Here is a 57,671-nt window from a genome sequence, read left to right on the forward strand (position 1 = left end):
GAGCCATCACCCGACCACGATCGTTGAAGAAACGCTCCATTTCTGCCAGCCACGGCTCATGCAGCACCAGCCCCTCACCTTTTGCCGTCGCGGCAGCCAGTGCGCTGAGATCGTCGCTGGTCGGCCCAAGCCCACCGTTGACGATCAGCACATCCGCATGTTCGCTGCGCTCGCGCAGAACGTTAACCAGCGATTCAAGACTGTCGCCAACGGTATTGCGGCGCGTTAACGGTAATCCCTGCTCAAAGAAAAAATTGGCCAGCCAGGCCGCATTGGTATCAGTAATTTGTCCATGCAGCACTTCGTCGCCAGTGGACAACATTTCCACGCTTATCATCGTGTTCTCCCACTTATTTAGTGGAAACACTATAGCGCAAACGGATGTGGGGGGAAGAGAGAAACAGGCGCAGCAGAACGCCGCGCCCTAAAATCAGAAACCTGCGCTCACGCCAACGTACGGGCCATCGGCCAGCGCGTTGTCGCGGTTGCCGTCTTTACCGGCGAGGTTCAGGTAACGATAACCTGCTTCGATGGTGATTGGACGCATGATGGTCCAGCGCGCACCGGCGTTGGCTTCTTCGTAGCTGTCAATACCGCTGGAGAGTGAATCCGGAGAGTAGTAGTACTCACCAAACAGACCGAAGCTGTCGCCGATTTTCCACTGTAAACCGCCGCCCACTGCCGCCGCGTAGCCTTCGTCGCCATCGTTCGGATTGGTATAAATACCTTTCCCGCCAACGGTCGCCAGGAAGGGTCCCAGCGGAATATTCAGGCCCAGGCCGAGGCTTGCCGCATCGCCGTCGTCATCGTTGTGCGTCCAGCCGCCGGTCATCGCCAGGCCGGAGGTTTCCGTGCCCATGCCAAAACCGAGGTGGGTGTAATCCTGACCCGCCTGGCCGCTCACTGAAATCGCGTTTGCCGCCGCAGATACAACCATCAGGCCTAAGCCCAGTAATGCCACTTTTTTCATTGTCGTGATCCCGCACTTATTAAATATAGATGTCCCAAAACCGCGCGATTTTAACCCGAGTGTGCGTGGGATCAATGCGCTATCAGTGCGTATGACGTTTAGATTGTAACGATTTGAAACTTTCTGGCTTTTTTGCAAGCAGTGTTAAGGTCAGTTAACAGACTACCCTTTCAGAAAAGCATTAACCCACTGCTGCAACGCCCGACGGGAGATTTTGATCCCACCGCTTTTCAGCTCGGCGGGTAACACCAGCCAGTGTCGCGGCTGCTGAAATCGCGCCAGTTTGTCGCTCACCCACTCGGGGAACGTCGAGATGTCTGCATTTTCTGCACACTCGATCACCGCCACCGGGCGCTGACCGAATTCAATGTCATCCAGCGGAACAACAAACACCTGATGAATCAAAGGATGTGCGACGATTACGCGCTCCAGCTCTTCCGGTTGGATGCCCTCGCCACCGCTGAAAAACAGATTATCCATCCGTCCAACAATCGTCAGACGGCCATCGTGCAATTCCCCACGATCGCGGGTAGCGAACCAGCCCTGCTCGTTGGCAAGCGGCGCTAATCCCCCGTTGCGCCAGTAACCACTGGCCATGCTTTTCGCTTTCAGCCAGACTTCTCCATCAACAATCCTGACTTCGCGTCCTGGTAGCGCATACCCGACATCAGGTTGGCCGTCGGCTTCTTTCGCACAGACAGTCGACGCAAATTCCGTCAACCCGTATCCGCACCAGGTTTTGATGCCCTGCTCTTGCGCGTTGAGCGTTAACTCCACCGGAATGGCGGCACCGCCCAGCAGTACGGCTTTGAGGGCGACAGGCTCGTGATTATTCAGTAAGCGCCAGAGCTGCGTCGGCACCAGAGACGCATGCGTGCAGCCCTGTAGCATCTGCTCCAGCGGCTGTTTTTCACATACGGTTAAACGGGCACCGGCCCGCAGCCAGCGCCACAAAATCCCCTGACCGGAGACGTGAAATAGCGGGAGCGAGAGCAACCAGTCGTCGTCTTCGGCGTACGGCATCAGGGAAAGCACGCCCTGTGCGCTGGCAAGATGCGCCTCACAGGTGTGTACCGCCGCTTTTGGCAGGCCAGTGGAGCCAGAGGTTAACGTCATGGACGCCAGCCGCTCAGGCTGCCATTGGGCTGCGTATTGGCCTGCGGATTCTTGCATTGAGAGTGACGATAATCCGTCGAACCCGCCGTCCAGCGCCAGCGCAAAGCGCAGAGTCATCTGCGGAAGTAACACATCCAGCAGCGGACGCGGAAGCTGCGGGTTGACGGGTAAAATCCGCGCGCCGCATTGCAGCAGCGCCAGCCAGGCGAGCAGCGTGCCGGGATGGTTTTGCGCCATCAGCATCACGCCGTCACCGTCCTGCACACCCTGCTGGTGGAAGCCGCTGGCCAGCGCATCGACGCGCTGACACAGCTGATGCCAGGTCAGGACTTCACTGTTCAGGCGCAACGCCGGTTTGTCGGCGTTTTGCCCGCGCCAGTGTCGCCACGGCCAGTCGGTAAAACTCATAGCAGCGGCTCCAGCACCTCAACGTCCACCAGCGGGAGCGCATTGTCCGGCCAGCGACGCACCAGCTGAGCCTGCATCAAATTGAGCGTGTCCAGCCCCGGAATGGTGTTCGGAGTCAGCCACGCGGCAATCCGCGCCAGCTGGGTCAGGCCAAGGCTCGACTCGATGGAGGAGCTGATCACCGCGGTCAAACCCAGCGCGTGGGCCGCCGCGACCTGCTCGCGCACCTTCGCCAGACTGCCCGTGAGCGTCGGTTTGATCACCACCGCGCTAACACCCGGCTCGGCGATAAACTCGAAATCCGCCTCGCGCAGGCTTTCATCCCAGGCAATGGCAATCCCCGTCTCCTGCGCAAAGGTGCGCGAGTCGTCGCGGGTTTTGCACGGTTCTTCTATAAACGCGATGCGGTCGCGGTAAACCGGATTAACATACTTCGCGAACTGCTGCGCTTTGAGCGGCGTCCAGGCGCGGTTGGCGTCCAGTCGCAGACGCAAATCGGGAATCGCTTCGAGCAGCAGGTTGACGACCATGCCGTCGCGCACTGCTTCGTACAGGCCCACTTTGACCTTAGCGACTTTCTCGCCGGGCATGGCGGCAAGTGCGGCAAACAGCTCGTCCGGATCGCCGGAACAGAGCGGCGCGGCGCGATAATCTGCCGCCTCCGGCAACGTGCCGTTAAGCTCCGCCAGCGCACAACTGATGCCGAACGCGGCAGACGGCACATCCGGCAGCGCCGGAGAAGCGCCGTCGCGCCAGGCGTTAACCCAGGTCAGCAGCGCCGCCTCGGCATCGTCCAGCGTTTCCAGGCTAAAGCCCGGCAGCGGCGAAACTTCGCCCCAGCCCTGCTTTTCGCCCTGCTGCAAATGGACGAACAGACCGTCACGGGTTTTTAACCGCCGTTCACGCAGCACCACGCCCGCGTCCATCGGTATCTGCCAGCGGTAAACCTGCGCGCGACGCATTACGGGTTCCGTTTGTATTTGCTGAAGTCTGGCTGGCGTTTTTCGTTAAACGCGTTGCGGCCTTCCTGCCCTTCTTCGGTCATGTAGAACAGCATGGTGGCGTTACCCGCCAGCTCCTGCAGACCGGCCTGACCGTCGCAGTCGGCGTTCAGTGCGGCTTTCAGGCAGCGCAGCGCCATCGGGCTGTTTTGCAGCATTTCGCGACACCAGCGGACGGTCTCTTTTTCCAGATCGGCAATGGGCACCACGGTGTTGACGAGGCCCATATCCAGCGCCTCTTTGGCGTCGTACTGACGGCACAGGAACCAGATTTCACGCGCTTTTTTCTGGCCAACAATACGCGCCATATAGGAGGCGCCCCAGCCGCCGTCGAAGGAGCCGACTTTCGGGCCGGTCTGGCCGAAAATAGCGTTTTCAGCGGCAATCGTAAGGTCACACATCATGTGCAGCACGTGGCCGCCACCGATGGAGTAGCCCGCGACCATTGCGACAACAGGTTTTGGACAGGTGCGGATCTGGCGCTGGAAATCGAGCACGTTCAGGTGATGCACGCCGGAGTCGTCCTGGTATCCGCCGTAGTCGCCGCGCACTTTCTGATCGCCGCCCGCGCAGAAGGCTTTATCGCCTTCGCCGGTCAGAACGATCGCGCCGATGTTATCGTCGTAGCGCGCGTCGGCCATTGCCTGCATCATCTCTTTGACGGTCAGAGGACGAAACGCGTTACGCACCTGCGGACGGTTAATGGTGATTTTGGCAATGCCGTCGGCAGATTTGTGGTAACGAATATCCGTGTAGCCTTCGGAGCAGTCTTGCCATTCAACGGGTGCATACAGCATTTGTTCATCAGGGTAGATCATGGGATGTCCTTTATTCGAAGACGCAGTATCTGCGCCAGACACGCGGCGACCGCAGCGGGATTGTCCCGGTGGGCGTTGTGTCCGGCATTGGGAATCACGTGGCGTTCGGCGTGAAGTTCAGCCGCGAGGGCTGCAAACTTCTCGTCGCGCTCGCCATACACATAGTGAAAAGGAATTTTGCTGGCGCTGAGCGCCACACGTAAATCAGGCTGTACCGCCAGAGAGGTGGCTTCCAGCATGGCCGCCAGGGTCGCGCCGTTGTTTTGGCTACGCAGGGCAACCAGTTCGTCGCACTGCGCGTCGGTCAGAGAGGCAAAGACCGGCTGCTGATACCAGTCCTGGAAGACTGACGCCAGGGGTTCATCGCGAAAACGCATCGCCCAGCGGGTGTCGGAATCGGCTCGCGCCTCTCGCTCTGTGGCGTCGCGCAGGCCAGGATGTCCGCCCTCGACGATCAGCCCCGCCGATCCTTCCGGCTGCTGGCAGGCATGAAACATCGCCACGCGGCCGCCGAGGGAGTACCCCACCAGCCAGTAGTTAAGTATGTTGTAACTAATCAGAGTTTTGCTCAGCAGCTGACTTACGTTTTTGAATCCTGTCACCGCGATATCCTGTGAACCGCCGTGGCCAGGGAGATCGAGATACAGCTGCGGATAGTCCGGCAGTTTCTTGCCTATATTTTGCCATTCACGGTTATCGCCGGAAAAACCGTGCAGGAACACCAGCCAGGGGAAACCTGGCTTTCCAGCGCGTGTTTCACCGGCGAGGATCATAGGTGGCTCACCTGGGCGAGAAGATTTTGCAGCTTCTGCGCGCCGTCAGAATCGTTCACCACCAGCTCAATCAGCGTGGCACCGGGCTGTTTCCAGGCGCGGTTCATGGCTTCATCCAGATCGGCCCAACTTTCCGGGCGGCGGTATTTGAGGCTAAACATTGCGGCGGCGTGCTCAAAATTCACGTTTTGCGGCATGAGGTAGAAACGCTCGCGCTCGCTTTGCGGCGTCGGCAGCAGGGAGAAAATCTGCCCGCCGTTATTGTTGACCACAATCAGCACGAACGGCGCGGAGACCTGGCGCAGCAGCGCCAGCGCGTTAAGGTCATACAGGGCCGATAAATCTCCGACAATCGCCAGTGTCGATTTCGCGCTCGCGCGCTGTACGCCTGCCGCCGTAGAGATCAATCCGTCGATACCGCTGGCGCCCCGGTTACTGTAGACCGGATATCCGGCAGGTAACTTAGACAGGGCATCAATCAGACGCACCACCAGGCTATTACCGACAAACAGTTGGCCCTGCTCTGGCAGGTACTGGCGGATACGGTGCGCCAGTTCGGCCTCGCCAAACCCTTCGCACTGCTGAGCGGTTAGCTCCCAGGCCTGGCGCGACAGCATCGGGATATCCGTCGCCCAAGGCTGGCGTTTTTCCGCCGGATGAGCGTCCAGCCAGTCGTCGATATTGCTGACCAGACGACGCCCGCGATGGTGCGCCGGATCGAGCCGACCTTCCAGCGGATCGACCAGCCAGTATTCTTCCGGCTCGCAGGTGGTTTGCCATTGCAGCACACGCTTACCGGTGAGGCTCGATCCCAGTTGAACAACAATCTGCGCCTGCGCCAGTTCTGTCACTGCTTTGGCGTTACTCAGCCAAAGGTCGGCGCACGGCAGCGGCTGCCCGGTTTGCGAGAGCGCGTCGCCAATCAGCGGCCAGCCCAGGGTTTGCGCCCACTCCGCCACCTGTTTACCTTCAGCGGCAGTCATCCGCCCGGCGAGTACCACGCCGCGCTTTTGCCGCCAGAAGAACCAGTCACGCTGTTTTGCGCTTTCGAGATGGGTTTGTGCGCGCAGCCAGGGTTTGTCGCTGCGCCACCAGTTGCCGAGGGTTTGCTGCCACTCCACACCGGTGTTGTCCATTTCGCCATACAACGGTTCAGCGAACGGGCAGTTGATGTGCAGCGCCCCGCTGTGCAGCGATCCCAGCGCGTTATCAATCGTTGAGACCAGCCAGCTGGCGGGGATGTCCTGGGTCGGGCGCGGTAACGCGATGGACTGAGACGGATGAGAGGCAAAAATGCCCGGCTGACGAATCGCCTGGTTGGCGCCGCAGTCGATCAGCTCAGGCGGACGGTCGGCGGTAAGCAGAATAAGCTTTTCGCCCGTCAACCCGGCTTCAATCAGCGCCGGATAGAGATTCGCGACCGCCGTACCGGACGTCACAATGACTGCCACGGGCGCCTGGCTGACTTTTGCCAGCCCCAGCGCCAGATGGCCAAGACCGCGCTCATCAAAATGGGTGTGATGAATAAACGCACGGTTTTCTGCCGCTGCCAGCGTCAGCGGCGTAGAACGTGAGCCCGGCGCAATACACACATGCCTGACGCCATGGCGAGTCAGGGCTTCAAGGATCACCGTCGCCCAGCGTCGGTTAAAAGAACTTACTGACATGAAATTGTCCGGTATCAATATTGAGACACAGTATAAATAATAGAGAGTGATTGAATTTTGATATGAATCGGGAATGCGCGACTCAGTCTTAATCATTAAGGAGCAGTGTCCTCAGCCCTGCGGCTTTGTTCTCTATCTCCTGCCACTCCTCCTCGGGCACGGAACCACTGACGATCCCCGCACCGGCGTAGAGTCTCACTGCACAATCAGTGATGCGCGCGCTGCGAAGCGCAACGCAAAACTCGCTTTGTGCGGGGGAAAGATATCCGGCAGAACCGGCGTACCATTCCCGGTCGAAGGGTTCAAACGCCTGAATAAAATCGCGCGCAGGCAGACGCGGCAAACCTGCGACGGCGGCCGTCGGCTGTAACAGCTGCAAACACTGTTCGTCGTTGGCGTCGTGTAATTCAGTCCAGATACAGCGACGCAGGTGTTGTACCTTTCTCAGGCGAACAATTTGCGCCGGAAGCACTTCCAGCGCCTGTGTGTGGTGTTGTAACCGCTGGCAGATATCTTCCACCACCAGCATGTTTTCACGCTGGTTTTTGTCGTCCGCCAGCAGCCAGTCGCCAAGACGCTGAGCCTGACCGTCATCAGGATGGCTGGCCACGGTACCGGCCAGCGCTTCAGTGCGCAAATGCTTGCCACGCCTGCGCCATAAGCGCTCCGGCGATGAGCCCATAAACGCGCTGTGGGCGTCGAATACCATGCAGAAATGGTAGCAGTTGAGATTCAAACGGCGGCTGGCGGCTATCAGCGCGATGGCATTCACGCCGCGGTCGAAGTGCAGATCGGTCGCCCGCGCGAGTACTACTTTTTCAAACGCACCGCTGGCGATGGTATCGGTGGCCTGTGAAACCAGACGTAGCCATTCCGTCTTCGCTGGCTGATGGGTTTCGCGCACCTTATGCAGCGAAAGGGATGCAATAGGTTTGAGATTGCAGAGCTGCTGCACGAAATCACGGGCCTGTTGCGCATCATCCTGTAGCGAATGGTCGCTTGCCAGGTTCAGGCGCAACGTCGCCACCCCACCGAGGCGCAGCCATAGCAGGCGCGGCAGAAAAAGATGGCTTTGTTCCGAGGTAAACGCGTTCAGCCCGCAAATACGGGTATCGTCGGGAAGCGAAGGGTTCTGCAAGAACTGGCGAGCGAGAGAAAGTGAGGAGAAGTGCTGCACCGCGCCGAGGGCGGCAAGTTCTTCTTCACCGTTACGCTGCTGCCAGTAAAACTGGGGATAACACGCCTGAGCGCCCAGCCAGGCCAGCGGGTCGAAGGCATCGTTTAACGGGAAAGCAATGTCGATATGGCGTACGCCGGGGGTTGCCGGAAAGTCTTGCGCCAGAAAGCTGCAAAGACGTTCCATCGCGACTGAAATCGAATGCACGCTGACCTCTCCCTGTTAAAACCTCACATTATACGGGGTACTTAGCCTAAAAAGCAGTACCCACGTTTAGGGAGGGGTCACCGTTTGTGCGCAGAATCAGCGGCGAGCGAGCAGAAGCCCTAACACCAAGCCTGCCGCAGCCCCAACACCAATACCCTGCCACGGTTTTTCGTGTACATAATCATCGGCGCGATAGACTGCTTTTTTAGCCCGGTAATAGTAATTATCGGACGCATTGCTGACGCGGTTTTTCACCTCTTCCAGCGCCTGCTCCGCACGTGCTTTTAACTCAATGTACTTTTGGTCAGCCGGATCGCCTGAAGAACGCAGCACTTCTTCCAGCGTTTCGCTAAGCAGCGCCAGGTCGTCGTCGATACGGGAATCCCAGGATTGAAATGACATATTTTTCTCCATGTGAGTGCTTCAGTCCGCTAACTATAGACAACGACCGCGCATTACGCCTGTTTCGCTTCCCGCGCCATCCCGATGTGCGGAATGCCATCTTCGTCATACACTTCCGTGACGGGAGCGAAGCCAAAGTGAGCGTAGAACGGTTGCAGATGTGCCTGTGCGCCCAGATATAACGCCTTGTCTGGCCACTGATTTTCACAAGAAGCTAGCGTGTGCTCCATCAATGCATAGCCGAGTTTTTCGCCGCGCGCTTTGCCGCTGATAATCACCCGGCCAATGACGACAGGGTCATAATCGTCTTCGCTTTTCAGAATCCTCGCATACGCTACCAGCTCGTCATCTTTCCAGCCGAGGATATGGCGGTTCTCACCCACCAGGTCATCACCGTCGATGTCCTGATACGGGCAGGTTTGTTCCACGACGAACACTTCGCAGCGTAATTTGAGTAATGCGTACAGGGCAGAAACGGTCAGTTCACTATGATGTAAATCTTGCCACTGGATCATGTCAGTCTCCTTCTTGGGTTTCATCCCGTTATACTAAACACTTCTCGAGAGTCATAGAGTTTGATGATGTTATGGAACTGATTTTTCTCGGTACGTCCGCGGGCGTGCCAACCCGCTCACGAAATGTGACGGCGATTCTGCTCGATTTGCAGCACCCCACGCACGCCGGTTTATGGCTTTTCGACTGTGGTGAAGGGACGCAGCATCAGCTGTTACGCACCACCTATCACCCTGGCAAACTGGATAAGATTTTTATTACCCACCTGCACGGCGACCATCTGTTTGGTTTGCCGGGGCTGCTGTGCAGCCGTTCGATGGCCGGAAATGCAAATCCTTTGACGATTTACGGCCCAGCAGGAATTAAAGAGTTTGTTGAAACCACCCTGCGCCTCAGCGGGTCGTGGACCGATTATCCGCTGGAAGTCATTGAAATCACCGAAGGCGTGGTTTTTGCAGACCAGCGTTATACGGTCACTGCACAATCGCTGAATCATCCGGTGGAGTGTTACGGCTATTGCGTTGATGAGCACGATAAACCTGGCGCACTCGATGCCGCAGCGCTTATCAGGGACGGCATCAAGCCGGGTCCGCTGTTCCAGCAGTTGAAAAACGGTGAAACCGTGACGTTGGATGACGGGCGTGTCGTCAACGGACCGGACTATCTTGCGGCCCCTGTTGCTGGCAAAAAAGTGGCGATTTTTGGCGATACGGCCCCTTGTCCGCAGGCGCTAATTCTGGCTCACGGCGTCGATGTTCTGGTCCACGAGGCGACGCTTGAGGCGGCAATGGAAGAGAAAGCCAACAGCCGGGGACATAGCTCAACGCGACAGGCCGCCGCACTCGCGCAGGAAGCCGGCGTGAAGAAACTGATCGTCACCCACTTAAGCTCACGCTACGACGCGCAGGGCTGTGCCGCGCTACTGACTGAATGCCGGGATGTGTTCGCAGAGTGCGAGTTGGCCCACGATTTCTTGCAGGTTTGCGTTTAGCCCTTCACTTTTCCCTCGGCGTGCCGATAACGATTAAAAGGCAAGCATCTCACTTGAGGGTAAAATGGATAATTTCCAGAAAGATATTGATGACAGGGCGAATCTGACCCTGTCGAACCGGTTTGAGCTGTTGTTGTTCCGTCTCGGCACCTCGATGAATGAGAACAAGTCTGAGCTGTTTGGCATTAACGTCTTTAAGCTGCGCGAAATTGTTCCGATGCCGGAATTCACCAAACCCGCAGGCATGAAATCGCCACTCATGGGGATGGTGAATATCCGCGATCAGGTGATTCCGGTTATCGATCTGTCAGCAGTCGCGGGCTGTACACCCAAAACGGGTCTGAATATTTTGCTGATTACCGAATATGCCCGCAGCGTGCAGGCGTTTGCCGTGGAGTCAGTGGACAATATCATGCGACTGGACTGGAAGCAGGTGCATGCAGCCGAAACCGCCGTCAGCGGGCGGTATATCACCAGCATCGCCAGCCTGGATGAAGGCGCCGATTCTAACAATCTGGCGATGGTCCTCGACGTCGAGCAGATTTTGTATGACATCACCCCGGCCAACCACGATTTGCACGCCACCAATCTGAAAACCAACAAATTCAACATCAAGCCTGGCGCGGTGGCGATTGTGGCTGAAGATTCAAAAGTCGCCCGTTCAATGCTGGAAAAAGGGCTGGAGGCGATGAATATTCCGGCCCAGCTGCATATCACCGGCAAAGAAGCGTGGGAAAAAATCGGCGTTCTGGCTGCACAGGCACAGGCTGAAGGCGTGCCGATTACCGATAAAATCGCACTGGTATTGACCGACCTTGAAATGCCGGAGATGGACGGATTTACGCTGACGCGCAAAATCAAATCAGACGAAATCCTCAAGCACATTCCGGTTGTCATTCACTCCTCCCTTTCCGGGAACGCCAACGAAGATCATATCCGCAAGGTGAAGGCCGACGGTTATGTGGCGAAGTTTGAGCTTAACGAGCTGTCATCGGTGATTGAGGAAGTGCTGGATCGTTCGATGAAGAAGATTGATGGGCCGTTGATCAGTCGTAAACAGTTAGCGTGATTTGTGCCTGATTGCCGGGTGGCGGCTTCGCCTTACCCGGCCTACAAAAGCGATAGGAACATAGGCCGGGTAAGCGAAGCGACACCCGGCAATAACCGTGGTGTGCGGCCTGTTGCCCTCACCCTGGCCCTCTTCTACGGAAGTGGGAGAAAACAAAAAACCCGCCGAAGCGGGTTTTTTTACGTCTGTCACTCTTACATCAGCGGCATCGCGTGCTGTACCAGGGTAATCAGCGGCTGCGGATAGATACCGAAGATCAGCACCAGCAGCGCGGAGATCAGCACCACAATACCGCCAGCGCTGTACTGCCAGTTGGTTGGCGCATCGCGGTTCAACTGCTGCGGCGCGTTCAGATACAGGCTCACAGCAACACGCAGATAGTAGTACAGACCGATTGCGGAACCGATAACCACCGCAGCGGTCAGCCACCACAGACCCGCCTGCACACCGACAGCCAGCACGTAGAACTTACCGATAAAGCCAAGCGTCATCGGGATACCCGCCAGAGACAGCATCATCACGGTCATCACCGCAGACAGAATCGGACGGTGCCAGAACAGACCACGGTAAGAGTACAGTGAATCTGCATCCGGACCACGGTACGGGCTGGACATCAGACTCACCACGCCGAACGCGCCGAGACTGCTGAACAGATAACCTGCCAGGTAAACGCCGACGGCTTCCATCGACATTGAGCCACTCTGTAGCGCAATCAGTGCCACCAGCAGATAGCCCAGATGAGAGATAGACGAGTAACCCAGCAGACGCTTGATATTGGTCTGGCTCAGCGCCATCAGGTTACCGAAGATGATCGAGGCGAAGGCAATAATGCCCAGCACTACGCGTACCGCTTCGCTGTCGCCGACTGGCGCGTACAGGAACAGACGCATCACCACGCCGAAGATAGCGATTTTGCTCGCCGTCGCCAGGAAAGTGGAAACAGGAGCCGGAGCGCCCTGATACACGTCTGGCGTCCACAGGTGGAACGGAACCAGAGAAAGTTTAAAGCCGAGGCCAACAATCATCAGGCCCAGACCCGCCAGCAGCAGCGGTTCATGCAGCATGGTGTCGCCAAGGCTCTTACCGAGCGCCACGAAAGAGAGGTTACCGGACTGTGCATACAGCAGCGCCATACCAAACAGCAGGAAGGACGATGCCGCAGCAGACAGAATCATGTATTTGATAGCGGCTTCCAGAGAACGCTTCTGGCGGAATGCATAACCAATCAGGCCGAACAGCGGGAGAGAGATCAGCTCAATACCGAGGAACAGGGCCGCCAGATGGTTGGCATTCGCCAGCAGGATCCCGCCGAGAGCGGCAATCAGAACCAGCAGGTAAAACTCTTCTTTGTTGTCGTTGTAGCCTTCGAGCCACGGGTACGCAAAGGTACAAGTCGCCAGACTCGCCAGCAGAACCAGCCCGGTATAAAGCATCGCAAAGCCGTCAACGCGCATCAGCGGGGTGACATCCATTGCGCCCGCCTGGCCAACAAACCAGAGGGAAACTAACGCAGCGTTCAGTCCCAGAACCGACAGCGTCGCATTCAGGAAATGATTGCGTCGCCACGCAATGGAGAGCATCACAACCACCACCGTCAATCCGACGATCAGCAGCGGTAGCAGCGCAATCAGTTGTTGTGGAGTTATTGTCATGGCGATTTACGGCCTTGTAGTAGAAGCAGAATTAACAAACCACTGCTGGATGTTACCCATCGCGGAATGCGACGTATCCAGAATCGGCTGCGGATAGAAGCCCAGCAGCACCAGCAGTACAACAATCAGCAGAACGATGGACAGTTCGCGCGGTGACATCCCCGGCAGTTCCTGCGCCGCGATTTGGCTCTTCGCTTTACCGAAGTAAGCGCGATGCAGCATCGCCAGCGAGTAAACGGACGCGAAGACCAGGCCGAAGGTGGAGACAACCGTAATCACCGGAACCACTTTGAAGCTGCCGAACAGAATCATAAATTCGCCGACAAAGTTACCGGTGCCCGGCATCCCCAGCGTCGCCACTGCGAAGAACATCGACAGGGCTGGCAGCCACTTAATTTTGCTCCACAGACCGCCCATCATGCGCATGTCACGGGTATGCAGACGTTCGTACAACTGACCGCAGAGGATGAAGAGACCTGCCGCAGAGAGACCGTGCGCAATCATCTGAATCACCGCGCCCTGGTACGCCAGCTGGCTGCCGGTGTAGATAGCAATCAGCACGAAGCCCATGTGGGAAACGGAGGTATACGCGATCAGACGTTTGATGTCGTACTGCGTGAATGCCATCCATGCGCCGTAGAAGATGCCAATAACACCGAGCCACATCGCAATCGGCGCGAACTCAGCGGAAGCATTCGGGAACAGCGGCAGCGCAAAGCGCAGCAGACCGTAAGCCGCGGTTTTCAGCAAGATCCCCGCCAGGTCGACAGAACCCGCCGTTGGTGCCTGGGAGTGCGCGTCTGGCAGCCAGCCGTGCAGCGGAACCACCGGCATTTTCACCGCAAACGCGATGAAGAAGCCCAGCATCAACAGGTATTCCACGCCGTGAGACATTGGCGTTTTCAGCAGGTCTTCGTAGTTGAAGGTCCAGATACCGGTCGCGTTGTGGTGAACAAATACCAGCCCCAGGATCGCAATCAACATCACCAGACCACTCGCTTGGGTGTAGATGAAGAACTTGGTCGCCGCCGTGATACGCGTTTTACCGTCGGATGCCTTGTGGCCCCACAGCGCGATCAGGAAGTACATCGGCACCAGCATCATTTCCCAGAAGAAGAAGAACAGGAACATGTCGATGGCAAGGAACACGCCGATCACGCCGCCCAGGATCCACATCAGGTTCAGGTGGAAGAATCCCTGGTATTTTTGAATCTCATTCCAGGAACACAGTACCGCCAGAACGCCGAGCAGGCCGGTCAGCACCACCATCAGCAGCGACAGTCCGTCGATGGCGAGGTGGATCGTGATACCAAAGCGCGGTATCCACGGCAGGATAAATTCAGACTGCCACTGCGGAATGCCCGCAGACTGGGTCAGTGAATAGCCGCCCTGCAACCAGAGTTGCAGACCAAGTGCAAGCGTCAATCCCATGGTGATCAGCGCAATCCAGCGCGGCATCTTCACGCCAAAGCGTTCGGTCTGCCAGCACAGGAACCCACCAATGAAGGGAATTAATATTAGCCAGGGTAGTAACATGGCGATTTTTATTCCTTTTTAAGGCCTCAGCAGAGGCCGATGTTCAACGAATTCTCACGGAAAATTCAGTTCGGATGGGGTTTGTTGTGTCGGGTGGCGCTTACGCTTACCCGACCTACGGTCTTGTAGGCCCGGTAAGCGCAGTGCCACCGGGCGAAACCCCATCTCAAATCAACGCAACACCATCAGCAGCGCCAGCACGACAACCGCACCAATGCTCATCGAAGCCACATACCAGCGCAGATAACCGTTCTCGCTCAACAGCAGGCCTTTACCTGCGAAGCGGGACAGCACCGCCGGGATGTTCATCATGGAGTTCATTGGATCGCGTTTCAGCAGCCACGCAATGCCGAGGAACGGCTTAACGAAGATCATGTCGTACAGCCAGTCGAAGCCCCACGCGTTGTACCACCAGGTGCCCAGCAGACGGCCCGGCGCACTGTTAGCCACCGCAGTGACCAGAGTACGTTTGCCCAGCCACAGCCATGCAGCGATCAGGATGCCCGCGATAGCGACCACACCCGAGGTGATTTCAAGCGTCAGAACGCGACCGTGCTCAAGCTCGGTGGTGTCTGGCAGTACGCCCTGCAGCGGTGGCACAATCATCGCGCCAACGAAGGTAGACAGCACCAGTAGCACCAGCAGCGGCAGGTGGTGGGTAATCCCCTTCCCTGCGTGAGCGTGAATTTGTTCTTTACCGTGGAACACGATGAAAATCATTCGGAAGGTATACAGGGAGGTCATGAATGCACCGACCAGACCTGCCACCATCAGATTGATATGACCATTTGCCATCGCACCCGCAAGGATTTCGTCCTTACTGAAGAAGCCCGCGGTGATGATCGGCAGAGCCGACAGCGCCGCGCCACCCACCAGGAAGCAGACATAAACCAGCGGAATAGATTTGCGCAGACCGCCCATCTTGAAGATGTTCTGCTCGTGGTGGCACGCCAGAATGACGGAGCCGGACGAGAGGAACAGCAGCGCTTTGAAGAACGCGTGCGTCATCAGGTGGAAAATCGCCGCGTCCCATGCCTGTACGCCGAGCGCCAGGAACATGTAGCCAATCTGGCTCATGGTCGAGTAAGCGAGAACGCGTTTAATGTCGGTCTGAACCAGCGCGGCAAAGCCCGCCAGCACCAGCGTTACCGCACCCACGATACCGACCAGGTGCAGGATTTCCGGGGTCATCAGGAACAGGCCATGAGTACGCGCAATGAGATAAACACCAGCGGTCACCATGGTTGCCGCGTGGATCAGCGCGGAGACAGGCGTTGGGCCTGCCATCGCGTCCGCAAGCCAGGTCTGCAACGGCAGCTGCGCGGATTTACCCACAGCACCACCGAGGAGCATCAGCGTTGCCCACGTCAGCATATTGTTGCCTGCTTCGAAGTGAGCCGGTGCCAGTTCCACCATTTCGCGGAAGTTCAGCGTGCCCAGTTCGTTGTAAAGAATGAACAGCGCGAAAGCGAGGAACACGTCACCCACACGGGTCACGATGAACGCTTTCATGGCCGCTGCGCCATTCTTCGGATCGGTGTAGTAGAAACCGATCAGCAGGTAAGAACAGAGACCCACGCCTTCCCAGCCGAGATACATCAACAGCAGGTTATCACCCAGCACCAGAACCACCATGCTGGCGATAAACAGGTTGGTGTAGGCGAAGAAGCGGGAGTAACCCTCTTCACCGCGCATATACCAGGAGGCGAACATGTGGATCAGGAAGCCGACACCGGTCACCACGGAGAGCATGGTCAGAGACAGACCATCCAGCACCAGACTGAAACCGATGTTGAAATCACCGACCGACATCCAGGTCCACAGCGGCAGGGTAAATGCCTGCTTGCCGTTGTTAAAGAAGTCGATACCCGCATACGCTGTCACCAACGCAGCCAGGCCGATTGAGCCAATCCCCACGGTGGCGGACAGATTTTCTGACCAGCGACCGCGAGAAAACGCCAGCAGCATAAAGCCGATCAGCGGGAAAATAATGGTAAAGGCGAGCATGTTCATCCACGCAACTCACTTACTGAATCGATGTTCAGGTTCTGGCGGCGACGATGGAGCTGCAGCAACAGCGCCAGGCCAATACTCGCTTCGGCAGCCGCAAGGCTGATGGCGAGAATGTACATTACCTGACCATCGGTCTGGCCCCAGTAGCTACCGGCGACCACAAAGGCCAGCGCGGAAGCGTTGATCATGATTTCCAGACCGATCAGCATAAACAGCAGATTGCGGCGGATAACCAGACCGGTTAAGCCCAGAACGAACAAAATCGCGGCGAGGATCAGTCCATGTGTTAAGGGGATCATGCGCGCTCCTCCGTTTTTCTTTTCGCGCTGTCATTCGCACGGTTGCTCAGCACTTCGCCAGCACGCTCTTCGCGACCGACGTGGAAGGCCACAACCAGACCCGCCAGCAGCAGCATCGACGCCAGTTCAACGGCCAGTACGTACGGGCCAAACAGCGTGATACCGACCGCTTTCGCGCTAATCGGCGTACCGTCGATGCCCTGATCGTTAACGCCGAGAATCGCGTAAACGATCACCGCTAACATGATGGCCGACAGAATCGCCGGGCCAATCCACACCTGCGGTTTTAACCACTGACGTTCTTGTTCAATTTCAGAGCCACCCAGGTTCAGCATCATCACCACGAAGACGAACAGAACCATAATGGCACCGGCGTAGACGATGATTTCCAGTGCGCCCGCAAAGTGGGCTCCCAGCGAGAAGAACACGCCGGAAATGGCCAGCAGCGAAATGATTAAATACAGCAGCGCATGCACCGGATTGGTGTGCGTAATCACTCGCAGCGTGGCCAGGATGGCGATAAGGCCACAGATATAAAAAGCGAATTCCATTGCCCCTCTCCTTACGGTAACAGGCTCTTGACGTCGATAGGCTTGGCTTCGTTCTCTGCTTCGCCCTTATCTTTGCCGTCGATTGCCATACCCGCCATCCGGTAGAAGTTATATTCCGGGTATTTGCCCGGACCGGAAATCAGCAGATCCTCTTTCTCGTACACCAGGTCCTGACGCTTGTACTCACCCAGTTCGAAATCTGGAGTCAGCTGAATCGCCGTGGTTGGGCACGCTTCTTCACACAGACCGCAGAAAATGCAGCGTGAGAAGTTAATGCGGAAGAACTCAGGGTACCAGCGGCCATCTTTGGTCTCTGCTTTCTGCAAAGAGATACAGCCGACCGGACACGCTACCGCACACAGGTTACAGGCCACGCAGCGCTCTTCGCCGTCCGGATCGCGGGTCAGCACGATACGGCCACGGTAGCGCGGCGGCAGATATACCGGCTCTTCCGGATACATCTGGGTTTCGCGTTTTGCAAACGCGTGCAGGCCGATCATCCAGATACTGCGAAGCTGGGTGCCAGTGCCTACCAATAATTCTTTTAAGGTCATGTTCTATAGCCCCTTATGGCTGCTGCCAGAGAATGACAGCCGCCGTTACCAACAAGTTGACGAGCGTCAGCGGCAGGCACACTTTCCAGCCGAAGGACATTACCTGGTCATAACGCGGACGCGGTAAGGACGCACGAATCAAAATGAACATCATCATGAAGAACGCGGTTTTCAGCGCGAACCAGATGAACGGCGGTAAGAACGGGCCATGCCAGCCACCAAAGAACAGCGTTACCATCAACGCGGAAATGGTGACGATACCGATGTACTCGCCCACGAAGAACAGACCGAATTTCATGCCGGAATATTCAATGTGGTAACCGTCGGCCAGTTCCTGTTCGGCTTCTGGCTGGTCAAACGGGTGACGGTGACACACCGCCACGCCCGCGATGGCAAAGGTGACAAAACCAAAGAACTGCGGAATGACGTTCCAGATATCAGCCTGGTTATTGACGATGTCGGTCATGTTGAATGAACCGGCCTGCGCCACCACGCCCATCAGGGAAAGACCGAGGAACACTTCGTAGCTCAGGGTCTGCGCAGACGCACGCATCGCACCCAGCAGGGAGTATTTGTTGTTACTCGACCAGCCCGCGAACAGGACCGCGTAAACCGCCAAGCCTGCCATCATCAGGAAGAACAGGATCCCGATGTTCAGGTCCGCTACCACCCAGGTCGGACTGACCGGGACGATAGCAAAAGCCAGCAGCAGCGAGGTAAAGGCGATCATCGGCGCCAGGGTAAAGATGACGCGATCCGAGAATTTCGGGATCCAGTCTTCTTTAAAGAACATCTTGATCATGTCCGCGACCAGCTGGAGTGAACCACCCCAGCCCACGCGGTTCGGTCCGTAACGGTTCTGGAACAGACCGAGCAGACGACGTTCACCAAAGCTCATGAACGCACCGCAGGTGACAACCACCAGCAGAATGACCACCGCCTTGAGAATGCTTAACAGAATTTCGATGAGATCCGGCGTTAACCAACTCATGCTTGTGCCTCCTGCAGATTATCAAGACGCGCGCCCGCCAGTACCGGAGCGATGCCCGGCAGACCCATCGGCAGACCGACCTGCCCTGCTGTCAGACCGTCCGCAATAATCAGCGGCAGGCTGATGGTCTGGCCTTCATAGCTAAAGGAGACCTGGCTGCCCGCATTGACGCCAAGCTTCGCGGCATCCGCCGGATTGAGCTTGATGTACGGCTGCGGCATACGCGTCTGGAACACCGGAGAACGCTGGGACATCTCATCACTACCAAACAGATGGTAGTAAGGCGCGATACGCCAGTTGCCTTCCTGCGCTTCGAAGCTTGTCGGAACGGTCGTGAAGTACTCCAGACCCGTTTCGCTCGCTTCAATCAAACGCACACCTGGATCGCCGTGGCGCAGAGAACCACCCACTTCGGCCTGGAATTTGTTCCATGCCTGCGGGGAGTTCCAGCCCGGTGCCCATGCGAACGGAATCTGAGAACGCGGTGCAGATGGCTGGTTGTTCCCTTCCATCGAGAAGGCGAACATGGTGTCTTTATCCTGCGGCTGACGCGGTTCGTGCACGCTGATATTTGCACGCATCGCCGTACGGCCACTGTAACGGTGCGGTTCACGCGCCAGTTTCTGGCCGCGAATGCGGAAGTTCGCATCCGGCGCAGCATCTTTAATGCCTGCCAGTTGTGGCAGTTTGGCCACCACTGCGTCGATAACATCATCGAGCTGCGTCCAGTCCACCTGACGGTTTTCCACGGTGCTGTGCAGAGAGTGCAGCCAGCGCCAGCTTTCCAGCATCACGTTGTTGCTGTCGTAGTAAGACGGGTCATAAACCTGGAAGAAACGCTGTGCGCGGCCTTCGTTGTTGATAACCGTACCGTCGCTTTCAGCAAAACTTGCTGCCGACAGCACCAGATGCGCTTTGTCCATGATCGCCGTACGCTGATGGTCGATAACCATTACCAGCGGTGCTTTAGACAGGGCCGCATCTACGCGGGCCGCAGACGCATGACGATGCAGGTCGTTCTCAAGGACGATAACGCCGTCAGCCGCACCCGATTCGAGTTCGCTTAATGCTTCTTCCAGAGAACCGCCGCCAATCATACCCAGACCGACGCTGTTCACGGCGCGTGCAATCATGGTCACGCCCACGTCCGCTCCGCGCCCTTTCAGCGCTTTCGCGACGTTTGCCGCAGCCTGAATCACGTCCGGGCTACCGGCGTTGGTGCCGGAAATAATCAGCGGTTTTTTCGCTCCGGCCAAAGCCTGAACGATCACGTCAATCTTGTTTTGCAGGTCACGATCCAGGCCTTCAACGGCCGGAGCACTGTTATCCAGCGCGTGAGCAATGGCAAAACCGAGACGCGCCTGATCTTCTACCGGTGCGCGATAGGTCCACGCCGCGATGTCGTCCAGACGGGTGTTGTCGACATTAGTGACAAACAGCGGATGCTTGGCGCGCTGGCCGATATTCAGGATCGCCGCAATCTGCCAGTCAGCCACTTTCTGGGCCGCTGCCATTTCACGTGCTTTACCTTTCACCGCCTGACGAACCGCCAGCGCAACGCGTGCCCCGGTCTGCGTCAGATCTTCGCCCAGCACCAGCACGGCGTCATAGGATTCGATTTCGCGCAGCGCAGGAGTACGAATACCGCCTTCGCGCAGCACTTTCAGCACCAGTTGCAGACGTTCCTGCTCGCCGTTGGCGATCCCGGTGTAGAAGTTATCCGCACCCACCAGCTCCCGCAGCGCAAAGTTGCTTTCGACGCTGGCACGCGGGGAGCCGATACCGATCACTTTCTTCGACTGGCGCAGAATATCTGCTGCGCCCTGCATCGCTTGCTCAGCGTTGAGGGTGATCAGGTCATCGCCACGGCGCTGAACCGGCTGACGCGGACGGTCTTTCAGGTTCACATAGCCATAGCCAAAACGACCACGGTCGCAGAGGAAGTAGTGGTTAACGGTACCGTTGTAGCGGTTTTCGATACGACGCAGTTCGCCGTAGCGCTCACCCGGGCTGGTGTTACAGCCGAGGGAACATTGCTGGCAGATGCTTGGCGCAAACTGCATGTCCCACTTACGGTTATAACGCTCGGAGTGCGTTTTGTCGGTGAATACGCCGGTCGGGCAGATTTCTACCAGGTTGCCGGAGAATTCGCTTTCCAGCGTACCGTCTTCCGGACGACCAAAGTAGACGTTGTCATGTGCGCCATACACGCCCAGATCCTGACCGTCTGCATAATCTTTGTAGTAACGCACACAGCGGTAGCAGGCGATGCAGCGGTTCATTTCATGAGAGATGAACGGCCCCAGATCCTGATTGCGGTGGGTACGTTTGGTAAAGCGATAGCGACGGAAGCTGTGACCGGTCATGACGGTCATATCCTGAAGGTGGCAGTTACCGCCCTCTTCGCAGACCGGACAGTCGTGCGGGTGGTTGGTCATCAACCATTCCACAACGCTCTCGCGGAACTGTTTCGCTTCTTCGTCTTCAATCGAAATAAAGGTGCCTTCGGTCGCTGGTGTCATACAGGACATGACCAGGCGTCCACGCGTGTCTTCCGCGTTTTGATATTGCTTCACCGCACACTGGCGGCAAGCACCGACGCTGCCCAGCGCCGGATGCCAGCAAAAATACGGAATATCAAGGCCGAGAGACAGACAAGCTTCTAGCAGGTTGTCGGCCCCGTTGACCTCGTATTCTTTGCCGTCTACATGAATCGTAGCCATTAGCATGCTTCCAGTTGGCTCAGAATAAATCTGAGCGTTAATCAAAATTCAGTATCGCTACCAGCGCGCTTTCAGCAGGTTCGGCTGAATACCGTTAATCAAGTGGGTATTGCTGAACTGCTGCTTGATGCCCGCTTCGAATTCGTCGCGGAAATATTTAATCGCGCTTTGCAATGGCTCAACGGCACCTGGTGCGTGGGCACAGAAGGTTTTACCCGGACCGAGGAATCGACACAGTTGCTCAAGTGTTTCGATGTCCCCAGGCTGGCCTTCGCCGCGCTCGATGGCGCGCAGGATCTTCACGCTCCACGGTAAACCATCACGGCATGGCGTACACCAGCCGCAGGATTCGCGGGCGAAGAACTCTTCCAGGTTACGCACCAGCGACACCATGCCAATTTCATGGTCAACGGCCATCGCCAGCGCCGTACCCAGACGGCTGCCTGCTTTACCAATGCTTTCGAATTCCATTGGCAGGTCGAGGTGCGCTTCGGTCAGGAAGTCAGTCCCCGCGCCGCCTGGCTGCCAGGCTTTGAATTTCAGGCCATCGCGCATGCCGCCCGCGTAGTCTTCGAGGATTTCACGTGCGGTAGTCCCGAACGGCAGTTCCCACAGACCCGGATTTTTAACGCGACCGGAGAAGCCCATCAGCTTGGTGCCAGCATCTTTACTGGTCGAGATGTTCTGATACCACTCCACGCCGTTGGCGAGGATAGCCGGCACGTTACACAGGGTTTCGACGTTGTTGACACAGGTCGGTTTACCCCACACGCCAGAGCTTGCCGGGAACGGAGGCTTGGAGCGCGGGTTCGCGCGGCGGCCTTCGAGGGAGTTGATCAGTGCGGTCTCTTCACCACAGATATAACGCCCTGCCCCGGTGTGCACGAACAGCTCAAAATCAAAACCGGTACCGAGAATATTTTTGCCCAGCAGGCCCGCTTCGGTCGCTTCCGCGATAGCACGACGCAGGTTTTCCGCTGCTTCAATGTATTCGCCGCGCAGGAAGATGTAGCCACGGTAGGCTTTCAGCGCGAACGCCGAGATCAGCATGCCTTCCACCAGCAGGTGCGGCAGCTGTTCCATCAGCAGACGGTCTTTATAGGTGCCGGGCTCCATTTCATCGGCGTTACACAGCAGGTAACGGATGTTCATGGATTCGTCTTTCGGCATCAGGCTCCACTTAAGACCGGTGGAAAAGCCTGCACCGCCGCGCCCTTTCAGGCCGGAATCTTTAACGGCATTAACGATTTCGTCCGGCGCCATGCCAGACAGCGCTTTACGCGCACCTTCGTAACCGTTTTTGCTCTGGTATTCGTCGAGCCATACTGGCTGTTTGTCATCGCGCAGACGCCAGGTCAGCGGATGAGTCTCAGCAGTGCGAATGACAGTTTTCATTTGTACCGCTCCAGCAGGTCAGGAATTGCTTCCGGCGTCAGATGGCTGTGAGTGTCCTCATCAATCATCATGCTCGGCCCCTTGTCGCAGTTACCCAGGCAGCAGGTTGGCAGCAGCGTGAAACGACCGTCAAAAGTCGTCTGTCCTGGCTTGATGTCGAGTTTTTTCTCGAGCGCGGCCTGGATGCCCTGATAACCGGTGATATGACACACCACGCTGTCGCAATAGCGGATCACATGACGGCCCACCGGCTGGCGGAAGATTTGGCTATAGAATGTTGCCACCCCTTCCACGTCGCTTGCCGGGATACCCAGCACGTCGGCGATCGCGTAGATAGCGCCATCTGGAACCCAACCGCGCTGCTTCTGAACGATTTTCAGCGCTTCAATGGATGCCGCACGCGGGTCTTCGTAGTGATGCATTTCATGCTCAATTGCCGCACGTTCTGCCGCACTCAGCTCAAAAGCCTCGGTTTGTGGTTGTTGATTCTCGTGCATAATTAGCGGTCCACATCTGACATAACAAAATCGATACTACCCAGATACACAATCAGGTCGGAGACCAGACTGCCGCGAATGGCGGACGGGATCTGCTGCAGGTGCGCAAAGCTCGGCGTACGGATACGCGTACGGTAGCTCATGGTGCTGCCGTCACTGGTCAGGTAGTAACTGTTAATACCCTTGGTCGCTTCAATCATCTGGAAGGATTCCTGGGCTGGCATGACCGGGCCCCATGAAACTTGCAGGAAGTGAGTGATCAGGGTTTCGATATGTTGCAGCGTGCGCTCTTTCGGTGGCGGCGTCGTCAGCGGGTGATCCGCTTTGAACGGGCCTTCCGGCATGTTTTTGAGGCACTGCTCAAGGATGCGCAGACTCTGGCGCAGCTCTTCCACTTTCAGCATCACGCGGGTGTAGCAGTCGGATACACCGCCGCCAACCGGGATTTCAAAGTCGAAGTTTTCGTAGCCAGAATATGGACGGGCTTTACGCACGTCGAAATCAATACCGGTCGCACGCAGGCCAGCACCGGTGGTGCCCCACTCCAGCGCTTCTTTCGCGCCGTAAGCGGCAACGCCTTTGGAACGGCCAATCAGAATGGTGTTGCGCAGCGCGGCTTTCTCGTAAGAAGCCAGACGCTTCGGCATCCAGTCGAGGAATTCACGCAGCAAGCGATCCCATCCGCGCGGCAGATCGTGTGCCACACCGCCGATACGGAACCAGGCCGGGTGCATACGGAAACCGGTAATCGCTTCAACCAGATCGTAGATTTTCTGACGGTCGGTAAATGCGAAGAACACCGGCGTCATCGCCCCGACGTCCTGAATGAACGTGGAGATGTAGAGCAGATGGCTGTTGATACGGAACAGTTCAGAGAGCATGACGCGGATAACATCAACGCGTTCAGGCACTTTGATACCGGCCAGTTTCTCTACGGCCAGCACGTAAGGCATTTCGTTCACGCAGCCGCCGAGGTACTCGATACGGTCGGTGTACGGAATGTAGCTGTGCCAGGACTGGCGCTCGCCCATCTTCTCAGCACCACGGTGGTGGTAACCGACGTCAGGAACGCAGTCGACAATCTCTTCGCCATCGAGCTGAAGAATAATACGGAATGCACCGTGCGCAGACGGGTGGTTTGGACCGAGGTTGAGGAACATGAAGTCCTCGTTTTCAGTGCCACGCTTCATGCCCCAATCTTCCGGCTTGAAGGTCAGCGCTTCCATCTCCAGATCCTGTTTGGCTTTGGTCAGCTCAAACGGGTCGAATTCGGTGGCGCGTGCCGGGTAGTCTTTACGCAGCGGGTGGCCGGTCCAGGTCTGCGGCATCATGATGCGCGTCAGGTGCGGGTGACCATCGAAGGTCATACCGAACATTTCCCAGGTTTCACGCTCATACCAGTTCGCGTTCGGGAAAAGTTTGGTGATCGTCGGCAGATGCATGTCGTTTTCAGACAATGCCACCTTGAGCATGATATCCCGATTGCGGTCTATTGAGATCAGGTGGTAGAAAACGGAAAAATCCGCCGCGGGTAAACCGTGACGGTGGGTGCGTAGACGCTCATCCATGCCGTGTAAGTCAAACAGCATGACGTAAGGTTTAGGCAGTTTCTTTAAGAACTCTACTGCTTCCAGCAATTGTTCACGCTTGACCCAAACAACGGGTACCCCGGTGCGGGTGGCCTGAACAGTAAAGGCATCCGGCCCAAAACGGTTGCGCAGCTCGCCGATGACCGGGTCATCGAGATGATCCCTGGTCTGCCATGCGGCTTCTTGCGCGGTTAAGTCGGTCATATTGTTCACCATTGCAAATGGTCCGTGGTGACTGTTAAGCCTGGCTTCGCGCTATTTGTATAGTGATATGCGAAGGTTTTGCTCCAGGCCCACAGGCGCAAATTAAATTTCGTCAGGCGTACGCAGATTGGTTACTGCAATACGTTCTCCGCGTTTACGCTCGCGCTCAGACTGCATATTGGCGCGATACACGCCCTGGTCGCCAACCACCCAGGAAAGTGGACGGCGCTCTTTACCGATCGACTCCTGCAGCAGCATCAGCGCCTGCATGTAAGCTTCCGGACGCGGCGGGCAGCCAGGGATGTAAACATCCACCGGGATGAACTTATCAACGCCCTGTACGACGGAATAAATGTCGTACATACCGCCTGAGTTTGCACAAGCCCCCATGGAGATTACCCATTTCGGCTCGAGCATCTGGTCGTAAAGACGCTGAATAACGGGCGCCATTTTGGTGAAGCAGGTTCCCGCAACCACCATCAGGTCAGCCTGACGAGGTGATGCACGCAGTACCTCGGCACCAAAACGCGCAACGTCATGCACCGCAGTGAATGACGTCACCATTTCAACGTAGCAGCAAGAAAGACCAAAGTTGTATGGCCAGATGGAGTTCTTACGACCCCAGTTGACCATATCGTGCATGGCATGTTCGAGCTTGCCCATGTACACGCTTTTGTTGACTTCTTGCTCCAGGGGATCGGTTACGATCTCCTGTTTTTGCAGGGGGTAACGGTCATTCTCACCGTTAGGATCTATGCGGGTGAGCGTATAATCCATCTTATTGCCTCGCTGTTACTGCTGACGATTAGAGTTACTGTTTTCCGGATTAACCAGTTCACGGCGTGAACGCACAGGTGTCCAGTCCAGCGCGCCGATGCGCACCAGATACACCAGGCCGGCCAGTAGCACTAAAATGAAAATTGCGGCTTCGACAAAGCCAATCCATCCACTTTCGCGGATTGAAGTTGACCATGCGAACAGGTAGAGCGCTTCAACGTCGAAGATGACGAAGAACATGGCCACCAGATAGAACTTGGCGGACAGGCGTAAGCGAGCGGTACCTACCGAATCGATACCCGATTCAAATGGGGTGTTTTTGTGCCTTGCGCGGGCGCGACCGCCCAGGAACCAGCCACCGATTAACATCAGGCAGCACAGACCAATGGCAACGATTAGAAAGATTGCGAATGCCCAATGATGAGCGACGACTTCTGTGGATGTTGACATACTCATTGCTTACTCATCAAAAGTGATATCTACAGCTCTGCTCTTGCTGGCAGATGGACATCACATCGATTCATGGGGAGGAACAAATAACCTTACACCGACTGTCAGAAATGAGACATAGACAGCAAAATGATGTGGTTTTTTACTCCTTTCTATAACCTTTTGTCAACTTTAACAAAGGTTTCTTCACATTAAATCACATAGATCGATTCTCATTAACATTTCATGCCCTTTAACCCTGGTGGGTTGATGACTTTACGTCAACTGCATGCTGTTGAATCGTGTCCGTTTTGAAGTAAAAGAAATATTACCCCCCTATTTTGACAGGATTTGCTGCTGATTCCTCCCCCTAAATGGGAGTATTTTCTTGATCTGAGACACGCTTTTGTTAATCCAATCAAAAAAACGGCAACATTTTTGCTGGTTTTTTAACATGAGCGCCTCCTGCAGGGTGTTCAAACGCACAATGGCTAAAATTCAAACAAACACACGTAACCACATGAAAATAAAAATCTATTTATAATAACCTTATATTTTATGTCGCTATTTTTGCTAAAAAAAAACCACTCCGCGAAAAATTCGCTCGAGTGGTTCTTTTTTACACTTACAAATTGTTACGAGAATTTTAGGCGCTGGATCACTCAAAATCCCCTTCAACCACCAGGGAATCGCCCCCCCCTTCGGGAGTAACATTCTCGAATTGCCACGGATTGTGGTAGTTCACCATCGCTTCAAAGACGATTTTTGCCAGCTCGTTATTGCTGGACGGATTGTGACACAGCAGGTATTCCGTATCAGGCAAAACGGGCAATCCTTCAGATTTACCTAATACACGTAAATCTGGGCTCATCATCTCAACAGGACGAGCGGTGACACCAAGGCCCGCTTTAACCGCCGCACGTACCGCAGGCAACGTGGAAGCAACATAAGCCAGTCGCCACGGAATATTCGCTTCATTCAGCGCTGATAACACCATATCGCGGAACGGGCTGGGATCATCCAGCAGTACCAGCGGAATAGGTTCACCTTTTTGCAGAACATATTCAGCTGCGCAATACCAGTGCGTCGGCGACGTTCGCAACGTCAGACAATCAAATTGCCCAGGACGGTGTGCCGTGACAACGAGGTCAACTTCATGGTCTTTTAGCATATCAACCATGAACGCATTTCGTTTGACACTGATGTCCAGCGCAAGCTTCGGATAAACCGAACTGATCCGGTTTAGTAAAAACGGCAATATCGTATCAGCGGATTCATCAGATGCGCCTAACGTTAAAACGCCCTGAAGATTGCTAAACATTAATGACATACATGCTTCATCATTGAAGCGTAAAATCTTCCGTGCGTAACCCAGTAGCTGGATCCCGTGCTCAGTTAAGAGCTTATTACGACCGTGGCGCGCAAAGAGTTCTTTGCCCACCAGTTGTTCCAGTCGCTGCATTTGTTGACTGACTGCCGATTGGGTACGGCAGACAGCGGCTGCAGCGGCAGCAAAGGTATTGAGATCAGCGACCGCAACAAACGTTCTCAGCAGATCGAGGTCGAGATTCATTATCGGACGATTTGCATTTATCATATCTATTCACTTACAAGTTGCTCGTGCGGAGCTGCCCGACCGGCAGACTACATGACAGATAGTTATTGGCTGGTGTATAGCAGAAGTCAGAAACAACGTTCCATGACGATAATTTTATTCTCTTAAATGTTCAGGATATTTTGAGGTTTTACTGATTTAGGTAAATTCCATTAAAGAACTTACAAATCACTACCCTCTTTTCCCGCAACATGGGCACAGCAGTAAAGGCTTGCCTATCCAGTATAGTAGAGATAATTCTAACAATAACAATCAACTAATTCAGAAAAAGCAGCGTGAATTACACAGCAATGTAAACATTTCACTCTTTTCCTGAGACAACATCTTAACCCAAATCCACTTTATTTATAAGTATTATTACACCATTCCTGATTAATCGATGTTGATTAATGGCTAAACTAATTTTATTAAAATTAACGAAAGTTAAGATTTACGCACCATTAATAAATAAAAATTAATTTAGAATAGGTTTATCCATTAATAATGCTTAACATTATTTTCACACGCGTAACCTTAAGCAAAATCGGGCATTCACCAAAGATATTAAGAAGCATTCCGGTTTTACGAAAGATACCAGATGAAATCATTGCAATATCATCGTTTCTCGCGCGCAGCCTCTGATTTTATCAGGGTAAAATACAACAAATCCATCAACAAACAAAATAATAAACTACCAAAGATGACTATCACGGCGCTATTGACGACAAAATAAGCTCATCTCCAGACAAATAGATTACCTCTCGTTTTCGCATTCCGGCAAAATCTTCTTCTGTACACCCTTCAAAACACCGCGCGGTGGGAGTACATTGTTCCGTGCTGACTTCCACGGCAGGGAGTGGCAATAACAGCTAAAAGGTCAACGATTCATGTCCCCAATCGAAAAATCCAGCAAATTAGATAACGTCTGTTACGACATCCGCGGTCCGGTTCTCAAAGAGGCAAAACGCCTGGAAGAGGAAGGCAATAAGGTCCTGAAACTCAACATTGGTAACCCTGCGCCATTTGGCTTTGACGCGCCGGATGAGATCCTGGTTGATGTGATCCGTAACTTGCCCACTGCGCAAGGCTACTGTGATTCAAAAGGTCTTTATTCCGCCCGTAAAGCCATCATGCAGCATTACCAGGCCCGTGGGATGCGCGATGTCACCGTTGAAGATATCTATATCGGCAACGGTGTTTCCGAACTGATCGTGCAGGCCATGCAGGCTTTGCTGAACAGCGGTGACGAGATGCTGGTACCTGCGCCGGACTATCCGCTGTGGACTGCCGCCGTATCCCTTTCCAGCGGCAAAGCGGTGCACTACCTGTGCGACGAATCGGCTGACTGGTTCCCTGATCTTGACGATATCCGTGCGAAAATTACCCCACGTACGCGCGGCATCGTCATTATCAACCCGAATAACCCAACGGGTGCGGTGTATTCCAAAGAGCTGTTAATGGAGATCGTCGAGATCGCCCGTCAGCACAACCTGATCATCTTTGCCGATGAGATTTACGACAAGATCCTCTACGACGCCGCACAGCATCACTCTATCGCCACGTTGGCCCCGGATCTGCTGACCGTGACCTTTAACGGCTTGTCGAAAACCTACCGTGTGGCCGGGTTCCGTCAGGGCTGGATGGTGCTGAATGGCCCGAAAAAACACGCCAAAGGCTACATCGAAGGGCTGGAAATGCTCGCGTCAATGCGCCTGTGCGCCAACGTTCCGGCACAGCATGCCATTCAGACTGCGCTCGGCGGCTACCAGAGCATCAGCGAATTTATCGTGCCGGGCGGTCGCCTGTACGAGCAGCGTAACCGCGCGTGGGAACTGATTAACGATATTCCTGGCGTCTCCTGCGTGAAACCTAACGGCGCGCTCTATATGTTCCCGAAAATTGACGCTAAACGTTTCAATATTCACGATGATCAGAAAATGGTGCTGGATTTCCTGTTGCAGGAAAAAGTGCTACTGGTTCAGGGAACCGCGTTTAACTGGCCGTGGCCAGACCACGTGCGTATCGTCACTCTGCCGCGCGAGGATGATCTGGAAATGGCGATTAGCCGGTTCGGACGATTCCTCTCCGGCTATCATCAGTAATCCTCCATCAGGCTGCCATCGGCAGCCTGATTTGCATCTTGCCTCCCCTCGCCGCACAATGAACGCTGTCGCAGTGCAAGACAAAAGGTATTCTATGAGTCAAAGTCATTTCTTCGCCCACCTCTCCCGCCTGAAACTCATTAACCGCTGGCCGCTGATGCGCAACGTGCGCACCGAAAACGTGTCGGAACACAGTTTGCAGGTGGCGATGGTTGCTCACGCCCTGGCCGCGATCAAAAACCGTAAATTCAATGGGCAGGTTAATCCTGAACGTATCGCCCTGCTGGCGATGTACCACGACGCTTCTGAAGTCCTGACCGGGGATTTACCGACACCGGTGAAATATTTCAACTCGCAGATTGCGCAGGAATATAAGGCTATTGAGAAGATAGCCCAACAGAAGCTGGTCGATATGGTGCCGGAAGAGCTGCGGGATATTTTTGCCCCACTGATTGATGAACATCAGTGCAGTGAAGAGGAAAGATTGCTGGTGAAACAGGCGGATGCCCTGTGCGCTTATCTTAAATGTCTGGAAGAGCTGTCTGCCGGAAATAACGAGTTTCTGCTGGCGAAAACGCGGCTGGAAAAAACCCTGGAGCAGCGCCGTAGCGCAGAGATGGATTACTTCATGGAGGTGTTTGTCCCAAGCTTCCATCTGTCGCTGGACGAGATTAGCCAGGATTCACCGCTTTAATCATCTGTTGTGCCCGGCGGCGCTACGCTTGCACGGGCCTACAAAACACCCAAATGTAGGCCGGGTAAGGCGCAGCCGCCACCCGGCACACCGATGTCAAAACGGGAACAGCACCGGAATTAACACTACGCATACCAGCATCACCAGAATCGTGAACGGCACGCCAAGCTTCACGAAATCGCTGAATTTATAGTTCCCCGGCCCCAGCACCAGCGTATTTACCGGTGAAGATACTGGCGTCATAAACGCCGCCGATGCAGCCATCGCCACCATCATGGCAAACGGATACGGTGAGACGCCCATCGATTTTGCCATCGCCAGTGCTATCGGCGCCATTAGCACCGCCGTCGCGGTATTGGAAATAAACAGTCCGATACTCGCGCACATCACAAACAGGCAAATCAACATCATGTACGGGCCGTAACCCCCGCCGACGTCCATCAGCCCTTTCACGACCAAATCCACGCCGCCAGTTTTTTGCAGTGCCAGCGCGAAAGGCATCATCCCGACGATCAGAATAATGCTTGGCCAGTGAATGGCTTTATAAGCACTTTCCGCGTCGATACAGCGGAATTTACCCATTAGCAAGCAGGCAATAATGGCCGCTATCGGGTTGGGAATTTCATCGGTGAGCATCAGCGCGACCATCAGCACCAGACAGAAAATAGCGTGTGGAGCCTGGCTGTGAGCGGGTGATGCGTCACTCTCTTCAATGGGCATATTTAGCACCACAAAATCGCGCCCTTTTTGCCCGAGCTGGCTGATAAGCTTCCAGTTGCCGACCACCAGGAAGATATCACCCAATTGCAGCGGCTCATCCACCACCGCCCCTTCCATCGCAACACCGTCGCGCTTCAGCCCGACGACATTCAGGCCGTAGCGGGTACGAAAGCCGATTTCGCGCACGGTTTTACCCAACAATTCGGATTCAGGAATCAAGGAGACTTCCGCCATCCCCACGTCCAATGCCTGGTCAGAGAAATATTCACCGCGGAGCACCATCGGCTCAAGCAGCTGTTCCGTGCAAAACTCGCGCAAATCGACCTCCGCCGTCGACATGTCGATCAGCAAGACGTCGCGGGCACGGAATTCTGATACGCCGTTCACGTTGACAATGACCCGACGGAACCGCCGCCAGCGCTCAACCCCAATGATATTCGCGCCGTAGCGCTCACGCAGTTTGAGATCGTCAAGACGCTGACCAATCAGCGGTGAACCGGGGCGGATTGCCAGACGACGCGCGCGTCCGGTGAGGCGATACTCTTTGATCAAATCGCGGAAAGTGCGACGACGCCAGCCATCGCCTTTTTTGTGTTGTGTATCGCCCTTCAGCGCAAAGCGGGTCAGCAGCATGTAAACCACGCCAAGCACCAGCACCACCAGTCCAATTGGCGTTACGCTGAAAAAGCTAAATCCGGCATAGCCTTCACGCAGCAGTTCACTGTTGACCACCAGGTTTGGCGGCGTGGCGACGAGAGTCATCATGCCACTGATTAACCCGGCAAAACTGAGTGGCATCATCAGGCGCGAAGGCGATATTTCCATACGCATCGAGACGCTTAATACCACCGGAATAAAGATCGCGACCACGCCGGTCGAGCTCATGAATGCACCAAGTCCGGCGACCGTCACCATGAGATAAACAAGCATTTTGGTTTCGCTGCTGCCCGCCACTTTTACCAGCCATGCCCCCATCACCGTGGCAACGCCGGTACGCACCAGCCCATCACCGATGATAAACAGCGCGGCAATCAAAATAACGTTGGGATCGCTAAAACCAGAAAAAGCTTCGGGAAGGGTCAAGGTACCGCTGAGGACAAATGCGACGATCACCAGCAAAGCAACGGCGTCCATGCGCACTTTGCCAGTTGCAAAGAGAATGATGGCGATAGCAAGCAGGCTGAGCACCCAAATCAGTTCACCGTTCACAACATATCCTTGTCAGGGAAAGGGAAGGAAATTTTGCCATAAAAAAGCCCCAACAATGTGGGGCTAAATCATGGGATTACATTTTCAGGGAGACAGTTACATTTCCGTCTGACGCTTTATGAACCGCAAGCGAAGCAAGCGACGTGAGCACTAAGTCCACCTCATCAAGCCGGGGCGAACCGGCCGGAACATTCACGGCAATCACATGACTTCCGGCGTTAAGTCCTGCAAGAACGCCTGCAGCGGCGTCTTCCACCACCACGCAATCGGCCGGATGAATACCCAGCAGTTCTGCGCCCAATAAGAAGGCATCCGGTTCCGGTTTGCCACGCTTCACACGCTCTGCGGTGACAAACACTTCAGGCGTCGGCAGGCCTGCCGCCTTGTGGCGTGCGTGGGCAACAGGAATCGAACCCGAGGTCACGATAGCCCAGGGGATCTGCATTTCATCAAGATGCTGGAGCAGCTCAAGCGCGCCCGGGAGCGCCGCAATACCTTCAACATCTGTCGCTTCGATCTGCTCCAGATACTTGAACTCCGTCTGAACCTCTTCTTCGCTTCTGCCCGGTAAGAAGTGTCGTAACGACGTAATGGCCTGTTTGCCGTGGATGAAATTCAATACTTCCTGATGGTCAATGCCATGCCTGTCGGCCCAATGGCACCACGAGCGCTCGACGACCGGCAGCGAATCCACCAGCGTACCGTCCAGATCAAACAGAAAACCTTTACACTGCACATTCACCCCCTCAGGCATTAATAATTTGCTGAATCTCATTGCTGCTTAAATGGTACTGACGCGGGCAAGCATGCCACGCGCTTAACATACGCTGATATTTTTCCCACATCGGCGTCTGAGAATTGAAGCCATGCGTACCGGCGTCGAAATGGGTATAACGCCCTTCGGTGTTGACCATGAAGCGCACGTAGCTCAGGTAACGCGATTCGGTCGCCACATCAAAGCCCAGGAACGTCACGCGGCGTTCATCAATTGTTTGAGCATCTTTGAGATTGGTCCAGGAAACATGCAGCGCGTGGTACATCTCCATGATGTCGATGACGGTGCGGCACGTCTCTTCTTTCAGCTCACCAAATTCGCGGTCCAGTTCGCGCATCTGCAAGCCAAAACCACGTTCAACGATAGTCTGTAAGCGGCGATAGCGCTCAGCGTTGTCGGGATCAAGCATAGTCATCATCTTGTACTGATTGGACAAAATCAGACGTTGAGCGTTGGTCATTTCCATCTTTCGACTCCTGTTGCGCGTTGCACTAAAAAAAAGACACGGTAACTGATTGTTACTGTGCCTTCTTTTCGTGACCGTTTCGATGATCAATCACAAGTCATCGAGGAATGTTTTATCAAGTTGCTTGAAAGCGCGCTTGAGCGTATCCGCTAACGCCTGGTAATCCGGTTTGCCTTCCACCGGGGCCAGCGCCTGCCCTGCTTCCTGAAGTTTCCCGCGCACTTCATAAAACCAGTGTAAAATAGTAGGTGGCAGCGGCGTGACTGAACGTTTGCCCAGCCACCACAGCCCTTGCATCGGCAACGTAAGCGCAAACAGCGCCGTCGCCACGGCCGGGCCGAGTTGACCGCCCAGCGCAATCTGCCAGCAAAGCGTAAACACAGCGATCGGCGGCATAAAGCGAATCGCATAACGGGTAATGCGAATCACGCGATTATCGATAAACACTGGCGCAAGGCGCTTTTCCAGAGGCCACGTCTTTGCGTAGAGCTGGCCCCGACGAAACAGACTAAAGAAGCTCACGGAGGGGTTTTCTGGTGTCGACATGGCTGTACCTCAACTTCACATATAAAAATTAAAATTTTCGTGCAAATCCACAACAAGCCATGACAACGTTCAAAATATTTTGTCATCGCTACCCAGTATCGGGTATTCTGTGCCAGCCTGATTGGGCCTTAGACGAGAATCGTTAACTCGTCAAATTATCGCATATTATGCCATTGTCTGAAAATCGTTCAAAATGGCATAGCATCATATGGATTTCTTTCATCATGCCAGAAAGTTGGTTTGGCATGATGTTAATCATAAATGTCTGGGTCATCTTGCGCTACGCTACGAGACTCACTGACGTTTTTTTAGCCACGTATCAATTATAGGTACTTCCATGTCGAGTAAGTTAGTACTGGTTCTGAACTGCGGTAGCTCCTCACTGAAATTCGCCATCATCGATGCGCTCAACGGTGAAGAATACCTCTCTGGTTTGGCCGAATGTTTCCATCTTCCTGAAGCACGCCTTAAGTGGAAAATGGACGGCAGCAAACAAGAAGCGGCTTTAGGTGCAGGCGCCGCTCACAGTGAAGCGCTGAACTTTATCGTTAACACTATTCTGGCACAAAAACCAGAACTGTCTGCTCAGCTGACGGCAATCGGTCACCGTGTTGTTCACGGCGGCGAGAAGTACACCGGTTCTGTCGTTATCGACGAATCTGTGATTCAGGGTATCAAAGACGCAGCCTCTTTTGCACCGCTGCACAACCCTGCACACCTGATCGGTATCGCAGAAGCCCTGAAATCCTTCCCGAATCTGAAAGACAAAAACGTGGCTGTGTTCGACACTGCGTTCCATCAGACCATGCCGGAAGAATCTTACCTCTACGCCCTGCCGTACAGCCTGTACAAAGAACACGGTGTACGTCGCTACGGCGCACACGGCACCAGCCACTTCTATGTGACTCAGGAAGCGGCCAAGGTTCTGAACAAACCGGTTGAAGAGCTGAACATCATCACTTGCCACCTGGGCAACGGTGGTTCTGTTTCTGCTATCCGCAACGGCGAATGTGTTGATACTTCTATGGGTCTGACCCCGCTGGAAGGCCTGGTGATGGGTACTCGTTCCGGTGACATCGACCCGGCGATCATCTTCCACCTGCACGACACCCTGGGCATGAGCGTTGATGCTATCAACAAAATGCTGACCAAAGAGTCTGGCCTGCTGGGTCTGACCGAAGTCACCAGCGACTGCCGTTATGTTGAAGACAACTACACCACCAAAGCTGACGCTAAACGTGCAATGGACGTTTATTGCCACCGTCTGGCGAAATACATCGGTTCTTACACTGCACTGATGGATGGTCGTCTGGACGCGGTTATCTTCACCGGTGGTATCGGTGAGAACGCGGCAATGGTTCGTGAACTGTCCCTGGGCAAACTGGGCGTTCTGGGCTTCGACGTTGATCACGAGCGTAACCTGGCTGCCCGTTTCGGCAAGTCTGGCTTCATCAACAAAGAAGGCACCCGCCCGGCTCTGGTTATCCCAACCAACGAAGAGCTGGTCATCGCGCAAGACGCGAACCGTCTGACTGCCTGATACCACACCGCCAGCCTAGCTGGCGGTGCTGTTTTGTACCCCGCCCGATGCGGCGGTAACCAAAAGAGGATAAACCGTGTCCCGTACTATTATGCTGATCCCTACCGGAACCAGCGTCGGCCTGACCAGCGTCAGCCTTGGCGTTATCCGTGCTATGGAACGCAAAGGCGTTCGCCTGAGCGTCTTTAAGCCTATCGCCCAGCCTCGTGCCGGTGGCGATGCGCCAGACCAGACCACTGCCATCGTGCGTGCTAATTCCGGTCTGCCAGCGGCTGAACCGCTGAAAATGAGCCACGTTGAATCTCTGCTCTCCAGCAATCAGTCCGATGTGCTGATGGAAGAGATCATCGCCAATTTCCACGCGAATGCGCAAGACGCAGAAGTGGTGCTGGTTGAAGGCCTGGTTCCGACGCGCAAACATCAGTTTGCTCAGTCCCTGAACTTCGAAATCGCCAAAACCCTGAACGCAGAAATCGTGTTCGTGATGTCCCAGGGTACCGATACCCCGGAACAGCTGAACGAGCGTATTGAGCTGACCCGCAGCAGCTTCGGCGGCACGAAAAACACCAACATCACCGGCGTTATCGTTAACAAACTGAACGCACCGGTAGATGAGCAAGGCCGTACTCGCCCTGACCTGTCCGAAATTTTCGACGATTCTTCCAAAGCGAAAATCGTGAAAGTGGACCCAGCTCAGCTGAGCGCAAGCAGCCCGCTGCCCGTTCTGGGCGCAGTGCCGTGGAGCTTTGACCTGATCGCCACCCGTGCGATCGACATGGCGCGTCACCTGAATGCGACCGTGGTTAACGAAGGCGACATCAATACCCGCCGCGTGAAATCAGTGACCTTCTGTGCACGCAGCATTCCGCACATGCTGGAACATTTCCGCGCAGGCTCTCTGCTGGTGACTTCTGCTGACCGTCCTGACGTGCTGGTTGCAGCGTGTCTGGCCGCGATGAACGGCGTTGAAATCGGTGCGATCCTGCTGACTGGCGCATATGAAATGGACGCTCGCGTCAGCAAGCTGTGCGAACGTGCTTTCGCGACTGGCCTGCCGGTCTTCATGGTGAACACCAACACCTGGCAGACTTCTCTGAGCCTGCAAAGCTTCAACCTGGAAGTGCCGGTTGATGACCATGAACGTATCGAGAAAGTTCAGGAATACGTTGCAAGCTACATTAACGCTGACTGGGTTGAGTCTCTGACCGCAACCTCCGAGCGCAGCCGTCGTCTGTCTCCGCCAGCCTTCCGCTACCAGCTGACTGAGCTGGCGCGTAAAGCCGGTAAACGCGTGGTTCTGCCAGAAGGCGACGAACCGCGTACCGTTAAAGCAGCCGCAATTTGTGCAGAGCGCGGAATCGCGACCTGTGTGCTGCTCGGTAATCCAGATGAAATCACCCGCGTTGCGGCGTCTCAGGGCGTTGAACTGGGTTCAGGTATCGAAATCGTGGATCCAGAAGTGGTTCGCGAGAGCTATGTTGCGCGTCTGGTTGAGCTGCGTAAGAGCAAAGGCATGACCGAAGCCGTTGCCCGCGAACAGCTGGAAGACAACGTGGTTCTGGGTACCCTGATGCTGGAGCAGGACGAAGTTGACGGTCTGGTTTCTGGTGCTGTTCACACCACCGCGAACACCATCCGTCCACCGCTGCAGCTGATCAAAACCGCACCGGGCAGTTCTCTGGTGTCTTCCGTGTTCTTCATGCTGCTGCCAGAACAGGTTTACGTTTACGGCGACTGTGCGATTAACCCAGATCCAACCGCTGAACAGCTGGCTGAGATTGCTATCCAGTCTGCGGATTCCGCGATTGCCTTTGGTATCGAACCGCGCGTGGCGATGCTTTCTTACTCCACCGGCAACTCTGGTGCAGGTAGCGACGTAGAGAAAGTACGTGAAGCAACTCGTCTGGCTCAGGAAAAACGTCCTGACCTGATGATCGACGGTCCACTGCAGTACGATGCTGCTGTTATGGCTGATGTTGCGAAATCTAAAGCACCGAACTCTCCGGTTGCAGGTCGCGCGACCGTGTTCATCTTCCCAGATCTGAACACCGGTAACACCACCTACAAAGCGGTACAACGTTCTGCTGACCTGATCTCCATCGGGCCAATGCTGCAAGGTATGCGCAAGCCGGTGAACGACCTGTCCCGTGGCGCGCTGGTTGACGATATCGTCTACACCATCGCTCTGACCGCGATCCAGTCTTCACAGCAACAAGCGTAAGGCTAAAAAGCCCGGTGGCGCTTACGCTTACCGGGCCTACGGTATTGTAGGCCGGATAAGCGCAGCGCCATCCGGCAAAAAAAGGCGACCAATAAATGGTCGCCTTTTTTATTTACAGTAGCTCTCGCGCCGCCGAGACAATATCGTGTGCCGTCAGGCCGTACTCTTTTTGCAGGAAATCCTGCGTTCCCACCTGGCCATAACGTTCCTTGACCCCCACTCGACGCATTGGTACCGGACAGGTTTCGACCAGCACCTCGGCAACAGCAGATCCTAATCCGTTGTGAATACTGTGGTTTTCACAGGTCACGATCCGCCCGGTTTTCTCAGCATAGTTTTTCACCAGCATTCGGTCGATAGGTTTGAGAGTAAACATATCGATAACCGCGGCACTTACGCCCTCCTGCTCCAGCTGACGTGCTGCTTCCAGCGCCTCAGCCACCATAATGCCGTTCGCAATCAGGGTGATATCGCTGCCTTCGCGCAGTACGTTACCCTTACCAATAGTAAACGTCGACCCCGGCGCGTACACGCTCGGTGCCTGCTTACGAATGGTGCGCACCCAATAGAACCCATCGAGATCGATAAGCTGGCGCAGCACGTCTTCGAACATCACGGCATCGGTGACTTCCAGTACTACCGAATGCGCCAGACCACGCACAATCCCCATGTCCTCAAATGACATATGAGTGCCACCGTTGTGACAAGCCGTGACGCCCGCATCCGAGGCGATCACTTTGACGTTATTACGCTGATAATCGAGCGACATAAACAGCTGATCAAAGCAGCGACGGCTGGCGAATGCCGTAAAGGTATGCACAAAAGGTTTGCGCCCGGTCAGCGATAAACCCGCCGCCGTGCCAATAACGTTGGCCTCCATAATGCCGCAGTTGATCACATGCTGCGGATAATCACGCGCCACGCCGTCCATCGCCATCGAACTCATCAGATCCGCTTCGAGGGCGATAATCTCGCTTCCAGCTTCAATCTGGCTGGCCACGAAACCGGCATACACTTTGCGCATCTCGATGGCGTCTTTTTGTCCTGCGGGTGCAACCTTAATCATGTGCGGCCTCCAGTTGGCGAATCGTCTCGTTAAGCGCGGCTTTGACATCGTCCGTCAGTCGCAGGTGGTGGGAGTTGCTCAACTGCTCCAGATACGGCACGCCCTGGCCTTTGATACTGTCGAGGATCACCACCCTAGGGCGTGCATCAGCGGCTGGCGGCTGCGAAACCGCGTCCAGCAGCCCTGGCACGTCATCTCCTTTGACCGTCACCACGTCAAAACCAAACGCGCGGAATTTCCCTTCCAGGTCAAACGCACAGATGATCTCATCCAGCTCACCATCGAGCTGCTGTTTGTTCCAGTCGACAAAAATAGTCAGATTGTTCAGTCGATGATGGGCGATAAACTGGAAAGCCTCCCAACACTGCCCTTCGTTCAGCTCGCCGTCGCCGACGATGCTAAACACCCGGTTTGGGCGCCCCGCCAGTTTGTGCGAGAGCGCCATGCCGCCCGCAATAGAAATCCCCTGCCCCAGCGAGCCAGTGGTAGCATCTACGCCGCGCGTTTTCAGGCGATCGGGATGGCTCGGCAGACGCGTACCGTTCTGATTCAGCGTGCTCAGCTCTTCCACCGGGAAATAGCCCTTAATCGCCAGCGTACTGTAGAGTGCCGGGCCAGCGTGGCCTTTGGACAATACAAAGTAGTCACGCTCAGGCCAGTCGGGATCGGCCGGATCGATTTTCATCACCGCGCCGTACAATACCGCCAGTGTTTCCACCACCGACATACTGCCGCCATAATGTCCGAACCCCAGCTGCGTCAGCGATTTGAGAGTTTCCACGCGGATCTCGCGCGCCAGTCGGGTCACTTCTTTTACATTCATGATTTGGCTCCGGTATTTTCCTGCGCGTTACCGCCCGCAGATTTGGTTTTAGCAAACACGTTGTACGCCACCAGAAGTGCGAACACCGCGACGACAAGGCCTGTGATAGCGAATGGCGACAGATAGCGCGCCAGGTTGCCCAGCACGATGCCCACGGCACCGAAATCGGCATCCGAGAACGTGGTGTTTGCAAAACCAATGGCGCCGAGAACAGGCAACAGCATCACCGGCAGGAAGGTAATCAGCAGGCCGTTGGCAAAAGCACCGATCATCGCCCCGCGACGCCCGCCGGTGGCATTACCAAATACCCCGGCGGTTGCGCCAGTGAAGAAGTGAGGAACGACGCCCGGCAGGATCAGCACCCAGCTAAACTGTCCGCACAGGAATAGCCCGACGATCCCGCCGAGGAAGCTGAACAAGAAGCCAATCAGCACCGCATTGGGCGCGTAAGGATAAACCACCGGGCAGTCCAAAGCCGGACGCGCATTGGGAACCAGTTTCTCAGAGAAGCCGGTAAAGGCCGGAACGATCTCCGCCAGAATCAGACGCACACCCTGCAAGATAATGAACACGCCCGCCGCGAAAGTGATCGCCATGATGATGGCGTAAACCAGATAGTTTTGACCGCCGCTGAACGTCGCTTCAACGTATTCACGACCGGCGCTCACCGCCATGATCAGGTAAATGATCATCATGGTCAGAGAGATAGAAATTGAACTGTCACGCAGGAAGCTCAAGTTCTTCGGCAGGTTCATCTCTTCAGTAGAACGAGAACCTTTCCCACATTTACTGCCGATCCAGCCGGAAAGCACGTAGCCCAGCGTACCAAAGTGACCAAAGGCGATATCGTCATTACCGGTGATACGCTTCATATAGCGCTGCGCCAGTGCCGGGAAAAACGCCATGATCAGACCCAAAATTAACGAGCCGGTAAAGACCAGACCGACGCCTTCAAAACCGGCAACCGTCAAGATTACACCGATCATACAGGCCATATAGAACGTGTGATGCCCGGTAAGGAAGATGTATTTCAGGCGCGTAAATCGAGCGACGATAATATTGGCTACCATCCCGAATGCCATAATCAGCGCCGTCGATGCACCATATTTCTCCAGCGCAATCGAAACAATCGCTTCGTTATTCGGAATAATTCCCTGAATACTAAAGGCGTGTTCAAACATCCCGCCCAATGGATTTAACGAGCCCACCAGCACCGTGGCACCGCCGCCCAGCACAATAAAACCGAGGATCGTTTTAATGGTTCCTTTTACGACATCGGAGAACGGTTTTTTCTGCGCCACCAGGCCAATTAAGGCAATTAAGCCCACCAGCACTGAGGGGACTTTTAAAATATCAACAACGAAATTCAGCGTTTCAAGGATAAACATATCCACCTCGCCTAAACAGGGTTATTGTTTCGCGAACCAGGCGCTGAGCTGCGCTTCGAGTTCATTGATGTCGATAATATTGGTGATCACCACCAGCTGGCTTTCCGGTACGCTCGCACTGGCGGCAATATCTTTCGCCATCACGAAGAGATCGGCGGCCCCCGGCGTTGCTGATGACAAATCTGAGTGTTCTACTTCGGCTTCAATATTTAACTTCTTAAGGACTTTTTTGATGTTCATTTCGACCATAAAACTGCTGCCGAGGCCAGAGCCGCAAATCGCCATTATTTTCATTGTTATACCTTTTTTTGAGTAGAGTACGCCCGCATCACGAATACACGTAATGAGTTAATTTACGGGGATAGATAATTAATTCAGAAGCGTTCGATAATAGTTTTAATCTCCTCCCGCGTAGTGGCGTTGTGAAGCTCGATTAAATCCTCATCACTGGAAAATAATTCAGCCAGCGCGGAAATCATTTCTATATGGCTGTGTTTGTCAGGCGCAGCCAGCATGATGATAATATCCACCGGATCGAACTCTCCGGCACCAAATGCGACTCCCTGTTTCAGTTTTAATAATGAGAGGCCAAGCCCTTTCGCCCCTTCTTCTGGCCGCGCATGCGGCATCGCCAGCCCTGGTGCCAGCACGTAGTAAGGTCCTAACTTATGATGCTGTTCGACAATAGCCGTCACGTACTCCGGCGAGATGACGTTCATTTCCAGCAGCGGTCTGGCGCAAAGCTCCAGCGCCTGCGGCCAGTTTTCAACGCTCTCTTCCAACGTGATGGTGGCATCATATATCCAGCTTTTGAGCACTTTTTTCTCCCACCCTGATGTCAACAATGAACAAACTTTATGCAAGCCCATCGCGGATAGCTGCGATCAAGATCACAAAGATAGCGCTACCAATTTCTAACATTCAAAATTGTGATAGCGCTATCAAATCGTAATCCGCACGGGAAATCACAGTAAACAAAGGGATTTAAGGCGTATACTCAAATTCATGTGAAGCGAAGGATGATAAGAAAAACGCGTCTGGTCACCAGGAATTTGTATGTCTCTAACCCGAAAACGACGTAGTACCGGCAAAGTGACGATCTCTGACGTCGCACAGCTTGCCGGAGTGGGTACTATGACGGTGTCCCGCGCATTGCGCACGCCTGAGCAGGTTTCCGATAAGCTGCGAGAAAAAATTGAAGCTGCGGTGCAAGAATTAGGGTACATGCCCAATCTTGCGGCGAGCGCATTGGCGTCGGCCTCGTCATGGACCATCGCGATGGTGGTTCCGAATCTTGCCGAAGACGGTTGTTCCGAGATGTTTGCCGGATTACAGCAAATCCTGCAACCTGCCGGATACCAGATTATGCTGGCAGAATCGCAACACCGGCCTGAACAGGAAGAAAAACTGCTCGAAACGCTGCTCGCCTCTAACATTGCAGCCGCGATTTTACTCAGCGCTGAACACACCGATACGGTTCGCCACTGGCTGAAAAACGCCTCCATTCCGGTGATGGAAATGGGTGCTATGCGCGCCGAGCCGCTGGATATGAATATCGGTATCGATAATGTTGCCGCGATGTATGAACTTACCGAACTGGTGATTCAGCGAGGTTATCAGAACATTGGGCTGCTATGTGCAAATCAGGAACAGTGGATTTTCAAGCAGCATTTGCAGGGCTGGTATAAAGCCATGTTGCGCCACCATATGTCGCCCAATCGAGTAATTAACGCCGCGCTGCCGCCGAATTTCTCAACGGGTGCATCGCAGTTGCCGGAGTTTTTACTCGCCTGGCCTGAACTGGATGCGCTGGTCTGCGTTTCTGATGAGCTGGCGTGCGGTGTGTTGTATGAATGCCAGCGCAGACGCATCAAAGTGCCGGACGATCTGGCGGTAGTGGGATTTGGTGATAGCGACGTCAGCCGGGTCTGTCAGCCCCCCCTGACGACGATGGCAGTGCCACATCGGAAGATTGGTATTGAGGCCGGACGTGCGCTGCTGGAGCGGTTGAATGGCGGCGACTGGCGCGATCAGAAACCGATCGCTTCCAGTCTGTGCTTGCGGGAAAGCTGCTGAGTGTTACTCGGCTTGTTCCTGCTTTTCTGGTTTTGCAGATTCATTTTTGGCGTTGCGGCTCATCCACAGCGCCAGCGCTTTCAGTGAATCCGGCGTAAATTCGTCGCAACGCGCGGTGATCTCTTCCGGCGTCATCCAACTCACTTCACTTACTTCTTCTTCCTGAAGCGCAAATGGGCCGTGGGAAACACAGCTAAACAGCCCGCCCCAGACGCGACAGTGCTTGTCTTCGAAGTAGAACAGACCGTGCTCGGCAAACGGCACACCGGCGATGCCTAACTCTTCTTCGGCCTCACGACGAGCGGAATCGAGTAGAACTTCATCAGCCTGAACAACTCCACCGGCAGTCGCATCGAGCATACCTGGGAGAAAATCTTTCGTGTCAGTACGTCGCTGTACCAGAATCTTGCCCATTCCATCGTGAACAACGATGTAAGTTGCGCGATGACGCAGGCGTTCTGCCCGCATTTGCTCGCGGCTCGCCTGTGCAATCACTTCATTGTCTTCGCTGACAATGTCAACCCACTCTGTACTTGCCAAATGACGCTGCTCCACCATCGGGAACCCTTCTCGTTAAGCGCTCTTGTGGCGCGTTTGACTTTGAGGTGTAACTTACGGATTAATGCTGACCTGCGCAATAACTTGCTGATCATTAAGTGCGATAACGCTCAATAGATTGTCCTCCAGCATACCGTAGCTGGGTACATTCCCGCCTTTAGGGATGCTGACGGAGCCTGGGTTGAAATGCACGACACCCTCGCGCTGTTCCGCCACCGGAATATGAGTATGACCGTAAACCAGCACATCGCCAGTCGAAAGCGGCGGCAGATTGTCCGGGCCAAAAAGATGCCCGTGGGTCAAAAACAGACGACGCTTTTCCAGCAGGATTTGCTGCCAGGGTGCGGTTATCGGGAAATGCAGTAACATCTGATCGACTTCGCTGTCGCAATTGCCGCGAACGGCGATGATTTTGTCAGCGTACTGATTCAGTTTTTCGGCCACCTGCGCAGGCGCATAGCCTTCCGGAAGCGCATTGCGCGGGCCGTGGTTGAGCACATCGCCCAGAACAATGAGCCACTGCGCACCACTCTGAACAAAGCGTGAAAGCACGCGTTCCGTAGCGGGCAGCGAGCCGTGAATATCCGATGCAAACATCAGTTTCATCTGTGACTCCTTTCAAATGATCGCTGCCCTATTATACCTGAACACACAGGGGTTATCAGCCTGCGCGCTTTGCCGAAAGCGCCACAAAACGCTGCACTGAAGCGCGCTGCCACTGGAACGAGGCATAATCCACCAACGTCTGCGGAACGGCATCGCCATTCAATACCAGACGGTTTAGCATGAGCGCCAAATCGGCATCGGCAATGCACCACTCACCAAATAAATTCGGATTACCGTGTTCCAGCAATCTCCCCGCCGTCTCAAACAACTTGCTGGCACTCGCGACGCCCGCTTCGTCTAAAGCGGGCTTTGTCGCCCCGCCAAAGATAACGTCCGTCGAGCGCTGTTCACGAATCGGTACCAGATCGCTTCTGATCCACGCCTGAATCTGACGCGCACGCGCACGTTTTTGCAGATCATGAGGATAAATTCGCTCCCACTCTGGAGGTGCAAAACGGTCTTCCAGATATTCAGCAATGGCAGAGGATTCACTGAGCTCAAACCCGTCAATTTCCAGCACCGGTACGCGACGCGTCAAAGCATAGCCCTGCCACTGTGGTTTGAGGTGCTCACCGCGATCCAGATCAACGGTTTTGAGATTAAATGTCAGCCCCTTTTCCGCCAGCGCAACATATACACTCATCACATAGGGTGAGAAAAAGTTGGCATCGGACCACAGGGTAATCGCAGGTTGGCTCATAATATCCTCATCGGCTGATCGGTTTTCATCCAACATATAATCTCTTTAGGTCCCTGTCACTTGATGAAAACTCACGATTTATCATCAGCACCTATACTCGTTTTTATGGCATGAAATAATGTAACGACAGGAGTTGAGATGATAGACCTCTATTTTGCCCCGACCCCCAACGGACACAAGATCACGCTATTTCTGGAAGAGACGCAGCTGGATTATCGCATTATCAAAGTGGATATCAGCAAGGGCGATCAGTTCCGGCCTGATTTTCTCGCCATCTCACCGAACAATAAAATCCCCGCCATTGTCGATGCCGCCCCGACGGACGGTGGTCGCCCCTTAAGCCTGTTTGAATCCGGTGAGATCCTGCTGTATCTGGCGGAGAAAACGGGAAAACTGCTGAGCGGCGAATTGCGTGAACGACATCACACATTGCAATGGTTATTCTGGCAATCAAGTGGTCTGGGTCCAATGCTCGGGCAAAATCACCACTTTAATCACTTTGCGCCGCAGACCATTCCTTATGCGATAGAACGTTATCAGGTTGAAACGCAACGACTGTATGGCGTGATGAACAAACGGCTGGAAAAATCCCCCTGGCTGGGTGGTGACCATTACAGCATCGCGGATATCGCCTGCTGGCCGTGGATAAACGCGCATGTGCGCCAGCGCATCGATCTCGCAAACTATCCAGCCGTAAACAACTGGTTCGAACGAATTCGCAACCGTCCGGCGACGGAACGCGCGATGCAGAAGGCTCAGCAAATTTAAGTATCCGCCAGATTGGGCGCGCCGAATATCCTCATGTATTATGGTGCGAATAATAAACAGAGGAAGCCTGCAATGTCACAGCAAGACGCTATTATTCGTATAAAAAACTTACGCTTACGTACCTTTATCGGCATCAAAGACGAAGAGATCGAAAATCGTCAGGACATCGTGATTAATGTCGTTATTCATTACCCGGCAGAGAAAGCGCGCGCCAGCGAAGATATTAACGATGCGCTGAACTATCGCACTATCACTAAGAACATCATTAAATATGTGGAGAATAACCGCTTCTCTTTGCTGGAGAAATTAACTCAGGATGTGCTCGATATCGCACGCGAACATCACTGGGTCACTTATGCTGAAGTGGAAATCGATAAACTTCACGCGCTGCGTTACGCCGACTCGGTGTCGATGACCCTAGGCTGGCAACGCTAAGCGCAACCCCGGAGGTTGTATGAAGATTCTGGTGACTGGCGGTACGGGCCTGATTGGTCGTCATCTCATTTCGCGTTTGCAGGTGCTGAAACACGATGTCACCGTGGTGACACGTAATGCCGAAAAAGCCCGTCAGCTGCTAGGCACTAGTGTGGGCATCTGGAAAGGGCTTGCAGAACACCAGAATCTGGACGGTTTCGACGCCGTCATCAACCTCGCCGGGGAGCCTATCGCCGACAAGCGCTGGACCGAAGAACAAAAACAGCGCTTGTGCGACAGCCGCTGGAATATTACGCAAAAGCTGGTCGACTTGTTCCACGCCAGCGACACCCCGCCGTCGGTGCTGATTTCCGGCTCGGCGGCCGGGTATTACGGCGACCTCGGTGAAGTGGTCGTCACCGAAGAAGAGCCGCCGCACAACGAATTCACCCACAAACTCTGCGCTCGCTGGGAGCAAATCGCCTGCGGTGCGCAAAGCGACACCACCCGCGTCTGCCTGCTTAGAACCGGCGTGGTGCTGGCCCCGAAAGGCGGAATTCTGGCGAAGATGTTACCCGTTTTTAAACTCGGACTGGGCGGCCCGATGGGCAGTGGCCGTCAGTATCTGGCGTGGATACATATCGACGATATGGTCAACGGTATTCTCTGGCTGCTGGATAACGATCTGCGCGGCCCGTTCAATATGGTTTCGCCCTATCCGGTGCGTAACGAGCAATTCGCCCATGCCCTGGGCCACGCTCTAAAACGCCCTGCGGTTTTGCGCGCGCCAGCTACGGCGATTCGCCTGATGATGGGGGAATCCTCGGTGCTCGTTTTAGGCGGACAACGCGCCCTGCCAAAACGGCTGGAGGCGTCGGGATTTGCCTTCCGCTGGTATGACTTAGAAGAAGCCCTGGGAGATGTAGTGGCTTAAATCTGCCGTGTCGCTTATGGTAGAGTTGTACGTCAGGCTCCCCAGAATGGCGACACTATGGCGACAATCACCACTCCCCGACTTCAGCTTTCCCCGTTTAAACCCTCCGACTGGGCGTTCTTTCGCTCGCTGCGCGAAGACCGCGCCATCATGCGCTATATGGCGGCCATCGCCCCTGAGAAAGAGACGCGACGGTTGTTTGCCATCCGCCTCACGGCGCCGCATACCTTTGTGATCCGTGCTCACGACGATGACACGCCGCTGGGCGACATTGGCCTGCAAATCAGCGCAAAATACCGTGAAGAGGCAGATATCGGTTATACGGTAATTCCGCAGGCGCAGGGCAAAGGCTATGCCAGCGAAGCACTTCGCGCCGTGTGTGACTATGCGTTCAATCAGACGGGCGTCAAAGCGATTAATGCTTACGTGTTGGCGGATAACGTCGGTTCGGTGCGGGTGCTGGAGAAGATGGGTTTTGTGCGCACTCAGGTGCTGAAACAAGCCTATGAAATTGACGGTGTACGGTATGACGACTGGGTTTATCGGCTGGAGGTTAATGCGGTCTGACTTGCCGGGCGGCACTACGTTTGCCCGGCCGACGGGTTATGTAGGCCCGGTAAGCGCAGCGCCACCGGGCAACAAAACTACTTGAGCGAACCTTTCAGGAACTGCTGCAGACGCGGACTCTTCGGGTTCGCCAGCACTTCGTCCGGATGCCCCTGCTCTTCAATCACGCCCTGATGCAGGAAAATCACATGGTTCGAGACGTTACGGGCAAAGCCCATCTCGTGCGTCACCACCACCATCGTTTTCCCCTCTTCGGCGAGCTTTTGCATAATGCGCAGCACTTCGCCCACCAGCTCTGGATCGAGCGCCGAGGTCGGTTCATCAAACAGCAGCACTTCCGGCTCCATCGCCAGCGCGCGGGCGATAGAGACGCGCTGCTGCTGACCGCCGGACAGATGCACCGGGTATTTAATCTGCTGGCGCTCGTCGATCCCCACTTTCGCCAGGTATTTCACCGCACGCTCGCGCGCTTCCTGTTTGCTTAAGCCGAGCACCTGAATCGGCGCTTCCATCACATTCTCCAGCACCGTCATATGGCTCCAGAGGTTGAAGTGCTGGAAGACCATCGTCAGACGCGTGCGCAGCAGACGCAGCTGATTTTTATCCGCCACTTTCAACTGCCCGTCTTTGTCGCGCACCAGGTTGATGTTCTGCCCGCTGACAATAATCGAGCCTTCGCTCGGTTTTTCGAGGAAGTTAATGCAGCGCAGGAAGGTACTTTTTCCCGAACCGGATGAGCCGATAATACTGATCACATCGCCCGCATTCGCCGTGAGCGATACCCCTTTCAGCACTTCATGTTCGCCGTAGCGTTTGTGCAGATCGATAACGTTTAATTTATTTTCAGACATCGTTTTCTCAGTGCGTCGAAGTAGGTTTCATGTGCTGCAACCAGCGTTTTTCTGCCTTACGGAACAGGCTAATCAGGACGTACGAAATCATCAAATACAGCACCGCGGCAATGCCGAAGGCGGTAAAGGGCTGGTAAGTCGCCGAATTAATATCACGCGCGATTTTCAGCAGATCCGGCACGGTGGCGGTAAACGCCAGCGCGGTGGAGTGCAGCATCAAAATCACTTCGTTGCTGTACGCCGGGAGCGCGATACGCAGCGCCGAAGGCATAATAATGCAGCGATACAGTTTCACCGACGAGAAACCGTAAGCGCGCGCTGCTTCAATCTCACCGTACGGCACAGAGCGGATGGCCCCGGCGAAGATTTCGGTGGTATAGGCGCAGGTGTTGAGCGTCAGCGCCAGCACAGTACAGTTCAGCCCGCTGCGAAAGAAGGCGTTCAGCATTTCGGTGCCTTTTACGATCTCCAGCGTATACATCCCGGAGTAAAAGACCAGCAGCTGAACGTACAACGGCGTACCGCGAAACACATAGGTGAACAGCCAGATCGGGAAGCGAATGTATTTGTTTTCTGACACGCGGCCAATGGACAAAAACACCGCCAGAATCCCGCCCATCACCACAGACGAAATCAGCAGCCACAGGGTGATCGCCACGCCGGTAAAGCGATAGCCATCGGTCCACAGCAGCGATTTCCAGTATTCCTGAAGAATCTCAATCACAGGTCAGCCCTCTTCACACCCACGGAGTAGCGACGTTCGAGAAGAAGCAGCACACCATTGGAGACAGTGGTAAACACCAGATAAATCACGCCGCATACTACGGCAAAATAGAACGGTTCCCAGGTGCTCTTGCCCGCCAGCTGCGTGGCTTTCACCACATCTTCCAGCCCGAGAAGAGAAACCAGCGCCGTTGCTTTGAGGATAACCTGCCAGTTATTGCCGATGCCCGGTAAGGCAAAGCGCATCATGGCTGGGAACATAATCCGACGGAAGATTTGCGAGGAGGTGAAACCAAAGGCGGTCGCCGCCTCAATATGGCCCTTCGGTACGGCCATGTACGCGCCACGGAAGGTTTCGGTGAAATAGGCACCGTAGATAAAGCCGAGAGTGATAATACCGGCCACCATCGGGTCGATATCAATTTGCGACATGCCTACGGCATCCGTCACGCCGTTGAGCGCGATTTGCAGACCGTAGAAAATGAGCAGCATCAGTACCAGATCGGGCACACCGCGAATCAGCGTGGTGTAGCCTTCAAAAATCAGCGCCAGTACCCGATTACTTGAGAGTTTCGCTCCCGCACCCGCCAGGCCTATCAGCACCGCTAACACCACCGAACTGAGGGCCAGTTCAAGCGTGACAAGCGCGCCTTGTAAAATAACGCCAGAAAATCCGTACAGCATAAGGCCTGCCCTGTCGTGAGTGGTCACACCGTGTCTTTTCCCCTCCCGAAACGCGGGAGGGGCCGCACGTTATATAACGGGGCGATTAGCCGCCGTAGACATCAAAGTCGAAGTATTTCTTCGCCAGTTTTTCGTAAGTGCCGTCTGCACGCATTTCGGCAAACGCTTTATTCAGTGCTTCTCGCAGTTCGTTGTCTTCTTTACGCAGGCCCATGCCGGTGCCGACGCCAAAGAGTTTCTCGTCCTTAATGGACGGACCGCCGAACTTATAATCTTTTCCGACTGGCTGTTTCAGGAAACCTTCGCTGGCAGCCACTTCATCCTGGAACGCAGCGTCAATACGGCCTGCCGTCAGGTCAGCGTAGATGTTTTCCTGGCCCTGATAAGAGACGATTTCGATCCCTTTCGGTGCCCAGTGTTCATTGCCGTAGGTTTCCTGGGTCGTGCCCTGCAATACGCCGACGCGCTTACCTTTAAGGGACTCTAGGGTTGGCTGAATGTCAGAAGACTTTGCGACCACCAGACGAGAATCCGCTGCATAGAGTTTGTCGGTGAAGGCAATCTCCTGCTGGCGTTTTTCGGTGATCGAGAGGGAGGACATAATCACGTCGATTTTCTTCGCTTTCAGCGAGGGGATCAGCGCGTCCAGCGGGTTCTCAACGTAGGTACATTGCGTTTTGATGCGCTTGCACAGTTCATTGGCGATATCGATGTCAAAACCAACCAGTTCACCTTTCGAATTCTTTGATTCAAACGGGGCATAAGTCGGATCGGTACCGATACGCACTTTTTGCGGAATGGCGGCAAAAGCAGCGGTAGCGCTGGAAAAGGCCAGCACCAGAGAAAGCGACAACACCAGTTTTTTCATGTTTATCCTCAACAGATTGTCTTCTTACGGGATTTTACGACGGGGGAGTGTCGTTAATGTGCCATTAATTCCCCTGGCAAGGCAAAGCATAAAGCCCGTCAGATGGAAATTTTTGCATCATAAGTGCTTAACTATGCACTTGACGACCCAAAACGGTGCGTATTTTGCACCATTTTGGGGAGCGCTACCCGTCAGTGATGGTTAATCACCGTAAACGTTGAAGTCGAAATATTTCTTCGCCAGTTTGTCGTAGGTTCCGTCTTTGCGCAGTTCAGCAAAGGCTTTATCGAACGCCGCTTTCAGCTCTTTATCGTCTTTACGCAGGCCAATCCCAGTGCCGTCACCGAAGTATTTTTTGTCTTTCACTGATGGACCGGCAAAGGCAAACTCTTTACCCGCAGGCTGTTTCAGGAAGCCTTCGCTCGCCGCGACTTCGTCCTGGAATGCCGCATCCAGACGCCCTGCTGCGAGGTCAGAATAGATCAGGTCCTGGTTTTGGTAAGCGACGACATCGACGCCTTTTTCACGCCAGTCGGCGTTAGCAAAGCCTTCCTGCGTGGAGCCCTGCAACACGCCAACGTGTTTGCCTTTCAGCGACTCAATGGTCGGCTGAATCGGGGAGCCTTTCGCTGCGATCAGACGGGAATCCGCTGCATAGAGCTTGTCAGAGAAGGCAATTTCCTGCTGACGTTTTTCAGTAATGGAGAGTGAAGAGATGATGGCATCGATTTTCTTGGCTTTCAGCGATGGAATTAACGCATCAAAATCGCTGCCCACCCATGTGCATTTCACCTGCATGCGCTTGCACATTTCATTGCCCAGATCGATATCAAAGCCAACGAAATCACCTTTCGCATCCTTGGACGAGAATGGCGCGTAAGTGGCGTCAGTACCGATACGCACAGTCTGAGGAAGTGCCGCATAGCTGCTCGCTGCCGCACTTAATCCCACCAGCAGAGACAGAGCCAGAACCGTCTTCTTCATACATTTACCCTCAAGTGTCGTGATTTTCTTATGGTTTATGTTGTGTGTTGTGTAACAGGCGTTCTCTTGCAGGTCTTATGCCATATTGCCGACTGGTCAAAAATTCGACGTTAAATATGTTAATAAAACGTTGCGATATTGCCTTAATAAGGAAAGATAGCAGGTCTGCCAAACGAACCGGAGAGGGATAAAGGGAAAAAACGAATTAAATGTCGAGGATATGATCGCGGTTGCATAATTGCCCCGCAACGGGGCAACCAGGCTTATCATGCACCCAAAACGGGCAACGGCCTATGCGCCCTGCCAGCGCGCGAACAGATCTTCCGGCAGGTCGATATCAAACTGATCCAGGACGCGATTGACGGTCTGGTTTATCACATCATCCAGCGTTTGCGGGCGATGATAGAACGCCGGGACCGGCGGCATAATCACCGCACCCAGCTCCGCCGCCTGAGTCATCAGACGCAAATGCCCCAGATGCAGTGGCGTTTCACGCACGCAAAGCACCAGCGTGCGGCGCTCTTTCAGCACCACATCGGCGGCACGCGTCACCAGGGTGTCGGTATAGCTGTTGACGATGCCAGAGAGCGTTTTAATCGAGCACGGCAGAATCACCATGCCGGCAGTTTTAAACGAACCGGAGGAGATGCTGGCAGCGATGTCGCGGGCGTCATGCACCACGTCGGCCAGCGCCTGTACGTCGCGCAGGGAGAGATCGGTTTCGAGAGCAAGGGTTTGACGCGCAGCCTGGCTCATCACCAGATGGGTCTGGACATCCGCCACGTCGCGCAGCACTTCCAGCAGACGTACGCCGTAAATGGCACCGCTGGCACCGGAGATCCCTACAATGAGTTGTTTCATGATTTCGCCCTTTCTCGATTCAGGGCAGACTGTGCAGGATTTTGCGAGGAGTTGCAAGTGAGGGCACCCGCCCTCACTTGCCGAAGACTTAGCCTTCGTTATGCATCTCTAAACTTTCGAGATCGTTTTGCATCTGCACGGCTTTCGCATCGTCGTTGCGCAGCGAGTCGAGATAGTCGAGATACTGCTGATCGACGTCTTTAGTCACGTAAATGCCGTTGAAGACCGAGCACTCAAACTGCTGAATATCCGGGTTCTCGGCGCGCACCGCGTCAATCAGATCGCTGAGATCCTGGAAAATCAGGCCGTCTGCACCGATTATCTGGCGAATCTCATCCACTTCACGACCGTGAGCTATCAGCTCGTTAGCAGTTGGCATGTCGATACCGTAGACGTTAGGGAAACGAATTTCCGGTGCGGCGGAGGCCAGATAGACTTTTTTCGCCCCGGCTTCACGCGCCATCTCGATAATCTGCTCAGACGTGGTACCCCGCACGATGGAGTCATCCACCAGCAGCACGTTCTTATCGCGGAACTCAGCGCGGTTAGCGTTGAGCTTGCGGCGAACGGACTTACGACGCAGATGCTGGCCCGGCATGATAAAGGTGCGGCCCACGTAGCGGTTCTTCACGAAGCCCTGACGGTACGGTTTACCCAGGATTCGCGCCATTTCCAGGGCGATATCGCAGGAGGTTTCTGGAATCGGGATCACGACGTCGATATCCAGATCGTCCCACTCGCGGGCAATCTTTTCACCGAGCTTGGTACCCATGTTCACGCGCGCGCTGTATACGGAAATTTTGTCGATGAAAGAGTCCGGGCGTGCGAAGTAAACATATTCGAACAGGCACGGATTGCTGACCGGGTTTTCCGCGCACTGGCGGGTAAACAGCTGGCCTTTTTCGGTAATATAGACGGCTTCGCCCGGCGCGACATCGCGCAGGAACTCAAAGCCCAGGGTATCCAGCGCCACGCTTTCGGAGGCGACCATGTACTCGGTACGGCCATCGCCCAGATCGCGTTTACCCAGCACCAGCGGACGGATGCCGTTAGGGTCGCGGAACGCCACCATACCGTGGCCGATAATCATCGCCACGCAGGCATACGCGCCACGGATCAGGCGGTTAGTCGCGGCAATGGCGGCAAAAATGTTGTCTGCTTCCAGCGGATAATGGCGGAAGTTATCCAGCTCGCTGGCAAAGATATTGAGCAGAATTTCAGAATCAGAGGTGGTGTTAATGTGGCGACGTTTCTCTTCAAACAGCTTTTGACGCAGCTCATGCGCGTTGGTCAGGTTGCCATTGTGGGCAAGCGTGATGCCATATGGAGAGTTGACGTAGAAAGGCTGTGCTTCAGAGGCGCTGGAACTGCCAGCGGTAGGATAACGAACGTGGCCAATACCCATATTGCCTTGCAGGCGCTGCATATGGCGGGCTTCAAATACATCGTTGACCAGGCCATTCGCTTTGCGTAAACGGAAACAGTTATTGGCATCAATTGTGATGATGCCTGCTGCATCCTGCCCACGGTGCTGAAGCACCGACAACGCGTCATAAATAGACTGGTTTACCGGCATGAAACCGGCGATACCGACAATACCGCACATTCGTCTTTTCCTCGTTAAGCCACATCTCAAAGCGATTTACACTTTGGGCAAGAAACTCGACGAGCTTTGCAGATAGTCAAAGAACCATCTGATGATGAAGCTGAACTGTGGAATCAGCTGTGACTTGCTCCAGTCTTCGCTTTTTGAAAACCCGGTAAAGGTATCAAGGAAGAACAATATCGCTGCCACGATCAGCACGCCTCGCAGCGCACCAAAACAGATCCCTAACACTCTGTCCGTTCCTGACAGACCGGTTTTCTCGACCAGCTGGCCTATCACATAGTTAACGATAGCGCCGACGAGAAGTGTCGCGATAAACAGCACCGCGATGGCGATTCCATTCCGGACCAGTTCATCTTCAAAGCCCGTGAACCAGACAGACAGGTAAGTGTAGTAATGACTGGCGACAAAGAAAGCACAACCCCATGTCACCAGCGATAACGCTTCACGAACAAAGCCACGGATCAGGCTAACCAGACAGGAAAAACCTATCACCGCAATGATGGCGTAATCAATCCAGACCATATGTGTCCCACGATTAAACGCCCTGTCATCCAGTTCGGGGCGAATTCTAACAGAAAAAGAAAACGTTTGCGTAGGGATTTCCTTCCCGCGCGTAAATAAAAAAGGCGCTGAAAAAATGCTCAACGCCGTCAGCCTTGTTGCCTTATCTGGCAATCTGGCGCACGCGAATTCCCCTCCCCCTAACCCTCTCCCCAAAGGGGCGAGAGGATGGTTTTCTCCCTCTCCCTGAGGGAGAGGGCCGGGGTGAGGGACTCATTAGTTCGCGCTATAATTCATCACCACGCCGCTCAGGCCAGAGATTTGCTTCATGTCGCCAAGCGAACTTTTCAGCTTATCTTTTGAGGCATCTGGGCCGACCAGAATACGGGTAATTTTACCCTGCACCGGGGTCGAAGGTGAAGTGTAAGCGCGATATCCCGCGGCGCGTAACTTACCGACCACTTCATTGACTTTATCGGCATTTTTGAGCGCACCGAGCTGGACGACATAAGCTTTGCCGGTTGGCGCTGCTTTGTCTTCCTGGACCGGTTTTTCCGGCGGTGCCTCTGTCGCGGCGGCAATTTGCTCGCTGGCTTTATCACGCTGCGGCTTCGGCTGCGGCTGAGGTTTTTCGGCCGGTTTTGTAACAGGCTTTGGCTGCACCACAGGTTCCGGGACAGGATCCAGTTCGCTATTGTTGTTCGCCGTTAAGCGCGAAGGATCGAGCGACGGGGCAGCTGCATCACCCGCACGTACCTCTTCCGCTGCGCCTTCCGGAGGCTGAGCGGGCAACGCCTGCGTGGCCGCAGGCAGCATGTCGGGCTCATCGCGATCGCCAGGTTTTGGCACCAGCGGGATCGCCGCAAACTCATCCTGATAATGTTTTTTCTGCCCATCGAGCAGTCCTGGAAGGATAATCACTCCCAGCGCAACCAGTACAATGGTTCCTGTTAAACGGTTCTGAAACTTACTTGCCACCGGTTCTCCCCGCCTCCATCACTTCCATGACATGCGCCACGGTGTGAAATGATCCACACACCAGCACGGTATCTTCAGGTTTAGCATCCGCCATCGCGGCGTGCCATGCCAGCGCCACGTTTTCATAAGCGTCGCCCTGCGCGAGATGTTCCATCAACTGTTCGGCAGATGCGCCCCGTGGGCCTTCCAGTGGAGCACAATACCAGCAATCGACGACACTCTCCATGCAGGCCAGCGTGCCCGCAATATCTTTATCATGAAGCATACCGATAACCGCCAGCACTCGCCCGGTTTTTGGCAGGGATTTGAGTCGTTCTGCGAGGTAGGCCGCGGCATGGGGATTGTGCGCTACGTCCAGGATCAGACGAGGCGACTCGCTGATAATCTGAAAACGGCCCGGCAAAAGTGCATTCTGGATACCGTCACGTATCGCCTGCTCGCTCACCGCCAGCCCACTGGCGCGAATGGCCGCCAGTGCGGTTGCGGCGTTAGGCTGCGGAACCTGCGGCAGAGGCAGATTGTCCAGCACGCCCTGCGCGTCACTAAAGCGCCAGCCGTCAGCCGTCATCTCATACTGCCAGTCAACGCCGCGACGCATCAGATGCGCGCCCTTCTCCTGCGCTACATCGGCGATGGTGTGCGGCATATCCGGCTCACCCACCACGGCAGGCTTGTTCGCGCGGAACACGCCTGCTTTTTCACGGCCAATGCTTTCGCGATCCGGCCCCAGCCAGTCCGTATGATCGAGTGCAATACTGGTCACCACAGCGACGTCGGCATCGACCATGTTAGTGGCGTCCAGGCGTCCGCCCAGACCCACTTCGAGGATCACCACGTCCAGTTGCGCCTGCTTAAACAACCACAGAGCGGAAAGCGTCCCGTACTCAAAATAGGAAAGAGAAATCTCACCGCGCGCCGCTTCAATTTCGGCAAAAGAGGCCGTATGCGCCGATTCTGGCAGCTCGGTATTCTGCACGCGTACACGCTCGGTGTAGCGCACCAGATGCGGAGAGCTGTAAACGCCCACCTTGTAACCGCCGGCCATCAGCATCGATTCCAGCGTGCGGCAGGTGGTGCCTTTCCCGTTGGTTCCCGCCACCGTAAAGACGAACGGTGCAGGTTTGAGCACATCCAGACGCGCACCAACCTGGCTGACGCGTTCCAGTCCCATATCGATGGTTTTACTGTGCAGATTTTCCAGATAAGAAAGCCACGTGACCAGAGGTGACGTGGCTTGGGGGGCAATGTTTTTTTCCATGATACGCACTTTCATCTGAATCGAATAAGTGAAAAGGGCAGCGCCGTCTGGCCCTGCCCTTTTTGAGTTATCAGGCTTCGGGTTCCTGATCCGGCACAACCACGCCTTCACGCGGCTCGTCCGGGTTCGGCGACGGCAGATTCATCAGCTTCGCCAGGACGCTTGCCAGTTTCAGGCGCATTTCCGGGCGGCGAACGATCATATCGATAGCGCCTTTTTCAATAAGGAATTCACTGCGCTGGAAGCCCGGCGGCAGTTTCTCACG

General features: G+C 54.8%; 58 protein-coding genes (2 of these 58 cut by a window edge). 11 read left to right on the top strand and 47 right to left on the bottom strand.

The annotated features are described in order from the left end of the window. From JBO43_RS05130 to JBO43_RS05175, 10 genes are all read right to left on the bottom strand, one after another. Positions 1-337 carry the 5' portion of a nicotinamide mononucleotide deamidase-related protein YfaY gene (locus JBO43_RS05130; RefSeq protein ID WP_202673838.1) on the bottom strand. The gene continues 863 nt to the left of window position 1, outside the view, so the window shows 337 of its 1,200 coding nt (coding positions 1-337); its start codon is at positions 335-337; the stop codon falls past the left edge of the window. A gap of 93 nt (positions 338-430) precedes the next feature. Beyond that, positions 431-970: a YfaZ family outer membrane protein gene (locus JBO43_RS05135; protein ID WP_202673839.1), complete on the bottom strand. Its 540-nt coding sequence runs from the start codon at positions 968-970 to the stop codon at positions 431-433. 162 nt (positions 971-1,132) lie between these two features. After that, positions 1,133-2,494: an o-succinylbenzoate--CoA ligase gene (menE, locus tag JBO43_RS05140; RefSeq protein ID WP_202673840.1), complete on the bottom strand. Its 1,362-nt coding sequence runs from the start codon at positions 2,492-2,494 to the stop codon at positions 1,133-1,135. Further along, a complete protein-coding gene (gene menC, locus JBO43_RS05145; RefSeq protein ID WP_202673841.1) occupies positions 2,491-3,456 on the bottom strand; it encodes an o-succinylbenzoate synthase in 966 nt (321 codons plus the stop codon). Before menC ends, menE begins: the two co-directional genes overlap by 4 nt. Next, entirely contained in the window at positions 3,456-4,313 is an 858-nt protein-coding gene (gene menB / locus JBO43_RS05150) for a 1,4-dihydroxy-2-naphthoyl-CoA synthase (RefSeq protein WP_095282734.1), read from the bottom strand. Before menB ends, menC begins: the two co-directional genes overlap by 1 nt. Then, positions 4,310-5,086, bottom strand: coding sequence for a 2-succinyl-6-hydroxy-2,4-cyclohexadiene-1-carboxylate synthase (gene menH / locus JBO43_RS05155; RefSeq protein WP_202673842.1), 777 nt, complete (start codon positions 5,084-5,086; stop codon positions 4,310-4,312). The genes menB and menH overlap by 4 nt, the downstream gene beginning before the upstream one ends. Then, a complete protein-coding gene (gene menD / locus JBO43_RS05160) occupies positions 5,083-6,753 on the bottom strand; it encodes a 2-succinyl-5-enolpyruvyl-6-hydroxy-3-cyclohexene-1-carboxylic-acid synthase (protein WP_103947219.1) in 1,671 nt (556 codons plus the stop codon). The genes menH and menD overlap by 4 nt, the downstream gene beginning before the upstream one ends. Positions 6,754-6,841: 88 nt before the next feature. Beyond that, positions 6,842-8,137, bottom strand: a complete 1,296-nt coding sequence (menF, locus tag JBO43_RS05165) for an isochorismate synthase MenF (protein ID WP_202673843.1) — start codon at positions 8,135-8,137, stop codon at positions 6,842-6,844. Between the two features lie 96 nt (positions 8,138-8,233). Continuing rightward, entirely contained in the window at positions 8,234-8,539 is a 306-nt protein-coding gene (gene elaB, locus JBO43_RS05170; RefSeq protein WP_095284335.1) for a stress response protein ElaB, read from the bottom strand. 53 nt (positions 8,540-8,592) lie between these two features. Next, positions 8,593-9,054 (bottom strand): GNAT family N-acetyltransferase, encoded by a 462-nt coding sequence (locus JBO43_RS05175; RefSeq protein WP_103950089.1) that lies wholly within the window; start codon positions 9,052-9,054, stop codon positions 8,593-8,595. Between the two features lie 71 nt (positions 9,055-9,125). On the opposite strand from JBO43_RS05175, the gene rnz reads away from it, so the two are divergent. Together rnz and JBO43_RS05185 are read left to right on the top strand one after the other, a co-directional pair. Further along, a complete protein-coding gene (gene rnz / locus JBO43_RS05180; protein ID WP_202673844.1) occupies positions 9,126-10,043 on the top strand; it encodes a ribonuclease Z in 918 nt (305 codons plus the stop codon). Positions 10,044-10,107: 64 nt separating this feature from the next. Then, a complete protein-coding gene (locus tag JBO43_RS05185; RefSeq protein WP_095282740.1) occupies positions 10,108-11,112 on the top strand; it encodes a chemotaxis protein in 1,005 nt (334 codons plus the stop codon). A 194-nt stretch (positions 11,113-11,306) separates the two neighbouring features. Here JBO43_RS05185 and nuoN read toward each other — a convergent pair whose 3' ends face one another. The 14 genes from nuoN to lrhA all read right to left on the bottom strand — a co-directional run bounded on the left by nuoN (position 11,307) and on the right by lrhA (position 27,919). Next, positions 11,307-12,764 (bottom strand): NADH-quinone oxidoreductase subunit NuoN, encoded by a 1,458-nt coding sequence (nuoN, locus tag JBO43_RS05190; RefSeq protein WP_095282741.1) that lies wholly within the window; start codon positions 12,762-12,764, stop codon positions 11,307-11,309. A gap of 6 nt (positions 12,765-12,770) precedes the next feature. Beyond that, positions 12,771-14,300, bottom strand: a complete 1,530-nt coding sequence (nuoM, locus tag JBO43_RS05195; protein ID WP_095282742.1) for an NADH-quinone oxidoreductase subunit M — start codon at positions 14,298-14,300, stop codon at positions 12,771-12,773. 171 nt (positions 14,301-14,471) lie between these two features. Further along, positions 14,472-16,313, bottom strand: coding sequence for an NADH-quinone oxidoreductase subunit L (gene nuoL / locus JBO43_RS05200; protein WP_095282743.1), 1,842 nt, complete (start codon positions 16,311-16,313; stop codon positions 14,472-14,474). After that, positions 16,310-16,612 carry an NADH-quinone oxidoreductase subunit NuoK gene (nuoK, locus tag JBO43_RS05205; RefSeq protein ID WP_003861496.1) on the bottom strand — a complete coding sequence of 101 codons (303 nt, stop codon included), beginning with the start codon at positions 16,610-16,612 and terminating at the stop codon, positions 16,310-16,312. The genes nuoL and nuoK overlap by 4 nt, the downstream gene beginning before the upstream one ends. Further along, positions 16,609-17,163 carry an NADH-quinone oxidoreductase subunit J gene (gene nuoJ / locus JBO43_RS05210; protein ID WP_095282744.1) on the bottom strand — a complete coding sequence of 185 codons (555 nt, stop codon included), beginning with the start codon at positions 17,161-17,163 and terminating at the stop codon, positions 16,609-16,611. Before nuoJ ends, nuoK begins: the two co-directional genes overlap by 4 nt. Positions 17,164-17,174: 11 nt before the next feature. Then, entirely contained in the window at positions 17,175-17,717 is a 543-nt protein-coding gene (gene nuoI, locus JBO43_RS05215) for an NADH-quinone oxidoreductase subunit NuoI (protein ID WP_095282745.1), read from the bottom strand. Positions 17,718-17,730: 13 nt separating this feature from the next. Then, positions 17,731-18,708, bottom strand: coding sequence for an NADH-quinone oxidoreductase subunit NuoH (gene nuoH, locus JBO43_RS05220; protein WP_095282746.1), 978 nt, complete (start codon positions 18,706-18,708; stop codon positions 17,731-17,733). After that, positions 18,705-21,431 carry an NADH-quinone oxidoreductase subunit NuoG gene (gene nuoG, locus JBO43_RS05225; RefSeq protein ID WP_202673845.1) on the bottom strand — a complete coding sequence of 909 codons (2,727 nt, stop codon included), beginning with the start codon at positions 21,429-21,431 and terminating at the stop codon, positions 18,705-18,707. The genes nuoH and nuoG overlap by 4 nt, the downstream gene beginning before the upstream one ends. Positions 21,432-21,488: 57 nt before the next feature. Then, positions 21,489-22,826: an NADH-quinone oxidoreductase subunit NuoF gene (gene nuoF, locus JBO43_RS05230; protein ID WP_095282748.1), complete on the bottom strand. Its 1,338-nt coding sequence runs from the start codon at positions 22,824-22,826 to the stop codon at positions 21,489-21,491. After that, entirely contained in the window at positions 22,823-23,323 is a 501-nt protein-coding gene (nuoE, locus tag JBO43_RS05235; RefSeq protein ID WP_095282749.1) for an NADH-quinone oxidoreductase subunit NuoE, read from the bottom strand. Before nuoE ends, nuoF begins: the two co-directional genes overlap by 4 nt. A gap of 2 nt (positions 23,324-23,325) precedes the next feature. Beyond that, positions 23,326-25,128 carry an NADH-quinone oxidoreductase subunit C/D gene (gene nuoC / locus JBO43_RS05240; RefSeq protein ID WP_202673846.1) on the bottom strand — a complete coding sequence of 601 codons (1,803 nt, stop codon included), beginning with the start codon at positions 25,126-25,128 and terminating at the stop codon, positions 23,326-23,328. Positions 25,129-25,218: 90 nt separating this feature from the next. Beyond that, positions 25,219-25,893 (bottom strand): NADH-quinone oxidoreductase subunit NuoB, encoded by a 675-nt coding sequence (gene nuoB / locus JBO43_RS05245; RefSeq protein ID WP_003861482.1) that lies wholly within the window; start codon positions 25,891-25,893, stop codon positions 25,219-25,221. A gap of 15 nt (positions 25,894-25,908) precedes the next feature. Then, a complete protein-coding gene (gene nuoA, locus JBO43_RS05250) occupies positions 25,909-26,349 on the bottom strand; it encodes an NADH-quinone oxidoreductase subunit NuoA (RefSeq protein ID WP_095282751.1) in 441 nt (146 codons plus the stop codon). Between the two features lie 631 nt (positions 26,350-26,980). Further along, positions 26,981-27,919 (bottom strand): transcriptional regulator LrhA, encoded by a 939-nt coding sequence (gene lrhA / locus JBO43_RS05255; protein WP_103947223.1) that lies wholly within the window; start codon positions 27,917-27,919, stop codon positions 26,981-26,983. 884 nt (positions 27,920-28,803) lie between these two features. Between lrhA and alaA the strand changes: the two genes are divergently transcribed. Together alaA and yfbR are read left to right on the top strand one after the other, a co-directional pair. Then, positions 28,804-30,018 (top strand): alanine transaminase AlaA, encoded by a 1,215-nt coding sequence (gene alaA / locus JBO43_RS05260; protein ID WP_095282753.1) that lies wholly within the window; start codon positions 28,804-28,806, stop codon positions 30,016-30,018. Positions 30,019-30,112: 94 nt separating this feature from the next. Continuing rightward, a complete protein-coding gene (gene yfbR / locus JBO43_RS05265) occupies positions 30,113-30,712 on the top strand; it encodes a 5'-deoxynucleotidase (protein WP_095282754.1) in 600 nt (199 codons plus the stop codon). 96 nt (positions 30,713-30,808) lie between these two features. On the opposite strand, the gene JBO43_RS05270 is transcribed toward yfbR, so the two are convergent. The 4 genes from JBO43_RS05270 to yfbV all read right to left on the bottom strand — a co-directional run bounded on the left by JBO43_RS05270 (position 30,809) and on the right by yfbV (position 34,428). Then, the gene (locus JBO43_RS05270; protein WP_103950086.1) at positions 30,809-32,641 is read right to left on the bottom strand and encodes an SLC13 family permease; all 1,833 of its coding nucleotides are present in this window, start codon (positions 32,639-32,641) and stop codon (positions 30,809-30,811) included. A 76-nt stretch (positions 32,642-32,717) separates the two neighbouring features. After that, complete coding sequence (locus JBO43_RS05275; protein WP_202673847.1) at positions 32,718-33,377, bottom strand: sugar phosphatase; 660 nt, start codon at positions 33,375-33,377, stop codon at positions 32,718-32,720. A 10-nt stretch (positions 33,378-33,387) separates the two neighbouring features. Continuing rightward, the gene (locus JBO43_RS05280) at positions 33,388-33,882 is read right to left on the bottom strand and encodes a YfbU family protein (RefSeq protein ID WP_095282756.1); all 495 of its coding nucleotides are present in this window, start codon (positions 33,880-33,882) and stop codon (positions 33,388-33,390) included. 90 nt (positions 33,883-33,972) lie between these two features. After that, entirely contained in the window at positions 33,973-34,428 is a 456-nt protein-coding gene (yfbV, locus tag JBO43_RS05285) for a terminus macrodomain insulation protein YfbV (protein ID WP_095282757.1), read from the bottom strand. 337 nt (positions 34,429-34,765) lie between these two features. On the opposite strand from yfbV, the gene ackA reads away from it, so the two are divergent. After that, entirely contained in the window at positions 34,766-35,968 is a 1,203-nt protein-coding gene (gene ackA / locus JBO43_RS05290) for an acetate kinase (RefSeq protein ID WP_095282758.1), read from the top strand. Between the two features lie 76 nt (positions 35,969-36,044). Beyond that, positions 36,045-38,189 carry a phosphate acetyltransferase gene (gene pta, locus JBO43_RS05295; RefSeq protein ID WP_095282759.1) on the top strand — a complete coding sequence of 715 codons (2,145 nt, stop codon included), beginning with the start codon at positions 36,045-36,047 and terminating at the stop codon, positions 38,187-38,189. Positions 38,190-38,301: 112 nt separating this feature from the next. Here pta and JBO43_RS05300 read toward each other — a convergent pair whose 3' ends face one another. The 5 genes from JBO43_RS05300 to JBO43_RS05320 form a co-directional block, all read right to left on the bottom strand. Continuing rightward, positions 38,302-39,255 (bottom strand): transketolase family protein, encoded by a 954-nt coding sequence (locus JBO43_RS05300; RefSeq protein WP_103950085.1) that lies wholly within the window; start codon positions 39,253-39,255, stop codon positions 38,302-38,304. Next, the gene (locus JBO43_RS05305; RefSeq protein ID WP_103947226.1) at positions 39,248-40,078 is read right to left on the bottom strand and encodes a transketolase; all 831 of its coding nucleotides are present in this window, start codon (positions 40,076-40,078) and stop codon (positions 39,248-39,250) included. The genes JBO43_RS05300 and JBO43_RS05305 overlap by 8 nt, the downstream gene beginning before the upstream one ends. Beyond that, complete coding sequence (locus JBO43_RS05310) at positions 40,075-41,466, bottom strand: PTS ascorbate transporter subunit IIC (protein ID WP_095282762.1); 1,392 nt, start codon at positions 41,464-41,466, stop codon at positions 40,075-40,077. The genes JBO43_RS05305 and JBO43_RS05310 overlap by 4 nt, the downstream gene beginning before the upstream one ends. Positions 41,467-41,487: 21 nt before the next feature. Continuing rightward, a complete protein-coding gene (locus JBO43_RS05315) occupies positions 41,488-41,760 on the bottom strand; it encodes a PTS sugar transporter subunit IIB (protein ID WP_095282763.1) in 273 nt (90 codons plus the stop codon). Positions 41,761-41,840: 80 nt separating this feature from the next. Next, complete coding sequence (locus JBO43_RS05320) at positions 41,841-42,284, bottom strand: PTS sugar transporter subunit IIA (RefSeq protein ID WP_095282764.1); 444 nt, start codon at positions 42,282-42,284, stop codon at positions 41,841-41,843. Positions 42,285-42,522: 238 nt separating this feature from the next. On the opposite strand from JBO43_RS05320, the gene JBO43_RS05325 reads away from it, so the two are divergent. Next, positions 42,523-43,542: a LacI family DNA-binding transcriptional regulator gene (locus JBO43_RS05325; RefSeq protein ID WP_103947227.1), complete on the top strand. Its 1,020-nt coding sequence runs from the start codon at positions 42,523-42,525 to the stop codon at positions 43,540-43,542. 3 nt (positions 43,543-43,545) lie between these two features. On the opposite strand, the gene yfcD is transcribed toward JBO43_RS05325, so the two are convergent. Genes yfcD through yfcF form a run of 3 tightly spaced genes read right to left on the bottom strand, consistent with a single transcriptional unit; the run spans position 43,546 to position 45,406 of the window. Continuing rightward, positions 43,546-44,100, bottom strand: a complete 555-nt coding sequence (yfcD, locus tag JBO43_RS05330) for an NUDIX hydrolase YfcD (protein WP_095282766.1) — start codon at positions 44,098-44,100, stop codon at positions 43,546-43,548. Between the two features lie 54 nt (positions 44,101-44,154). Next, complete coding sequence (gene yfcE, locus JBO43_RS05335) at positions 44,155-44,706, bottom strand: phosphodiesterase (RefSeq protein WP_095282767.1); 552 nt, start codon at positions 44,704-44,706, stop codon at positions 44,155-44,157. A gap of 55 nt (positions 44,707-44,761) precedes the next feature. Then, positions 44,762-45,406, bottom strand: coding sequence for a glutathione transferase (gene yfcF, locus JBO43_RS05340; RefSeq protein WP_202673848.1), 645 nt, complete (start codon positions 45,404-45,406; stop codon positions 44,762-44,764). A 138-nt stretch (positions 45,407-45,544) separates the two neighbouring features. Between yfcF and yfcG the strand changes: the two genes are divergently transcribed. From yfcG to JBO43_RS05360, 4 genes are all read left to right on the top strand, one after another. Beyond that, positions 45,545-46,174 carry a GSH-dependent disulfide bond oxidoreductase gene (gene yfcG / locus JBO43_RS05345; protein WP_095282768.1) on the top strand — a complete coding sequence of 210 codons (630 nt, stop codon included), beginning with the start codon at positions 45,545-45,547 and terminating at the stop codon, positions 46,172-46,174. A 72-nt stretch (positions 46,175-46,246) separates the two neighbouring features. Further along, positions 46,247-46,609, top strand: coding sequence for a dihydroneopterin triphosphate 2'-epimerase (gene folX, locus JBO43_RS05350; protein WP_095282769.1), 363 nt, complete (start codon positions 46,247-46,249; stop codon positions 46,607-46,609). Positions 46,610-46,628: 19 nt separating this feature from the next. Further along, positions 46,629-47,522, top strand: a complete 894-nt coding sequence (locus tag JBO43_RS05355; protein WP_202673849.1) for a TIGR01777 family oxidoreductase — start codon at positions 46,629-46,631, stop codon at positions 47,520-47,522. A 57-nt stretch (positions 47,523-47,579) separates the two neighbouring features. After that, positions 47,580-48,089 (top strand): GNAT family N-acetyltransferase, encoded by a 510-nt coding sequence (locus JBO43_RS05360; protein ID WP_103947229.1) that lies wholly within the window; start codon positions 47,580-47,582, stop codon positions 48,087-48,089. 77 nt (positions 48,090-48,166) lie between these two features. Here the strand turns inward: JBO43_RS05360 and hisP are convergent, their stop codons facing one another. The 11 genes from hisP to accD form a co-directional block, all read right to left on the bottom strand. After that, positions 48,167-48,940 carry a histidine ABC transporter ATP-binding protein HisP gene (hisP, locus tag JBO43_RS05365; RefSeq protein ID WP_095282772.1) on the bottom strand — a complete coding sequence of 258 codons (774 nt, stop codon included), beginning with the start codon at positions 48,938-48,940 and terminating at the stop codon, positions 48,167-48,169. A gap of 7 nt (positions 48,941-48,947) precedes the next feature. Beyond that, positions 48,948-49,664, bottom strand: a complete 717-nt coding sequence (locus JBO43_RS05370; RefSeq protein ID WP_095282773.1) for an ABC transporter permease — start codon at positions 49,662-49,664, stop codon at positions 48,948-48,950. Next, complete coding sequence (locus JBO43_RS05375; protein WP_095282774.1) at positions 49,661-50,347, bottom strand: histidine ABC transporter permease HisQ; 687 nt, start codon at positions 50,345-50,347, stop codon at positions 49,661-49,663. Before JBO43_RS05375 ends, JBO43_RS05370 begins: the two co-directional genes overlap by 4 nt. 85 nt (positions 50,348-50,432) lie before the next feature. Further along, entirely contained in the window at positions 50,433-51,215 is a 783-nt protein-coding gene (gene hisJ / locus JBO43_RS05380; protein WP_095282775.1) for a histidine ABC transporter substrate-binding protein HisJ, read from the bottom strand. Between the two features lie 201 nt (positions 51,216-51,416). Beyond that, complete coding sequence (argT, locus tag JBO43_RS05385) at positions 51,417-52,199, bottom strand: lysine/arginine/ornithine ABC transporter substrate-binding protein ArgT (RefSeq protein WP_095282776.1); 783 nt, start codon at positions 52,197-52,199, stop codon at positions 51,417-51,419. A 291-nt stretch (positions 52,200-52,490) separates the two neighbouring features. After that, positions 52,491-53,060 (bottom strand): UbiX family flavin prenyltransferase, encoded by a 570-nt coding sequence (locus JBO43_RS05390; RefSeq protein WP_095282777.1) that lies wholly within the window; start codon positions 53,058-53,060, stop codon positions 52,491-52,493. A gap of 88 nt (positions 53,061-53,148) precedes the next feature. Further along, a complete protein-coding gene (purF, locus tag JBO43_RS05395; protein WP_095282778.1) occupies positions 53,149-54,666 on the bottom strand; it encodes an amidophosphoribosyltransferase in 1,518 nt (505 codons plus the stop codon). Positions 54,667-54,702: 36 nt separating this feature from the next. Next, on the bottom strand, positions 54,703-55,191 hold the full coding sequence (gene cvpA / locus JBO43_RS05400; RefSeq protein ID WP_095282779.1) for a colicin V production protein: 489 nt from the start codon (positions 55,189-55,191) through the stop codon (positions 54,703-54,705). A gap of 255 nt (positions 55,192-55,446) precedes the next feature. Beyond that, complete coding sequence (dedD, locus tag JBO43_RS05405; RefSeq protein ID WP_103947232.1) at positions 55,447-56,148, bottom strand: cell division protein DedD; 702 nt, start codon at positions 56,146-56,148, stop codon at positions 55,447-55,449. Further along, entirely contained in the window at positions 56,138-57,406 is a 1,269-nt protein-coding gene (gene folC, locus JBO43_RS05410; protein WP_202673850.1) for a bifunctional tetrahydrofolate synthase/dihydrofolate synthase, read from the bottom strand. Before folC ends, dedD begins: the two co-directional genes overlap by 11 nt. Positions 57,407-57,476: 70 nt before the next feature. Then, a protein-coding gene (gene accD / locus JBO43_RS05415; protein ID WP_095282781.1) for an acetyl-CoA carboxylase, carboxyltransferase subunit beta crosses the window boundary here: on the bottom strand, positions 57,477-57,671 show its 3' end. It continues 711 nt past the right edge of the window; only the last 195 of its 906 coding nucleotides appear in the window; the start codon falls outside the window, past its right edge — the gene reads right to left on this strand; it ends in the stop codon at positions 57,477-57,479.

It is taken from the genome of Lelliottia jeotgali, assembly GCF_016771845.1.
In the GTDB taxonomy this organism is placed as follows: domain Bacteria; phylum Pseudomonadota; class Gammaproteobacteria; order Enterobacterales; family Enterobacteriaceae; genus Enterobacter; species Enterobacter jeotgali.

Excerpts from the sequence above, each read along its gene's own strand:
- JBO43_RS05135 (WP_202673839.1), bottom strand. The coding sequence starts at position 970 with ATGAAAAAAGTGGCATTACTGGGCTTAGGCCTGATGGTTGTATCTGCG.
- menE (WP_202673840.1), bottom strand. The coding sequence starts at position 2,494 with ATGAGTTTTACCGACTGGCCGTGGCGACACTGGCGCGGGCAAAACGCC.
- menC (WP_202673841.1), bottom strand. The coding sequence starts at position 3,456 with ATGCGTCGCGCGCAGGTTTACCGCTGGCAGATACCGATGGACGCGGGC.
- menB (WP_095282734.1), bottom strand. The coding sequence starts at position 4,313 with ATGATCTACCCTGATGAACAAATGCTGTATGCACCCGTTGAATGGCAA.
- menH (WP_202673842.1), bottom strand. The coding sequence starts at position 5,086 with ATGATCCTCGCCGGTGAAACACGCGCTGGAAAGCCAGGTTTCCCCTGG.
- menD (WP_103947219.1), bottom strand. The coding sequence starts at position 6,753 with ATGTCAGTAAGTTCTTTTAACCGACGCTGGGCGACGGTGATCCTTGAA.
- elaB (WP_095284335.1), bottom strand. The coding sequence starts at position 8,539 with ATGTCATTTCAATCCTGGGATTCCCGTATCGACGACGACCTGGCGCTG.
- JBO43_RS05175 (WP_103950089.1), bottom strand. The coding sequence starts at position 9,054 with ATGATCCAGTGGCAAGATTTACATCATAGTGAACTGACCGTTTCTGCC.
- rnz (WP_202673844.1), top strand. The coding sequence starts at position 9,126 with ATGGAACTGATTTTTCTCGGTACGTCCGCGGGCGTGCCAACCCGCTCA.
- JBO43_RS05185 (WP_095282740.1), top strand. The coding sequence starts at position 10,108 with ATGGATAATTTCCAGAAAGATATTGATGACAGGGCGAATCTGACCCTG.
- nuoN (WP_095282741.1), bottom strand. The coding sequence starts at position 12,764 with ATGACAATAACTCCACAACAACTGATTGCGCTGCTACCGCTGCTGATC.
- nuoM (WP_095282742.1), bottom strand. The coding sequence starts at position 14,300 with ATGTTACTACCCTGGCTAATATTAATTCCCTTCATTGGTGGGTTCCTG.
- nuoL (WP_095282743.1), bottom strand. The coding sequence starts at position 16,313 with ATGAACATGCTCGCCTTTACCATTATTTTCCCGCTGATCGGCTTTATG.
- nuoK (WP_003861496.1), bottom strand. The coding sequence starts at position 16,612 with ATGATCCCCTTAACACATGGACTGATCCTCGCCGCGATTTTGTTCGTT.
- nuoJ (WP_095282744.1), bottom strand. The coding sequence starts at position 17,163 with ATGGAATTCGCTTTTTATATCTGTGGCCTTATCGCCATCCTGGCCACG.
- nuoI (WP_095282745.1), bottom strand. The coding sequence starts at position 17,717 with ATGACCTTAAAAGAATTATTGGTAGGCACTGGCACCCAGCTTCGCAGT.
- nuoH (WP_095282746.1), bottom strand. The coding sequence starts at position 18,708 with ATGAGTTGGTTAACGCCGGATCTCATCGAAATTCTGTTAAGCATTCTC.
- nuoG (WP_202673845.1), bottom strand. The coding sequence starts at position 21,431 with ATGGCTACGATTCATGTAGACGGCAAAGAATACGAGGTCAACGGGGCC.
- nuoF (WP_095282748.1), bottom strand. The coding sequence starts at position 22,826 with ATGAAAACTGTCATTCGCACTGCTGAGACTCATCCGCTGACCTGGCGT.
- nuoE (WP_095282749.1), bottom strand. The coding sequence starts at position 23,323 with ATGCACGAGAATCAACAACCACAAACCGAGGCTTTTGAGCTGAGTGCG.
- nuoC (WP_202673846.1), bottom strand. The coding sequence starts at position 25,128 with ATGGTGAACAATATGACCGACTTAACCGCGCAAGAAGCCGCATGGCAG.
- nuoB (WP_003861482.1), bottom strand. The coding sequence starts at position 25,893 with ATGGATTATACGCTCACCCGCATAGATCCTAACGGTGAGAATGACCGT.
- nuoA (WP_095282751.1), bottom strand. The coding sequence starts at position 26,349 with ATGAGTATGTCAACATCCACAGAAGTCGTCGCTCATCATTGGGCATTC.
- lrhA (WP_103947223.1), bottom strand. The coding sequence starts at position 27,919 with ATGATAAATGCAAATCGTCCGATAATGAATCTCGACCTCGATCTGCTG.
- alaA (WP_095282753.1), top strand. The coding sequence starts at position 28,804 with ATGTCCCCAATCGAAAAATCCAGCAAATTAGATAACGTCTGTTACGAC.
- yfbR (WP_095282754.1), top strand. The coding sequence starts at position 30,113 with ATGAGTCAAAGTCATTTCTTCGCCCACCTCTCCCGCCTGAAACTCATT.
- JBO43_RS05280 (WP_095282756.1), bottom strand. The coding sequence starts at position 33,882 with ATGGAAATGACCAACGCTCAACGTCTGATTTTGTCCAATCAGTACAAG.
- yfbV (WP_095282757.1), bottom strand. The coding sequence starts at position 34,428 with ATGTCGACACCAGAAAACCCCTCCGTGAGCTTCTTTAGTCTGTTTCGT.
- ackA (WP_095282758.1), top strand. The coding sequence starts at position 34,766 with ATGTCGAGTAAGTTAGTACTGGTTCTGAACTGCGGTAGCTCCTCACTG.
- JBO43_RS05300 (WP_103950085.1), bottom strand. The coding sequence starts at position 39,255 with ATGATTAAGGTTGCACCCGCAGGACAAAAAGACGCCATCGAGATGCGC.
- JBO43_RS05305 (WP_103947226.1), bottom strand. The coding sequence starts at position 40,078 with ATGAATGTAAAAGAAGTGACCCGACTGGCGCGCGAGATCCGCGTGGAA.
- JBO43_RS05310 (WP_095282762.1), bottom strand. The coding sequence starts at position 41,466 with ATGTTTATCCTTGAAACGCTGAATTTCGTTGTTGATATTTTAAAAGTC.
- JBO43_RS05315 (WP_095282763.1), bottom strand. The coding sequence starts at position 41,760 with ATGAAAATAATGGCGATTTGCGGCTCTGGCCTCGGCAGCAGTTTTATG.
- JBO43_RS05325 (WP_103947227.1), top strand. The coding sequence starts at position 42,523 with ATGTCTCTAACCCGAAAACGACGTAGTACCGGCAAAGTGACGATCTCT.
- yfcD (WP_095282766.1), bottom strand. The coding sequence starts at position 44,100 with ATGGTGGAGCAGCGTCATTTGGCAAGTACAGAGTGGGTTGACATTGTC.
- yfcE (WP_095282767.1), bottom strand. The coding sequence starts at position 44,706 with ATGAAACTGATGTTTGCATCGGATATTCACGGCTCGCTGCCCGCTACG.
- yfcF (WP_202673848.1), bottom strand. The coding sequence starts at position 45,406 with ATGAGCCAACCTGCGATTACCCTGTGGTCCGATGCCAACTTTTTCTCA.
- yfcG (WP_095282768.1), top strand. The coding sequence starts at position 45,545 with ATGATAGACCTCTATTTTGCCCCGACCCCCAACGGACACAAGATCACG.
- folX (WP_095282769.1), top strand. The coding sequence starts at position 46,247 with ATGTCACAGCAAGACGCTATTATTCGTATAAAAAACTTACGCTTACGT.
- JBO43_RS05355 (WP_202673849.1), top strand. The coding sequence starts at position 46,629 with ATGAAGATTCTGGTGACTGGCGGTACGGGCCTGATTGGTCGTCATCTC.
- JBO43_RS05360 (WP_103947229.1), top strand. The coding sequence starts at position 47,580 with ATGGCGACAATCACCACTCCCCGACTTCAGCTTTCCCCGTTTAAACCC.
- hisP (WP_095282772.1), bottom strand. The coding sequence starts at position 48,940 with ATGTCTGAAAATAAATTAAACGTTATCGATCTGCACAAACGCTACGGC.
- JBO43_RS05375 (WP_095282774.1), bottom strand. The coding sequence starts at position 50,347 with ATGCTGTACGGATTTTCTGGCGTTATTTTACAAGGCGCGCTTGTCACG.
- hisJ (WP_095282775.1), bottom strand. The coding sequence starts at position 51,215 with ATGAAAAAACTGGTGTTGTCGCTTTCTCTGGTGCTGGCCTTTTCCAGC.
- argT (WP_095282776.1), bottom strand. The coding sequence starts at position 52,199 with ATGAAGAAGACGGTTCTGGCTCTGTCTCTGCTGGTGGGATTAAGTGCG.
- JBO43_RS05390 (WP_095282777.1), bottom strand. The coding sequence starts at position 53,060 with ATGAAACAACTCATTGTAGGGATCTCCGGTGCCAGCGGTGCCATTTAC.
- purF (WP_095282778.1), bottom strand. The coding sequence starts at position 54,666 with ATGTGCGGTATTGTCGGTATCGCCGGTTTCATGCCGGTAAACCAGTCT.
- cvpA (WP_095282779.1), bottom strand. The coding sequence starts at position 55,191 with ATGGTCTGGATTGATTACGCCATCATTGCGGTGATAGGTTTTTCCTGT.
- folC (WP_202673850.1), bottom strand. The coding sequence starts at position 57,406 with ATGGAAAAAAACATTGCCCCCCAAGCCACGTCACCTCTGGTCACGTGG.